General features: G+C 37.7%; 46 protein-coding genes, 1 other RNA gene and 8 pseudogenes. 4 read left to right on the top strand and 51 right to left on the bottom strand.

The features are described from left to right. Nucleotides 1-284 precede the first annotated feature (284 nt). From HT669_RS03180 to HT669_RS03030, 34 genes are all read right to left on the bottom strand, one after another. On the bottom strand, nt 285-776 hold the full coding sequence (locus tag HT669_RS03180) for a hypothetical protein (RefSeq protein ID WP_000671988.1): 492 nt from the start codon (nt 774-776) through the stop codon (nt 285-287). Continuing rightward, entirely contained in the window at nt 757-1,353 is a 597-nt protein-coding gene (locus HT669_RS03175) for an ATP-binding cassette domain-containing protein (protein WP_000687786.1), read from the bottom strand. Before HT669_RS03175 ends, HT669_RS03180 begins: the two co-directional genes overlap by 20 nt. Continuing rightward, nucleotides 1,350-1,832, bottom strand: a complete 483-nt coding sequence (locus HT669_RS03170) for a stage II sporulation protein M (RefSeq protein WP_001232096.1) — start codon at nt 1,830-1,832, stop codon at nt 1,350-1,352. The genes HT669_RS03175 and HT669_RS03170 overlap by 4 nt, the downstream gene beginning before the upstream one ends. Continuing rightward, nucleotides 1,829-2,965 (bottom strand): hypothetical protein, encoded by a 1,137-nt coding sequence (locus HT669_RS03165; protein WP_000698831.1) that lies wholly within the window; start codon nt 2,963-2,965, stop codon nt 1,829-1,831. Before HT669_RS03165 ends, HT669_RS03170 begins: the two co-directional genes overlap by 4 nt. Before the next feature lie 6 nt (nt 2,966-2,971). Further along, nucleotides 2,972-3,268 (bottom strand): uberolysin/carnocyclin family circular bacteriocin, encoded by a 297-nt coding sequence (locus tag HT669_RS03160; protein ID WP_000837726.1) that lies wholly within the window; start codon nt 3,266-3,268, stop codon nt 2,972-2,974. Between the two features lie 542 nt (nt 3,269-3,810). After that, nucleotides 3,811-4,704 carry an XRE family transcriptional regulator gene (locus HT669_RS03155; protein ID WP_000343887.1) on the bottom strand — a complete coding sequence of 298 codons (894 nt, stop codon included), beginning with the start codon at nt 4,702-4,704 and terminating at the stop codon, nt 3,811-3,813. Between the two features lie 20 nt (nt 4,705-4,724). Next, on the bottom strand, nt 4,725-4,919 hold the full coding sequence (locus tag HT669_RS11010) for a hypothetical protein (protein WP_000757185.1): 195 nt from the start codon (nt 4,917-4,919) through the stop codon (nt 4,725-4,727). A 401-nt stretch (nt 4,920-5,320) separates the two neighbouring features. Further along, a complete protein-coding gene (locus tag HT669_RS03150) occupies nt 5,321-5,527 on the bottom strand; it encodes a hypothetical protein (RefSeq protein WP_023938646.1) in 207 nt (68 codons plus the stop codon). Nucleotides 5,528-5,604: 77 nt separating this feature from the next. Continuing rightward, on the bottom strand, nt 5,605-5,784 hold the full coding sequence (locus tag HT669_RS03145) for a hypothetical protein (protein ID WP_000846995.1): 180 nt from the start codon (nt 5,782-5,784) through the stop codon (nt 5,605-5,607). Between the two features lie 80 nt (nt 5,785-5,864). After that, nucleotides 5,865-6,080: a bacteriocin immunity protein gene (locus HT669_RS11005; protein ID WP_078149558.1), complete on the bottom strand. Its 216-nt coding sequence runs from the start codon at nt 6,078-6,080 to the stop codon at nt 5,865-5,867. 3 nt (nt 6,081-6,083) lie between these two features. After that, entirely contained in the window at nt 6,084-6,251 is a 168-nt protein-coding gene (locus tag HT669_RS03140) for a class IIb bacteriocin, lactobin A/cerein 7B family (RefSeq protein ID WP_001047583.1), read from the bottom strand. 8 nt (nt 6,252-6,259) lie between these two features. Then, the gene (locus tag HT669_RS03135) at nt 6,260-6,460 is read right to left on the bottom strand and encodes a hypothetical protein (protein ID WP_000478865.1); all 201 of its coding nucleotides are present in this window, start codon (nt 6,458-6,460) and stop codon (nt 6,260-6,262) included. Between the two features lie 27 nt (nt 6,461-6,487). Continuing rightward, nucleotides 6,488-6,682, bottom strand: coding sequence for a class IIb bacteriocin, lactobin A/cerein 7B family (locus HT669_RS03130; RefSeq protein ID WP_000180814.1), 195 nt, complete (start codon nt 6,680-6,682; stop codon nt 6,488-6,490). Nucleotides 6,683-6,716: 34 nt separating this feature from the next. Next, nucleotides 6,717-6,872, bottom strand: a complete 156-nt coding sequence (locus tag HT669_RS03125; protein WP_001004586.1) for a hypothetical protein — start codon at nt 6,870-6,872, stop codon at nt 6,717-6,719. Between the two features lie 11 nt (nt 6,873-6,883). Continuing rightward, complete coding sequence (locus HT669_RS03120; RefSeq protein ID WP_000658224.1) at nt 6,884-7,012, bottom strand: smi_0059.1 family bacteriocin-like peptide; 129 nt, start codon at nt 7,010-7,012, stop codon at nt 6,884-6,886. 241 nt (nt 7,013-7,253) lie between these two features. Beyond that, nucleotides 7,254-8,300, bottom strand: coding sequence for a DUF6287 domain-containing protein (locus tag HT669_RS03115; RefSeq protein WP_172922012.1), 1,047 nt, complete (start codon nt 8,298-8,300; stop codon nt 7,254-7,256). A 29-nt stretch (nt 8,301-8,329) separates the two neighbouring features. Continuing rightward, the gene (locus HT669_RS03110) at nt 8,330-9,727 is read right to left on the bottom strand and encodes an N-acetylmuramoyl-L-alanine amidase family protein (protein WP_000725077.1); all 1,398 of its coding nucleotides are present in this window, start codon (nt 9,725-9,727) and stop codon (nt 8,330-8,332) included. A gap of 46 nt (nt 9,728-9,773) precedes the next feature. Then, on the bottom strand, nt 9,774-11,009 hold the full coding sequence (locus HT669_RS11355; protein ID WP_023935473.1) for a CAP domain-containing protein: 1,236 nt from the start codon (nt 11,007-11,009) through the stop codon (nt 9,774-9,776). A gap of 198 nt (nt 11,010-11,207) precedes the next feature. After that, nucleotides 11,208-11,795 (bottom strand): recombinase family protein, encoded by a 588-nt coding sequence (locus tag HT669_RS03100; protein ID WP_023932901.1) that lies wholly within the window; start codon nt 11,793-11,795, stop codon nt 11,208-11,210. A gap of 606 nt (nt 11,796-12,401) precedes the next feature. Beyond that, nucleotides 12,402-12,527 carry a PncF family bacteriocin immunity protein gene (locus HT669_RS11480; RefSeq protein ID WP_007284823.1) on the bottom strand — a complete coding sequence of 42 codons (126 nt, stop codon included), beginning with the start codon at nt 12,525-12,527 and terminating at the stop codon, nt 12,402-12,404. A 2-nt stretch (nt 12,528-12,529) separates the two neighbouring features. After that, nucleotides 12,530-12,760 carry a bacteriocin-like peptide BlpU gene (blpU, locus tag HT669_RS03095; protein ID WP_001093485.1) on the bottom strand — a complete coding sequence of 77 codons (231 nt, stop codon included), beginning with the start codon at nt 12,758-12,760 and terminating at the stop codon, nt 12,530-12,532. 192 nt (nt 12,761-12,952) lie between these two features. Further along, a complete protein-coding gene (locus HT669_RS03090; RefSeq protein ID WP_001055966.1) occupies nt 12,953-13,153 on the bottom strand; it encodes an SPPN_00645 family bacteriocin-like peptide in 201 nt (66 codons plus the stop codon). 240 nt (nt 13,154-13,393) lie between these two features. Further along, the gene (locus tag HT669_RS03085) at nt 13,394-13,576 is read right to left on the bottom strand and encodes a class IIb bacteriocin, lactobin A/cerein 7B family (RefSeq protein ID WP_000435077.1); all 183 of its coding nucleotides are present in this window, start codon (nt 13,574-13,576) and stop codon (nt 13,394-13,396) included. 110 nt (nt 13,577-13,686) lie between these two features. After that, a complete protein-coding gene (locus HT669_RS03080; protein WP_001004581.1) occupies nt 13,687-13,827 on the bottom strand; it encodes a hypothetical protein in 141 nt (46 codons plus the stop codon). A gap of 11 nt (nt 13,828-13,838) precedes the next feature. Beyond that, complete coding sequence (locus tag HT669_RS03075) at nt 13,839-13,967, bottom strand: smi_0059.1 family bacteriocin-like peptide (protein ID WP_000658221.1); 129 nt, start codon at nt 13,965-13,967, stop codon at nt 13,839-13,841. Nucleotides 13,968-14,462: 495 nt separating this feature from the next. Next, nucleotides 14,463-15,194: a response regulator transcription factor gene (locus HT669_RS03070; RefSeq protein ID WP_001221866.1), complete on the bottom strand. Its 732-nt coding sequence runs from the start codon at nt 15,192-15,194 to the stop codon at nt 14,463-14,465. After that, complete coding sequence (locus HT669_RS10990; protein ID WP_007285090.1) at nt 15,191-16,006, bottom strand: GHKL domain-containing protein; 816 nt, start codon at nt 16,004-16,006, stop codon at nt 15,191-15,193. The genes HT669_RS03070 and HT669_RS10990 overlap by 4 nt, the downstream gene beginning before the upstream one ends. Before the next feature lie 564 nt (nt 16,007-16,570). Beyond that, a complete protein-coding gene (locus tag HT669_RS03060; RefSeq protein WP_000425303.1) occupies nt 16,571-16,717 on the bottom strand; it encodes a smi_0057.1 family bacteriocin-like peptide in 147 nt (48 codons plus the stop codon). A 152-nt stretch (nt 16,718-16,869) separates the two neighbouring features. Continuing rightward, nucleotides 16,870-18,099 (bottom strand): N-acetylmuramoyl-L-alanine amidase family protein, encoded by a 1,230-nt coding sequence (locus tag HT669_RS03055; protein WP_031243362.1) that lies wholly within the window; start codon nt 18,097-18,099, stop codon nt 16,870-16,872. A gap of 112 nt (nt 18,100-18,211) precedes the next feature. Continuing rightward, the gene (locus HT669_RS03050; RefSeq protein WP_023935480.1) at nt 18,212-19,066 is read right to left on the bottom strand and encodes a C40 family peptidase; all 855 of its coding nucleotides are present in this window, start codon (nt 19,064-19,066) and stop codon (nt 18,212-18,214) included. Nucleotides 19,067-19,303: 237 nt separating this feature from the next. Beyond that, nucleotides 19,304-19,537 (bottom strand): acyl carrier protein, encoded by a 234-nt coding sequence (locus HT669_RS03045; protein WP_000136445.1) that lies wholly within the window; start codon nt 19,535-19,537, stop codon nt 19,304-19,306. A 5-nt stretch (nt 19,538-19,542) separates the two neighbouring features. After that, nucleotides 19,543-20,535 carry a phosphate acyltransferase PlsX gene (gene plsX, locus HT669_RS03040; RefSeq protein ID WP_023932889.1) on the bottom strand — a complete coding sequence of 331 codons (993 nt, stop codon included), beginning with the start codon at nt 20,533-20,535 and terminating at the stop codon, nt 19,543-19,545. Next, a complete protein-coding gene (gene recO, locus HT669_RS03035) occupies nt 20,532-21,302 on the bottom strand; it encodes a DNA repair protein RecO (protein ID WP_023932887.1) in 771 nt (256 codons plus the stop codon). The genes plsX and recO overlap by 4 nt, the downstream gene beginning before the upstream one ends. Beyond that, nucleotides 21,299-22,468, bottom strand: coding sequence for a pyridoxal phosphate-dependent aminotransferase (locus HT669_RS03030; RefSeq protein WP_000366350.1), 1,170 nt, complete (start codon nt 22,466-22,468; stop codon nt 21,299-21,301). The genes recO and HT669_RS03030 overlap by 4 nt, the downstream gene beginning before the upstream one ends. 148 nt (nt 22,469-22,616) lie before the next feature. Between HT669_RS03030 and HT669_RS03025 the strand changes: the two genes are divergently transcribed. Then, a complete protein-coding gene (locus tag HT669_RS03025; RefSeq protein WP_054392675.1) occupies nt 22,617-23,627 on the top strand; it encodes a YeiH family protein in 1,011 nt (336 codons plus the stop codon). Nucleotides 23,628-23,785: 158 nt separating this feature from the next. Here HT669_RS03025 and HT669_RS03020 read toward each other — a convergent pair whose 3' ends face one another. Together HT669_RS03020 and polA are read right to left on the bottom strand one after the other, a co-directional pair. Then, on the bottom strand, nt 23,786-24,223 hold the full coding sequence (locus HT669_RS03020) for a CoA-binding protein (RefSeq protein ID WP_050971606.1): 438 nt from the start codon (nt 24,221-24,223) through the stop codon (nt 23,786-23,788). An 83-nt stretch (nt 24,224-24,306) separates the two neighbouring features. Further along, nucleotides 24,307-26,940: a DNA polymerase I gene (polA, locus tag HT669_RS03015; protein ID WP_101498059.1), complete on the bottom strand. Its 2,634-nt coding sequence runs from the start codon at nt 26,938-26,940 to the stop codon at nt 24,307-24,309. Nucleotides 26,941-27,384: 444 nt separating this feature from the next. Here polA and HT669_RS10985 point away from each other — a divergent pair. After that, nucleotides 27,385-27,877: pseudogene (locus HT669_RS10985) on the top strand (IS66 family transposase); the annotation flags it as partial. A 222-nt stretch (nt 27,878-28,099) separates the two neighbouring features. Here the strand turns inward: HT669_RS10985 and HT669_RS10980 are convergent. The 5 pseudogenes from HT669_RS10980 to HT669_RS10975 all read right to left on the bottom strand — a co-directional run. Further along, nucleotides 28,100-28,432, bottom strand: a pseudogene (locus HT669_RS10980) (N-acetylmuramoyl-L-alanine amidase family protein); the annotation flags it as partial. Between the two features lie 622 nt (nt 28,433-29,054). Further along, nucleotides 29,055-29,480: pseudogene (locus tag HT669_RS10855) on the bottom strand (IS30 family transposase); the annotation flags it as partial. Next, a pseudogene (locus HT669_RS02990) lies at nt 29,481-30,282 on the bottom strand (IS630 family transposase); the annotation flags it as partial. Nucleotides 30,283-30,321: 39 nt separating this feature from the next. Continuing rightward, nucleotides 30,322-30,720, bottom strand: a pseudogene (locus HT669_RS02985) (helix-turn-helix domain-containing protein); the annotation flags it as partial. 295 nt (nt 30,721-31,015) lie between these two features. Then, a pseudogene (locus HT669_RS10975) lies at nt 31,016-31,986 on the bottom strand (PD-(D/E)XK nuclease family transposase). Between the two features lie 112 nt (nt 31,987-32,098). Here HT669_RS10975 and HT669_RS02970 point away from each other — a divergent pair. Then, a pseudogene (locus tag HT669_RS02970) lies at nt 32,099-32,945 on the top strand (IS630 family transposase). Between the two features lie 56 nt (nt 32,946-33,001). Here HT669_RS02970 and HT669_RS02965 read toward each other — a convergent pair. The 10 genes from HT669_RS02965 to comW all read right to left on the bottom strand — a co-directional run bounded on the left by HT669_RS02965 (nt 33,002) and on the right by comW (nt 40,468). After that, nucleotides 33,002-33,970, bottom strand: coding sequence for a ribose-phosphate diphosphokinase (locus HT669_RS02965; protein WP_000010164.1), 969 nt, complete (start codon nt 33,968-33,970; stop codon nt 33,002-33,004). 144 nt (nt 33,971-34,114) lie between these two features. Continuing rightward, nucleotides 34,115-34,930 (bottom strand): PrsW family intramembrane metalloprotease, encoded by an 816-nt coding sequence (locus tag HT669_RS02960; protein WP_000749767.1) that lies wholly within the window; start codon nt 34,928-34,930, stop codon nt 34,115-34,117. A 24-nt stretch (nt 34,931-34,954) separates the two neighbouring features. Further along, nucleotides 34,955-35,452, bottom strand: a complete 498-nt coding sequence (locus HT669_RS02955; RefSeq protein WP_007285146.1) for a carbonic anhydrase — start codon at nt 35,450-35,452, stop codon at nt 34,955-34,957. 72 nt (nt 35,453-35,524) lie between these two features. Then, on the bottom strand, nt 35,525-36,889 hold the full coding sequence (gene radA, locus HT669_RS02950; protein WP_172922021.1) for a DNA repair protein RadA: 1,365 nt from the start codon (nt 36,887-36,889) through the stop codon (nt 35,525-35,527). A 10-nt stretch (nt 36,890-36,899) separates the two neighbouring features. Next, a complete protein-coding gene (locus HT669_RS02945; protein WP_023937502.1) occupies nt 36,900-37,457 on the bottom strand; it encodes a histidine phosphatase family protein in 558 nt (185 codons plus the stop codon). Next, on the bottom strand, nt 37,417-37,860 hold the full coding sequence (locus HT669_RS02940) for a dUTP diphosphatase (protein WP_000702002.1): 444 nt from the start codon (nt 37,858-37,860) through the stop codon (nt 37,417-37,419). Before HT669_RS02940 ends, HT669_RS02945 begins: the two co-directional genes overlap by 41 nt. A gap of 56 nt (nt 37,861-37,916) precedes the next feature. Beyond that, an RNA gene (ffs, locus tag HT669_RS02935) (signal recognition particle sRNA small type) lies at nt 37,917-38,014 on the bottom strand. Nucleotides 38,015-38,046: 32 nt separating this feature from the next. After that, nucleotides 38,047-38,514 (bottom strand): tRNA adenosine(34) deaminase TadA, encoded by a 468-nt coding sequence (tadA, locus tag HT669_RS02930; protein WP_016397786.1) that lies wholly within the window; start codon nt 38,512-38,514, stop codon nt 38,047-38,049. Between the two features lie 200 nt (nt 38,515-38,714). Then, the gene (locus HT669_RS02925) at nt 38,715-40,001 is read right to left on the bottom strand and encodes an adenylosuccinate synthase (RefSeq protein ID WP_016397785.1); all 1,287 of its coding nucleotides are present in this window, start codon (nt 39,999-40,001) and stop codon (nt 38,715-38,717) included. A 230-nt stretch (nt 40,002-40,231) separates the two neighbouring features. Continuing rightward, nucleotides 40,232-40,468: a sigma(X)-activator ComW gene (comW, locus tag HT669_RS02920; RefSeq protein WP_023937504.1), complete on the bottom strand. Its 237-nt coding sequence runs from the start codon at nt 40,466-40,468 to the stop codon at nt 40,232-40,234. Between the two features lie 272 nt (nt 40,469-40,740). Here comW and HT669_RS02915 point away from each other — a divergent pair. Beyond that, nucleotides 40,741-40,973, top strand: a pseudogene (locus HT669_RS02915) (IS630 family transposase); the annotation flags it as partial.

The following is a 40,973-nucleotide window of genomic DNA, read 5'->3' as shown; positions in this document are numbered from 1 at the left end:
GACTGACGAAGTCAGTCACATATATACGGCAAGGCGACGTTGACGTGGTTTGAATTTGATTTTCGAAGAGTATAAACTCATCTGATAACAACTATCTTACCCCAATCCTCAAACAAAAACTGGACTTCCTCCCCAAATGCGCCTATCTCCCTCCCAACTGCACTTTTTGGATAAAGAAAATAGGCAGAACAAACGTTCTACCTAGAAAATATAAGAATTCCAAGTTAATAAAACCGAAATGATTTCGTGTCATTATTAAGTAAAGAAAAGAAATTTTAGTATTTCTAAAAACTATTTATAATAGACACTATAGCATTAAATAAAAATGGTACAGAAAATACTACTGTCAATCTTAAATTTTTAAATCTCGCATAATTTGTTATCCCAATTAGTAATACTGTCAATATGCTGAAATAAGCAAACTTTATATCCGATGGATTAAATAAGTAACAAAGTAAAATGCTAAAACTTAAGGTTATATTTTTAGATAAAAGAATATCTCCAAAGTTCCTCTTATCCTTATCAAAAAATAATGTAATCAGAAAGAGAGAAAATCCATATTCAATAAGAGTTGCTATAAATGTGAAAACAACAGAAATCACTGTCAATATTGTTTCTATTTTAATTGTAAAAAGATTAGATAGTTCAGATAATTTATCAATTTGTTCATCTAAAATTCCCGACTTCATCAGTAAATCAATAAACAAATATAAAAGAAAAAGATAAATAATCAGATTCATTAATTTGTATAAACTATTATTTGTTTGAAATTTCATAAACCCGTCCTTCCTCTATTAAAATCCTTTGAGATTTGCTAATCAATTCTTGATTCAATAAATTATGAGATACATATATAATAGTAGAGCTTTCTTTCATGGAAATTAAACGTTTAGCAATCATATCAATACTTCTTGCATCCACTGTTGATAAGGTCTCATCAATAAAAATATAATCCCAATTTTTAGCAAAAATTAAGGATAAGCCTAATTTGAATTTTGTTCCAGTAGATGCTGTCATATAGTTATCTCCGATTTTATTATCAAAAAAAGTATTAATTTGTTCTTTATCCTCAAATGATAGATGGATTTGAAAAGAATCACACAACAACTGCAAATTTTCTTCTATAGTAAATGGAATAACCCCAAGCTGATTGGTATCAAGGTATAGTACATCTTTGGAGACACAATTCTTTAAACCACTATCAAAAGTCTCTAGCCCAGCTAAAAGTTGTAGAAGGGTGCTCTTTCCTGAACCATTCTCTCCTTCAACTCTGTAAATTCCCTTATCAATCTCTAGTGATATATTTTTCAGTATACATTTATCATAACTTTTAGATTCATTTTCAATTTTCATAATTTAATTCCCTCTATCAACGCTGCTAAAATTAATAAAATATAAGAAATGATATACCATTTTAAATTACTTTTTATATAAATAAGTATATTTTCAATTCCCCTATCCTTCAATAATCGGTATAAAAGATACTGACTCATACCTTGATACCAAATAAAATTCGGTATTTCAATAAGACCATGAGGTAATATTCCTTTTATTGTAGCTACTATTCCAATCATCTGACCAGATATACCCAATTGTATTCCTAAAGATAGCAAATCAAAAAGTTGCAATAAGGGCGAAATCGGAAAACAGAATAGATATAGCAAAAAATTTGTAGAATTTGCCTGTAAAACTGTCAATGTAAATTGTAATTCCAGTTTCGGAGGTATAGTAGCAAAAGTCTCACTTTTTAATATAAAGCTTAAAAGTAAACCTAGTGAAAAACAGACCGTACAAAATAACACATAGTAAATCAGAAAACCACTTTTTCTCATCTAATGCCCCCTACTAAAGTTACAAATAATATCAGAAAACAATATAAAACCAGAAAACTCCATCTCAATAAACTAACTGTACCTTTAATTAAAAATAGAGCTTTCTTATAATAGACATAGGCTATAAAATAATTGAATGGAATCAATAACAAATTCAACAAAATACTTTTTATATCATTACTATAACTTGTCACCGGAATCAAACATAACAACAATGAAAATTGTAAGAAAGAGATTAAATGCGTCAACATCATTAGTTGTGCATTCTTAAAAAAGAAATTCATTTTAGAATGATTAAGAGCAGATAATTGAAGTAAAGCTAGATCTACCCCAATTGAGGATTTATGATTCCCTATTATTGCCTCCATTAATGTGATATATATTGAGGTATAAAGAAACAATATTGGTATTTTTGTACCATCAATTGATAACATCGTCATCATATACCAAAATAGATAGGAAAGAAGAATACTAATCAAAATAAAAGAAAAAGTTAACCCTTTATTTAACCAACAAAAACGAAGCAATATAAATAGACTGCTACGAAATCTTTTTTGGCTCATTCGACTGCTTTTAAAATAGAAATTACTCGCGTGATTATCTAATATCCCCATAACTAAAATAAAATAATTGAGTAGTATGACATAAATTACAACTTGTCCTTGTTCTATAGACAATAGTCCTATAGATAAAAATAAGAACAATTTACTTATAATTGAAAACAAACTAGGTAGAATTAAAGAAATAATTTGAATAACTATCAAACAAAGAGTAATGTATAAATAAAAATATCCAATAATATCTAGAAAATACAAAATAAATAAATAAATGAATGATTGTAAAATTTGGAAAGAATAATATTTCTTGACAATGGCAAGAAGATAGAGAAAAATATAGTTTTTCCTTATATAGAAAGTATTTATTTTTTTACTTTGGATAGGCAGTTTCATATTATAACGATTCAAAGTAGCGTAATCTACTACCAAAAAAAGTAAAAATAATTTCCCTTGAAAAGGAAGATAGCTTTTAAAATAGATTGACAAACTTATGATAACAAAAAACAAAAGGGTTATCCCAATAAAATTAAGATAACCTAAAATACTTTCACATTCTTTTTTAGAAAGTATTTTCATCTAGTTCTACCATAGAGCTGCTTTAGCAGCACCCTTCTTTTTCAATATATAAAGAACTGTTGCTGCAATACCCGAACCAATAGAACCTACTCCTGTGATTGCACCTACAATTGAAATTACTGCTGTAACTGTACTATAAGCACTAATCAAATTGACTACAGTAGCAGCAGCTTTTGTCGAAATTCCTAATGTCCCAGCCAACATAGGAAAAGAAACAACACCTAAGCTTAACCAACTAATGACTGCTAACATTGCTGAAACAATGAGAAATTTATTATGAAATTCCATTCTTTTAGATTTCATTTTAGTGTACTCCTTTTGTATATTATGTATGTTTTATTGAGAGTTAATTCGCACATGTTGTATTCCTAACTCTCTTCAAATGTTCGTCTATATTTTATACTACTTTTATTAACATATCTATAATAAATAAATTACTACTACATTTTCCTAGATTATCAAATTACTTTTATATCACTAAGACTCAATAAAAGATAATGTCTATTTAACTTTTATACGATTACTACCTCCTTTTTAGTTTACACTTCCTACATCATAAATAAACATACTCAACCCTCACAATCTCCAAATCACTCTTTTATATCATTGAAAATTGAGTTTCATCCTCTATACTAATGTAGGAAACCTATTAAAACATTCCTTTAATCCAATATAAAAATACTTTATTCCATTAATCTCTACCTGATATTATAGATAGAACCAAACTCTTATACTTAAAGGGACAAATAACGTTCCAACCATAATAAACCTCCTTTCTTTTTGAGAGCGTTTTCTTTATAGGTTTAATATAACAAAAACATGAAAAAAACAACATGACTTAGAAGTCAGGTTGTTGGGAAATCTATTTGTTTTTCTTCTAAGATTCTCTGAACTAATATCTGATCATCTAGCAATTCTGCTAGAGAAATTGCCTTTTCATAGAAACTTTCTGCCTCTAAAATATTCTTGTCTACAAATAAAGCATATTTTGCCTTTAGCAAAAATAGATGAGGTCGGTAAAAAACATGTCTTGTTTTAGCAATAATTTTCTCAAATGTTTGAATATATATCAGACTATCTTCTGTCTGAATTTGGATAAATAGGCTCAGAAGAACTTTTTCCATCTGAGCTAGGCTAGCCTTATCTTCATATTCTGAACATAGCAATACTTTTTGAGCTAACTCCTCAAAATGTTCTTTATCTTCTAATCCCATAGCACAACAAAAGAAATACAATTCAATAATCAACAAATCATTTACAGAAAAATATTTCTTTTTTAATAACTGCTGGAAATATTCTTCCACTAACCCTAAACCGTAGGTCACATCTGAACTACCATAAATATCAAAACGAGCTTGTGTCACATCCACAATTAACTGCTCTTCCTCAGGCAAATTCTCATAATAGTTTTCATATATTTCCTCAAGTATAGCTTCTTTTCGTTCGATTCTTCCCTTATCAGCGTAGGTTTGAGAATGAATCAGCTCATCTTTGAGTTTTAGGAATCCTTTTGGAATCTCTATAACCTTAACATCCACAATATTCTGTAATGATACTCCAAGTTTATCCGCAATCAATAATAATTTAGGAAGTGTTGCTAAAGCTTGCCCATTTTCAATACGTGCTAGCTGACGAATCGTCAACTCTGATTCATCACCACAAATATCTATCTGAGTTTTTCCACAAGATCGCCTAATAGTTTTGATTTTATAACCAATTTCACGTTTCAACTCATCCATAGTAATACTCCTTAAGTTGATTACAAAGATTTCTTTTTCTTCCTAATTCTTTTGTCAATCATGTACAAAACGATAATCGAAAACAGCGGTGGTACAATATAACTCTTTTCACTCATTGTCAGCTGAAATCCCAGAGTTGCTAGTATCTTAAAGATGAAAATATTCATCAAAAATAGAAAAACAAATACTAAAAAATATCTTAAAACCTTCTTCATTTCTTTTCTTCAACTCTCCTAATTTCTATACCTATTTTATCAAATTTTATCAAAAAATACATGTAAAACTCCAAATAAACAGCTCAAATACACTTTTTTGGCAAAAAATAGGCAGAACAAACGTCCTACCTACTAAAAATATGCTATTGAAAGGAAAATGATTTTTTTCTGACACCCTAGGCAAGCTTGGGACAAATAAATCATTGATAGTAACCTTTACGACATCCTATTTAAAGTTACTTCAATTTTTAATGTCCCTGCTATTTCTAAGCCACCTCTGGTATAATCTATTCCTAGTCAGAATAGATAACACCGTTCTAAATTACGATTCATAGTTACTCCTTTTTTTGATTCGTTACTATAAGACACCTATTCCCTATAGAGCGTCTACTACCTCAAATTTATCCATTCTTTTTTTCTTTACTTCTGTATAAAAGAATGAAGACCATCATAAATAATGCAATCGTTGGTATATTGAAACTATCAAACCAAGTAAGTAAAGATACTTTATTCATGTCAGCTACTAATCTGATGATGATATAAGACATTGAACTAAGTAATACCATAATTTCAGGCCAAACTTTCAGTATTGATTTAATAAATTTCATATTAAACTCCAATGTGATGCATTCCTAGATTCTAGCCTAGCCATTTTAGCGCAGACTAACAAGTCATTCTTAACTGTTTACTCTACTCGCTTTTTATTGACCTTATATCCTAGATAAAAGAGCCCAAATAAAACAGGGTAAATTTCTGGATAAAATAGGGTATTGATTGGATTTCTCAAAATCAAATACGTTGCGATGTAGATTATGAGCGATACGGTAAAATAACCCTCAGTAAAGCCTAATAAAAATGTTTTCATAGAAAGCTCCTATTTACCTGACAAGAATGGCGGAAAAACGCTACCATTCATATACACAAAATCCTTTTGATTCATGTTCTTCATTTATAGTTTGGATTATTTTTTGACAAATCTTTGCGAAAAATACCAAAATATGCTGAGAAAAGCAAACCAACCAAAGTCCATTGCCAATTAAAGTATACTAACGAACCTGTACGAATCACATGAAGCGCGACATTAAGAATTATTCCCAACAAAGGAAATATAGTGGCTAGTTTAGGTAACAATGTATTGAGATTAAGGTTGCGATTATTCATTATCTAACGCCCACGACGAGCCAAATCTGAACCAAATTTGTAACCAGCATTAAAAATTTGTACAGCAGCATTCAGTACTCCTGCAATCCCAACTGCTTCCGCAAGACCAAAACCACCTTTTGTTCCCACTAATTCATCGTCAGATAATTGATAAAATTGTTCTAAGTTCATATTCGTCATTACTCCTTTGTATTATATTTTATTGCTATGTAAATGATTAAAATGAGTATTGGATAAGTAAATACTTCTGAAATATCCATAAAATTTATACTATACTGTCCAGATAATATTTTATAATCAATTAAAATTTGAACGATAGTAAAAATAATACGTAGCGATAACAATACCCCTAATAATATCACTTCTTTTTTTAAAAACATAGAAATGCCTCTCTGACTACAATCAGATTATGGTCTATTCGCATAATACCCCAAAGCTGCTCCTCCAGCAAAAAGCGCTGCTGCTCCACCTGCTACTGCTGCACCTATCTTCCAGATAGACACTCCGGCGATTACAAGAGGCAATGCTCCCCCATCCACAGCCATCAACTCTTCTTCTGTAAGAGCTACAAAGTTCTGTTCCATTTTGTCAAAATTTGTCATCTTTTTTCTCCTCTTGTTCTATTTTTTCTAAATCTTATCTTCTAAAAAATGGGGTTCCAATAAATATACCGCGTAACAATAGACCTGTAATTAGACCCCGTTGATAACTTTCCTTGCTACCACCCACCAGCAAGGCTAAGTCGCTTTCCTTTAATACCTCAACAGTATACTTATCATTCATTTCATTCATCGCTTATCCTCCTAAAAACCAAAACCTCTACGAAATCCAATGTACCAATCTGCAAGGGTCTTCACCCAACTTTCTCCACCTTGAATATCGGTCAATTCTTCCGAAGTTAGCTCAACAAATCCGTAATAATGTTCTTTCATTATTTTATTCCTTTCTTTTTCTTCTCACTTATCTATTCGAAAAAAATTTCAAAAATGTACAACTAAATTAAATTTTATTTAAAAAATAATTTAATGAACCATGAATAGAAAATTGGTAGATACATAAAGCAAACTCCTTTCTTTTTCCTCTTACTTATCTATTCGAAAAGGAAGTCAAAAAAATAAGAATATCAGAAAATTTTCCGACATTCTTATTGATAAATTTGTAAGTCTATTAAAACTATTCTACCTTGTAAAAAAATCCCTCGGTACTACCATTGATAAGTTGGTGTCCAAACCATAAGCGGTCTTGTGTAATATCAGACGAGTCAGTATAGCCATTATCTGAAGAAGAGGTGACAGACATGGTTATAGGGATTCCTGCTGGTAAAAAGGCAATAGCTGCACCAGCACCTCCATCTTTAGAAACAGAACTTGCCTTGAGATAGTGGTCAATTTCCTTAGCATGTTCAATTGAAATCTTGGAATGATCACTTACTAAACCATTTTTGTCAAAGGTGAATTCAATACCTGTACGATTCCTCCAAGTGCCTGCGACACTAGAAAAATCTCCATTTTGAATTGCAGTAATATCCATCCCTTTACTTTCTGACGGAAGGCTTGTTTCTCCATTTATGAGACTTGTGACAGATTTCCAAAAGAAAGATCTTATGTCAAGGGAAGGTGGTTTTGTCCCCAGTCCCTCTTCTGTATCTGATTCAATGACTAGTTCTAACAGTGTTCCATCCTGATTCAACTTGTATAGTTTAAGTTGGATTTGATTAGTAGATACTCGGGTAGATAATTGAAAATAACCATTTTCTAAAGGATTAAAATGTACTCGCTCTCCAATAAAGTCCAAATTGTTTTCTGCATTGGTCAGTCGAATAACTTCACCATTTTTAAGAGTTCGAATATCTAATAAATCGTAATAGTTAGAATCCATTTTTAGGGTAATCAAAAGTTCGTCCGTACCGTCTTGGTCTAAATCATACAAGCTATACTGTAATCCAGAATATTCTTTAGGATAAGTGTTTTTTAAGTTTGCTTTTGAATTGATCTCTGTATGTGAAGTTGACGAACCATCTAATACTTTGGCATATTCTTTAAGAACAGGATTATATAGGGTGTAATCAGGTTTCTTCTCTTCCGATGTAGAAGAAGTTGAACTAGTACTTGAAGCAATTGCTTCAGAACTTATTGCAGAAGTGTTTTCACTCTGATGTTGACAAGCTGTTAAAATAGAGATAGCTAATATACTAATACTGAATGGAAATAATTTTTTCATATGTTTAATCTTACAATTTGAAATTGTTTTTATACCCACTCACCGTTGTAACTGACACGATAACCGTCAGGTGTAGTTGTATTGATTGCGAGTGCACCAGAGCTATAGGCATAGTACCATTTGCCAGATACTTTCATCCAGCCTGTTTTCATAGCTCCTGAATCTTGAAGGTAGTACCAGCTACCGTTATCTTTGACCCAACCTGTCTTCATCGCACCTGAGCCGTCGAGATAGTACCACGTGCCGTTGTCTTTTACCCAGCCAGTTTGCATCCAACCAGAGTTATCAAAACGATACCAAACACCATTGATTTTTTCCCAGTCATTAGTTGTATAAGTGCCATCTTCGTGTTTATACCACCAGCGACCATTCGAATACATCCAAGTAGATTTAGACTGATGGGTCGTCATGGTTGTATCCGTGTTAGAATAGTTTCCAGATGACGAACTTGTAGAAGTTGACGAGCTAGATGAATTCGAACCTGATTGAGTTGTGGTGTTAGTATTTGAATTTGTTGAAGGATTTCCGATAGTCACCTCTTTTCTAACTTTAAAGACACGTTTTCTATTATCAACTGAGTGATCGTGCGGAGAGCCAGCTTCTCCAGACATCTCCAAGATGTATGTTCCGGCAGGAAACTGTCTGATATCGAAAACATCCCCTTTAAATTTATTACTATAAATTAAAGGCAAAAGAAATTGGTCGTTGACGTCATTAGTTAGACCACTAAAGATGACATCATTATTATGTTGGTACACAATCTTTCCGGTAGCCTTATCAATTAGAGTAACATTTCCTCTAGCTGCATTATCTCCTCCGTGTTGTAGTGGCTCTGAGAGTACACCTTCAAAATTAAATCCAAAATGATGAATTTCAACCTTTGTAATTGTTGCTTCTATTTGTTTTTCAGTACTCGTATTCGAGATAGTATTTGCTTGATTATTTGATAAGACTTCTAGTTTGGTTACATAAGTGTAAAAAGGACCTCCTTTTCCTAGATTTTCTCTGACATCAGCAGTTAACTTATAGAGAGTACCATTTAATTCAAACTTCATGGTATAGATACCATAGTCTGTTGCTTTAAAGACAATTGTTTTACCGTTGAATGTAGCAATGCCGTTGGATTCAAAACTTGCAAATTGCTTAGAGAATTCTTGTCTATAAGCATTATCTACCCAATCAACCGTTGTAAATTCACCATCAGAAAATGCTCCAAGTTGTGCTTTTCTTTTTTCTACAAGCGTCACATCTGTTGCGACTAAATCTGTATCACGATACCCAGGAGCAGGTTCTTCAACATAAGCATTAGCTGCAGGAGACCAGAACTTGACCATCGGGACGCCACTTGCTGCATTGACACTTGAAATTGTAGCTCCTGTTGCTAGGAGTGATAAAACTGCTGTAGTCGTTAAAACGATTTTTTTCATAATTTTTGTATTCCTTTTCTTTTTATCTATTTTTTATAATCTTATCCTATACCCATTCTCCATTGTAATTGACGCGATAGCCGTCTGGTGTAGTCGTATTGATTGCTAGGGCACCAGAGCTATAGGCATAGTACCATTTCCCAGATACCTTCATCCAGCCTGTTTTCATAGCACCTGAGCTATCAAGATAATACCAACTACCGTTATCCTTGAACCAACCAGTCTTCATAGCACCTGAACCGTCGAGATAGTACCACGTGCCGTTGTCTTTTATCCAGCCAGTTTGCATCCAACCTGAACTATCGAAGTGATACCAGATATTATCTAATTTTGCCCACTGATTGTAAGGGTAAGACCCATCAAGTTGCATAAACCACCAACGAGAACCAGATTGTCGCCAAAAACCCATACCCCTACCAATATCTTGCATTTGAAAAAAGAAACCTGGTTTATTAGTCCCGTTAGACTTACCTTGTTTTGTTTTCTTACTGGTATGAGTTCCGATTGCCTTCAAGTCTTTGTCAAAAAGATTCGCCTTAGTCGCAAATGTTTGAATCTGAGAAGAATTTGCTTCTGTATATTGAATGGCCTTTCCATAACCACCAGCTAATTCTTCAGAGCCACCAGATGATGTTCCGAAACTTTGTGCAACGGTAATCCATCCATTTTGAGTGACAGGGTTTTCAAAGGCTGCCAAACCCATATAGGTCAATTCTGAATTGATTAAGGATTCGTAGTGTCCAGTTTGACCAGATACACTTGCCCCACTACGAGATTTGACGTAATCTGCTTTTTCGTCATACCATTGATTAATAGCTGTCATAAATCCATCATAGTTCCAAGCTAAGTTTTCGGCTAGTGAAAAATTCCCTGAAGGCCAGGCACTCCAAATATCTTTATTAGATAAACGTTTATGATGCCTAGTTACAGAAGCTTCTGCTGCCCGAACGAAGGCTGTTTTTTCTAGTTCAGTTGACCATTTGATCGGAACATAGCTAGTAACTAGACCTTCATCTGCTGCCTCTTTTCGAATAGCATTGATACGATCTAAGATAGCCTGTTTATCTGGCGTTAAGAAAGTCCCTTCAATCCCAACTAGAGTAGTACCAGAAGAAGTACTAGTGACCTCAGAGTTTAAGATATTGTAGGATTGACCTTTGATTGCTTGAGTGGAAACCAGCCTATCATTAGCAACTACTGATTGTGATGTAACAATTCCTACCCCAAGAAGTGATAGAGCTGAAATCGTTGCAAGTGTGAACTTTTTAGCTTTGGTGTCCATTTCGTGTCCCCCTATTTTTATTTATTGTAAAATAATCAGTTTGTCCTAAAATCTAGACTTTTTTGGACAAACTTGATAAAATGGAAGTGTAATAATAATTGGTCAAAATGCTGGATTTTAGAACCTTTTTTCTAACGAAAACGCTTCTAAAATAGACTGTATTTTCTGTCCAAAAAATCCTAGGTTTTTTGACAAGAACTATGAATTTTTTATCCAATTGTGAAAGGTGCTTTTTGATACTCCTAAGATGTCTGCACCTTCTCGTAAGATTATTTCTTTTTTCTTATATTGAGCTATCACATCAGGGAGATTATTCGGAACAACCAATTTTGGTCTGCCGAATTTCTTCCCTTTTTTCTGTGCTTCCCGTATTCCTTCCATTTGTCTTTGTTTGATTTGTTCTCTTTCAAACTGTGCCACATAAGATAGGACTTGTAAAACGATATCGGAGATTAGTTTTCCTGTGATATTATCATTGCTATTCTTTGTATTTAATAAGGGGAAATCTAAAACAGTTATATTTACTTTCTTTTTCTTAGTAATTGCTTGCCATTGTTCTAAAATTTCATCATAGTTTCTTCCCAACCTATCAATTGATTTAATAACCAATTCATCATTTTCTTTCAAGGTAGTTAATAATTTTTGATATTCCATTCTGTCAAAATCTTTTCCTGAAACGTAATCAATAAAAATATTCTCTTTTGATAATTTGTTTTCTACCAATGCTGAAAATTGCCTATCAATATTTTGTTCTCTTGTAGATACTCGAACATAACCGTAACGCATAAAAACTCTCCTTTTACACTTATTGTAAAATATAAAAAAGGGCAAAATGCCCTCAAGGAGTAGTGTATTCAATTTCTAGCAATTATATATTAGTTCAAACTGGTTCATCAAGCCTTAAAAGTATGTAAAAAATCACAAACTAAGACCTCCTTCATTCCTTTTCTTCAACTTTCCTAATTTCTATACCTATTTTTTATCAAAAATACATGTAAAACTCCAAATGATGCAAATAGACACTTCAACTGCACTTTTTAGCAAAAAATAGGCAGAACAAACGTCCTACCTACTAAAAATATGCTATTTTGAAAGGAAATTGATTTTTTACTGACACCCTAGGCAAGCTTGGGACAAATAAATCATTGATAGCAACATTTACGACATCCTATTTAAAGTTACTTCAATTTCTAATGTCCCCGCTATTTATAAGCCACCTCTGGTATGATCTATTCATAGTCAGAATAGATAACACCGTTCTAAATTACGATTCATAGTTACTCCTTTTTTGATTCGCTACTGCAAGATTCCTATTTACCTGATAAGAGGAGAGATGGTCCTCTTTACATGTGCAAGATAATTTTGAATCAGATTCATCATTTATCGTTTTGATTATTTTTTGACAAATTTTTCTGTTTTCTTCTCCGAAGACTTTAAAAATTTTTTTCTAATTAGATCATCCATATAGGGACCAAATATACCAACTACTAAACCAATAATAAAACTTTTAAAATCCATAATTACCACCAACATGTCGCTGCATAGGCCACACCTCCAAATATAGCTCCTCCCGCAGCACCAGTTGCTGCACCTTGCCATGTTCCTGTTTTAATTCCTAGCTGAAGACCTCGTGCTGCTCCTCCTCCAACACCTGCTTTGGCAAAATCTCCCCAATTGCATCCGCCACCTTCAAGGCAAGCAAGTATCTCAGTATCCATAATTTCAAATTGTGACATCGTTTTTGTATTCATAACGAATGCCTCCTTTTTTATTTTAATGCTTGTCTTGTTGCAAACTTGACAAGTTTGGTATAGCAGTGTTTATTAAATTGTTTCATCCAAATCTTGAATTACTGAAATAATCATTCCCTGTATTCCTCTTATTTATCTATTCGAAAACGAATTCAAAAATATAATATATGATATTCATTTTAATAAACTATATTAATAAAATGCATTGTAAACATTTCGCCCAAATGATCTACCAGCATTATAGATACCACCGAAAAATCTTCCCGTACTATCAATCACTTTGTGGACATCGATGTTAATATTACCTCTCCATGACACTCGACCACCCTCTACTGTTGCCAAATCTTTTTCTGTAAGACTTGTAAATTTTTCTTCAATTTTTATCATATTCATTATGTCTGTTCCTCTTTATCTATAATTTTTTATTGAAACAAATAATTGTAAATTGTTTCGCCAAACTTCTGCCCCGCCCAATAAACCGATCCTAAAAGTAATGTCCCTAAAGCATAAATCCCAACTACTCCAACTATGAAAATGAATACTTTCACAGGAATTGACTGCAAACTGTAAAAATTCTCTACCCTAGTAATCCAACTTTCTATTATGCGTTCCATCAGCGCTCTTCCTTCCCTGTTAACGTCCACGACGCTTAGCATGTGCTCCTGAAGCACCATCTACCGCACCCAATAAAAATGTTCCTGCAATTGCGACTCCTCCAACTACTACCAGACCAAATAGCAAGCCTCCTTCTACATCGGCCAATTCCTCATGACTCATTACATGAAAATTATTTTCCATATTTTTAATTTGTTCCATCTTATTCTCCTTTTTTGATTCTTAACAATTGAAAAAGGTAGTTATTTGTATTTCCTTTTTCATATATTCTGTTCATTGTTGTAGGTAAGCTTCACTCTCTAAATATTATCTTAGAATCCAAATAACGCACGACGTAAAATGAACCCCACCATTAAACCATGTTGGTAACTTGCCTCACTACCACCCACCAGCAAGGCTAAGTCGCTTTCCTTTAATACTTCAATAGTATACTTATCATTCATTTCATTCATCTCTTATCCTCCTAAAAACCAAAACCTCTACGAAATCCAATGTACCAATCTACAAGGGTCTTCGTCCAATTTTCTCCACCTTGAATATCGGTCAATTCTTCCGAAGTTAGCTCAACAAATCCGTAATAATGTTCTTTCATTATTTTATTCCTTTCGTTTTCCTCTTACTTATTTATTCGAAAAATAATTCGAAAATGTACAACTAAATTAAATTTTATTTAAAAAATAATTTAATGTACCATGAATAGAAAATCGGTAGATACATAAACCAGGCTCCTTTCTTTTTCCTCTTATTTATCTATTCGAAAAAGAAGTCGAAAGTGTACAACTAAATTAAATTTTATTTAAAAAATAATTTAATGTACCATGAATAGAAAATCGGTAGATACATGAACTAGGCTCCTCTCCTTTTCCTCTTACTTATCTATTCGAAAAACAATTCAAAAATAAACAACTAAATTAAATTTTATTTGAAAAATAATTTAATATACCATGAATAGAAAATCGGTAGATACATGAAGCAAACTCCTTTTCTTTTCCTCTTACTTATCTATTCGAAAAAGAAGTCAAAAAATAAGAATATCAGAAAATTTTCCGATATTCTTATTGATAAACTCATTCAAATCTAACAGATATTAGACATTAAGATATTTTTTAAGGGTTCTTCTGGCTGTTCGTGATACGGGGAAATGCAAGCCTTCTAACAAGGTCACTTCTGTGGCAGTCATCTCTTCAATAGCCTGTAAACTGACTAACGTATTGCGATTGGCATAGACAAAGTAATCTTTTTCAGCCTTGGCAGCGATATCCTTGAGACTGCCATAAATGGTCTTGATAGAATGATTGGCATAATAGACCTTGATACGATGGGATTCCACTGAAGTTTCAAAGGCTAAAATTTCATGGTAGGGCAGAGTGAAGCCCCGTCTTCCCTCAAAACTATAGGTAAAGAGACGCATATTTTCCCTCTTATCTACTGCCAGTACATAGTCCAGACAGCGCTCCAGCTGATGACAGTAGTCCGCCTCTGGCTGATCCTTGGAAATAAAATCCAAGGCAGACAAGTGGTAGCGAAAAGCTAGAGGTAAGGCCTCCGAGTGCGTGGACACAAAGACAATGCTTGTAAAAGGATCCCGCTCCCGAACCTGTTGAGCAACCTGAAAGCCCCGTTCACGCTCTCCATCAATCTCTAAATCTAATAAATAGAGCTGGTAATGGTCAAAATACTGAGAATACTTTTCAACATCCCCATAGTTTTTGGCAATATCAATTTCCAATCTTAAATTGCGAGAGCGACCGATATCTAGTAAAGTCTGCTCTATCCGTCCTTGCTGGACTCTATCGTCTTCCAAAACTAAAATTCTCATTCCTCTCCCCCTCGTTTCTCATCCTTAAATGGCAATTCTAAATCTTGTCTAAAAGTCGTCTCTCCTAGCTGGGTATCTAAGTTTAAATCATAATGAAAAACCATGTCCTCCAAGGTTGCCAAGCCCAGTCCACTGTGGTTATCCTTGGTAGAGTAACCCTTTTGACTGAGAATACTGGGATTCAGTTCTTCTTTCTTACGAGTGTTTTCAATGATAAAACGGACACTCCTATCACCTGCCAATAAAGCAACCCGAATCTGCGGATTTTCAGCCTCACTGGCTGCTTCTAAAGCATTTGTCGTGAGGATAGAGAGGATACGGATAGCCTCCAACATAGGCAATGCCAGCTCTTCGACAACCCCCACCGTCTCCAAACTAAAATGAATTCCCTGCTTATCTGCCACAATCATGGCTTTTGCCAAGGTATTGCGAATAGCTATATCATGGATATTGTGAAGATTAAAGGCCGTGTAATCCGCCTTCCTCAGCTTTTCATTAGTCTTTAGAAAGACATCTTGATAAATGGTAGATACCTCAGCCATGTCTTGATTTGCTATGGCAGGCTCCATGCTGGCGACAATTCCCGCAAAATCATGACGGAAACCTCGAACCTCATCATAGAGATGTCCCAACTTATCCACCATTCCTTGCAAGGAACGATTTTCATCTTCCTGTCTCTGAATGGTCTGCTCATCACGATAAACCTGCTCCAAATGCTTGATGTAAAAGAGCCAAGAGAAAAAGAGAATGAAAATCAGGAGAGAAATGGTCGTATCAAAACGAACGTAGAACGAACTATTTCTATTGGTCATAAACGAAGAGAATATCCTAAATCCAGTCAGAGGTAGGATAATGAAAAAACTCTTATAATAGTGGGTTTTGAAAGCATCTGAAAAGAATAAATCCAAATCCAAAGAACAACGTTTCATAATTGTAGAACATAGAAATATTGATAATAAATCAAATACAGATCTATATAAAGTGGAAAACGAATCTACAAAACAACAAGGCTCACCAGATAATACACGAATCCAAATTGTCAAAAATAAATAACGAATACTTTGAAAGAAGAGAAAAAGATACAGAGAAAGAAAAAAAGCTTCCCCTTTTCCCTTGTGCAATACTAGTAAAAAAATACAGTAAAAGAAGAGAATGATTCCTATATGAAATAATTCTCCAAATGTTTGGCGAGCAGATAAACTAATTAAAAATACAAGGACCCAATAACGTTTTTTATAAAATTCTGGGGAAATTTGAGCACCCAAATAAATAGTAGGAACCATGGTTGAAACGACTACCAACAGTATATATAGCACAGAAACTAAGAATTCTAAAATAATCATAAATAAATCTAATCTCTAACGAATACTGTGAATTTAAGCAAAGTGTCTACCCGTACTAAATAATTTATCGCACCATTTTACGGTATCTTCAAAAATCCCTCCACCATTCACTTCTTCCAAAACCTCTGGAGTTAACTCTTCAAATTGTTCCAATTCTACAAATGTATTTTTCATTTCCATGACAGACTCCTTTTCATTATTTTATAGATAACTCTATCCCCTGCTCCATCTACAAAAGGCTTTAGTTTCCTTTTAAAATACAAGAAATCTAAAGCCTCCTGAAAATGGTATATTGGTTAGAGCGTTAACGATTAGTTGTGAAGATGTTATTTTTATTTAACCACAACCACTTTATAATATTCGTTTGAGTGTGGAGATTCAATTTTAATTTTTTCACCATATAAACCATCGATTTCTTTATCCAGATAATCTGAAACTCCTGATGGCAAGCGTTTCATCTTAAGAATTTCACCAGATTGATCCGCATAGGCTAGGATGTGATAGTGGGTTGTAGCCATACCATCATCAATCAATACAAAGTAACCTGTTTTGAGCTTACCTTGCTCATTTTCTAAATAGTATAGTTTATTGTTATTGATTGTAAAGTGGGTAGCTCCAAGACGAAGTCGTGCACCTGGATTTTCTAAATAGACATCATTGCCAACTTTTTTAATCTCTGAATAGGTTGTCATTGCTGGGATATTAATCACACGATGTCCATTTTCATCAAAGTAGTAGCGATTTGGTAAGTTTTGGAAGTTCTGTAAAACTGCCTTAGGATCAATTTCTTGTCCTTCTTCTTTATTATCCACTAAAGCTAAGGTAGTATTTGCAACCTCATCTCCATATTTATTAGAAAACTTCTTGAACTCTGGTCTGATATACCAAGCATTTTTTTCAATAATAACATCGTCACCTTTAGCATTTAGCAAATATTCTTGCCCATCTCCAAGTTTGACAATATCATGAATACTGTATCCAGCATCTTTTCTATTTGCTAGATAGCCATCCTTACCAATGACATAACTTTCCCCATCACTGGCTAGAACAGCTCTATCTGCAACCATAGCACCTGATTTTTCAAAGTAAGACCATTTACCATCTATGAACTCCCAACCTGTCATCATAGAACCACTAAAATGAAGATAGTACCATGTAGACCCTTCTTTGTACCAACCTGTACGCATGGCGCCACTATCTGCTAGTGAGTACCATGTGCTACCTTCCTTGTACCAGCCAGTACGCATGGCGCCACTATCTGCTAGTGAGTACCATGTGCTACCTTCCTTGTACCAGCCAGTACGCATAGCGCCACTATCTGCGAGCGAATACCAAGTGTTACCGTCTTTGAGCCAACCTGTCTGCATTTTACCAGTGATGTCGAAGTGATACCATGACCCAGCATTTTGTACCCATTTATCCTTAGCTAGACTGCCATCTTGTGAAAGATTCCAGTCAGCACCATTTTTAACCCAAGTATCTGCAGCCTGTGCTTGGTTGATAGACAAAAGTAGACCAGCACCTGCAAGCAAACCAAGTGTAAGTAGTTTAGATTTTTTCATAGCCATTTCCTCCTTTATTGAATAGCTATAAGAGGGCTTCCCCTCTTTATTTAGCTATATTCTAATACTTTTCATTGTCAAAGTCAATAATATTGTGAAAAATTAGACAATATTACCAATATCTACGAATTGTATTTTGAGTAATACCGTATTGATTCATATAAGAAACATATTGACCTGGATATGGAGCATGAACTACCTTTCCACCACCAACATAAATACCTACATGGTCATTTGTCTCTTCACTATTATACAAAATCAAATCTCCAGCTTGTTGAGAACCATTACTTATATAGCTTCCTCCTGTTGCTTGACCATAGGTTACTCTAGGAATACTAATATCAAACTTAGCATGAATAGCCATCGTAAATCCTGAGCAATCTACGCCACTATTCAAATCTGCCCCACCCCAAACATATGGGATTTTTCCTACAAATGTCTCTGCGTATTCACCAAGTGCCTGTCCACGATTTTCTACCCATACACCACTGGCTCTAAAGAAGTATGGTGTACCATTCACACGTTGATAACCAGTGACCATAGCACCACTAGCAGATAAGTAGTAATAATTACCATCAGGTTGAATCCAAGTATTTTCTTTCATCCATCCTTGGTCATCAAAATAGTACCACTTGCCATCTAATTGTTCCCAATTTTTAGCATACCCACCTGAACCGTATTTAAACCACCATTTACCATTGGTTTGCATCCATGTTCCTTTCGGATCACGATATTGATTGAAAGCTTTCTTCTCTTGATTTCCCTCTGCTTGGGTTTCTTTATCTTCAAAACCAATCAATTTTACTTGATCAGCTTCTTCAGCTTTTATCTTGCCTTGATTAACTAATTGAGCAATCGCTTCTTTCTCACTTGCTGATGGGGAATCAGCATAGGCTACCGTAGTATTTGCTAGGAGAACGCCTCCTGCAAGAACTAACAAACTAGAATAAAGATATTTTTTCATCATAAAAATCCTTTCTTTTCTCCTTTTTGGAGATTGATTTTTTCTGACTCCATTATATCCCTTATTTGTCCTCAGATTTCTACTGTCCCTAGAAAGACTAAATCTGTTCCTAAACGGTCACTTATACTCAATGAAAANNGTTTTGAGGTGGCAGATAGAGCTGACATGGTTTGAAGAGATTTTCGAAGAGTATTAAGCCAAATAAAAAATTCCAAAGCAAATGCCTTGGAACTCCGATTTCTATTTTGCTTGAATGATTTTAACAACATCTCCTACACTTTGGAGTTGGTCAATTTCTTCGTCGCTGATTTCGATATTAAATTCATCTTCCAGTGTCAAGATAAACTCCATCAAGTCAACTGAGTCAGCATCCAAATCGTCTTTCAGACTCAAGGATTCTGTCACGACAAAGTCCTCTCCCTGTCGCTCTTGGATAATGGTTACAATACGGTCAAAAATTTCTTTTTCTGTCATCTCTTTTATTCTCCTGAAAATTCACGCGCAGTCTGGGCAACTACGTCTGTTTCTAGCATGGTACGAATCTGGCGAATCGTACTATAAACAGCCTTGGCATCGCTTGAGCCATGAGTCTTGACAACAGGTGCCTTGACACCAAACAAGACCGCTCCACCAACATCTGAGTAGTTGAGCTGTTTTTTCAAACCTCTGAGGCTATCCTTGAGAAGGAGTGCGCCTAGTTTCGCTCGAAGACCACCACCTGTAATAGCTGTCTTGAGCAATCCCATGATTCCCATGGCTGTCCCTTCGATGGATTTGAGCACAGCGTTTCCCGTGAAACCATCTGCCACGACAACATCCGCAACGCCATTCATCAAATCACGTGCTTCCACGTTTCCGATAAAGTTCAAACTTTCATCAGCTGCTAGTAATTCGTAAGTTTCCTTACGAAGCGGGTCACCCTTGCTACTCTCTGTTCCATTGTTAAGTAAGCCAACACGTGGTTGCGCAATGCCACGGACATTTTTAGCATAGAAAGAACCTAGAACCGCATATTGATGGAGGTGCTGGGCTGTATTTTCTGCATTGGCACCGAGGTCCAGCATGTCAAACCCCTTCCCATCTACAGTCGGCAAAGTCGACATAAGTCCAGGACGATCGATGTTCTTGATACGACCCACGATGAAGAATCCTGCCGCCAACAAGGCACCTGTATTCCCAGCCGAGAGAACAGCGTCTGCTTCTCCTTCTTTGACAGCCTTGGCCGCCAATACCATACTGGCATTTTTCTTCTTCCGAATAGCTCTCGTAGGTTCATCGTCTGAATCAATCTTTTCATCCGTATGGATAATGCTGACGCGCTCTGTCGCTGTCAGATATTGCTTGATTTTAGCTTCATCTCCGTAGAGTTGAACCTCAATATCTGAAAAGTCAGCTAGGGCTTGATTGACACCCTCAACGATGGCTTGAGGTGCGTAATCGCCCCCCATGGCATCTACTGCGATTTTTTTCATTTCTTTTCCTCTTTTAGTAATTGTCCCCAGTCTGCTAGGGAATCAATAAATTTCTTTGATTTTAGGTGAATCCCAACGTACTCTTCGTAGAGCTGATCCATAAACTGGCGTAAGTCTTGCTTGATATCGGGCTTGAGCGAAATGGTCTCCAAGGTCTCAAAATCAATGGCTTGAAATTGATTGAGCAGATAAGGGATATTGGGATTGAGATGGCAACGTCTCTCATCCTCATGATAATGCTCTGAACAGAGGCAGGCTCCATATTTGAAAGAAAAGTCAAAAGCCTGACCGACCCGATGGCAAAAGACACACTCATTAAAATTAAGGCTGATCCCAAATCGAGTCAAAATTTGAATTTCAAAAATATTGGTCAAAACCTGATAATCCAAGCCTGCTTCCATCAACTCCAAAGTCTTTTGCAAAAAAGCAAACAAGGGAGCATCCTGCTGATTGTCCTGCAAACTAGCATCTGCAAGAGCTGCCACATAGGTCGCATAGGCCATGACAAAGAGGTCACTATTAATCTTGGGAAAAGTCATGACCTCATGATAGTCTTCGATGTAACTGAGTCCGTCATCATTGATTCGCAAGAGAAATCGTGCCAGCACCAAGGGCTGAATAACAGGCGCCAGCTTAGACTGACCAGCGTGTTTGACAAAAAACATGCGTTTGCCAACCTGCTCTGTAAAAATCTTGACGAGCTTGTCATCCTCACGAAAATTGCGATTATAGAGCACCAAGCCTTGACTCGTGATAGACTGAATCATGCTTCTCTCATATACTCCTCAAGTCGTTTCATGGCTTCTTTGATAGTCTCCATGCTGGCTGCATAAGACAGGCGAACATAACCTTCTCCATAACACCCAAAGGCAGCACCAGGGATAAAGGCAACAGCCTTCTTCTGAGCAAAATCCTTTAGAAAGGCAAAGGAGTCTTGGTTGTAACCAGCTGGAATCTTAGCAAAGATATAGAAGGCACCGTCTGGTTTGATAATCTCAAAACCAAGAGCAGTCATTTTCTCGATAATATAATCACGACGCTGGATATATTCCTTCTTCATAGGCTCCGCATCGTTTTTACCAGCCGTCAAGGCCTCCACCGCAGCGTGTTGCGCCATGGTATTTGCGGCAGTCACCAAGTACTGGTGACTCTTGATTAACTGAGCTGTGAAGGCCGCAGGAGCGAAAATTAGTCCCAAACGCCAACCGGTCATAGCATGCGATTTAGATAGACCATTGATAATGATAGCCTGGTCTCTCAACATCGTTCCTAGAGATACATGGGCTTCGCCTGTATAGGTCAATTCTGAGTAAACCTCATCACAGACAACGAAAATTTCGTACTTGCGTAAAACGTCTGCCAAGGCCTCCAACTGCTCCCGACTATAGGTAATTCCTGTCGGATTAGCTGGATAGTTGAGAATAACCGCCTTGAGCTTGTCTCCCTGCTCCAAAATGGCCTTTTCCAACATCTCAGGAGTCAAGACAAAACCATTTTCAGTTGTGTCAATCTCGACAATCTCTGCCCCAACTAGATTGACAATCGGTTCATAACCTGGATAGGCAGGAGCTGGCAAGAGCACCTTGTCTCCCTCTTCCAAAATAGCTGTCAAAGTCGCAGATAAAGCCTCTGTCGCCCCAATTGTAACCAGGATTTCATTTTCAGGAGCATAGTCCAGTTGGTACTTTTCCTTAACAAAGTCACTGGCTGCCTGACGTAGAGTCAGCAGACCACTCATCCCTGTATAGTAGGATTGGTTCTGATCAATCGCTCGCTTGGCCGCCTCCTTGACATGATCTGGCGTTGTAAAATCAGGTTCCCCCAAGGTCAAACGCAAGACCCCAGGAATCTCCGAAATAGCCTGGTCAAACTGACGAATCAACGAAACTTGAATCTTATCTAACTGTTTATTAAAGCGCTTAGTTAAGTCCATAGATACCTCCTACTGTAAAAACGTATCTCTATTATACTACAAAAGCCCCCCGACCGCAAAAATACATAATAGAATAACTTTCCACTTTCTACTTTACTTTTCCTGTTTTTATGTCTATAATGGTAAAAGATTTTATTTGGAGGTTTTTATGTCATTTCTATCAAAAAATGGAGCAGGTATCTTGGCCTGCCTTCTCATTTCTATCGTATCTTGGTACTTAGGAGGATTCTTCCCTGTCATTGGCGCGCCCGTTTTTGCCATTTTCATGGGAATGCTCCTACATCCCTTTCTCTCGTCTTATAAACAACTGGATGCGGGATTGACCTTTAGTTCTAAAAAATTGCTCCAGTATGCCGTTGTCTTGCTTGGTTTTGGTCTCAATATCTCGCAAGTCTTCGCAGTTGGGCAATCTTCGCTCCCTGTCATCCTATCCACCATTTCAATAGCTCTGATTATTGCCTACTTCTTCCAGCGCTTCTTTGCCCTGGATACAAAACTGGCTACCTTGGTTGGAGTAGGTTCTTCAATCTGTGGTGGTTCTGCCATTGCTGCGACAGCGCCCGTTATTGATGCTAAGGAAAAGGAAGTAGCCCAATCCATTTCCGTTATCTTTTTCTTCAATGTCTTGGCTGCGCTCATCTTTCCAACCCTCGGCACCTGGCTTCATCTATCCAATGAAGGCTTCGCCCTCTTTGCAGGGACTGCGGTCAACGACACTTCCTCTGTAACGGCTGCCGCCAGCGCTTGGGACAGTCTTTACCAAAGCAATACCCTCGAGTCTGCAACCATTGTTAAACTCACACGTACTTTGGCCATTATCCCTATCACGCTCTTTCTATCCTACTGGCAAAGTCGCCAACAAGAAAACAAGCAAAGCCTACAACTGAAAAAAGTCTTCCCACTTTTTATCCTTTACTTTATCCTTGCCTCTCTCCTCACTACACTACTCACCTCTCTAGGTGTATCCAGTAGTTTCTTTACCCCTCTCAAAGAACTCTCTAAATTCCTTATTGTCATGGCCATGAGTGCTATCGGTCTCAAAACCAATCTGGTCGCTATGGTCAAATCCAGTGGAAAATCCATTGTTCTCGGAGCCATCTGCTGGATTGCCATCATCCTCACCACTCTTGGTATGCAGACCCTTATCGGCATTTTCTAATACTCTTCGAAAATCTCTTCAAACCACGTCAACGTCGCCTTGCTGTATATATGTTACTGACTTNNCGGTGTTTTGAGCAGTCTGCGGCTAGTTTCCTAGTTTCCTCTTTGATTTTCATTGAGTATAACACAAAAGGTAGCCCATCAGCTACCTTTTTCTTATGCTTCCTTAATCAAGCGAGTATGTTCTCTCTTGATGCAGCGATTCATCACGATGTCATCGCATCCACCAGCACGCAAGATCTCTTCCGCTTCTAGATTTTCAAGTCCTAGCTGTGCCCAAAAAATCTTGGCATCAGCTTTGAGAAAATCACGCGCCACATCAGGCAAAAACTCACTGCGACGGTAAACATTGACAATATCTACAGGAAAAGGAATCTCAGCAAGGCTAGCATAAGCCTTTTCACCCAATATTTCGCCACCTGCCGCCTTGGGATTGACTGGGATAATTTTATAACCCCGAGCCTGCATTTCCTTGGTCACTCGATTGCTGGTTGTTTCCTCACGGTCTGACAAACCCACAACAGCAAGGGTTTTACTCGTTGCGAGATACTGACGAATCACGCCATCACTTGGATTGATAAATTCTTGACTCATAAAAATCCTCCTCTTTCATCAGTATAGCACAATTTGAAAAGGCTTGCAGAATTCTACTACAAAAAGGAGGACTAGCCCCCTTTTTATTTAGCCTCGTACCAGGTTGCCCCTTCATTTTCATCTACGATGAGGGGAACACTGAGTTGAATGGCTTCTTCCATGGTTTGTTTGACCAATTTTTTCATCTCTACCAATTCAGATTTAGGAACTTCAAGGACGATTTCATCGTGCACTTGCAGAAGCATCTTAGTCTGATAACCACCCTCAACTAGAGCCTTGTCTAGCTGAATCATGGCAATCTTGAGAATATCTGCTGCTGAACCCTGGATAGGTGAGTTGATAGCTGTCCGCTCCGCAAAACCACGAATGTTGAAGTTACGCGAATTGATATCTGGCAACTCACGACGACGCTTGAAAAGGGTCTCCACATAGCCCTTATCACGCGCCTCACGCACCACTTCATCCATGTAATTTTTAATACCTGGGAAGCGTTCAAAGTAGGTATCAATATAGGCTTTGGCTTCCTTACGGCTAATGCCTAAATTATTAGACAAACCAAAGTCTGAAATACCATAAACCACTCCAAAGTTAACCGCCTTGGCATTGCGACGATCGTTTGCAGTCACATCCTCAGGACGCTCAATGCCAAAGACCCGCATGGCTGTCGAAGTATGGATATCTGCCCCCTCTTGGAAGGCCTTAATCAAGTGCTCATCCTTAGAAATATGCGCCAAAACGCGCAATTCAATTTGTGAATAGTCCGAGCTGAGCAATACACTATCCTCCCACTCTGGCACAAAGGCCTTCCGAATCAAGCGCCCTTGTTCCAAACGCACAGGAATGTTTTGCAGGTTTGGATCTACACTAGACAGACGACCTGTTTGGGTCAAATCCTGCACATAACGAGTATGAATCTTGCTATCATCCAAAATCCAGTCCTGCAAGCCAATTACATAAGTCGATTGAATCTTAGCAATTTGACGGTAGTCTAGGATTTTCTTAACAATCGGAGCAATAGGAGCCAAGCGTTCCAAGACATCCACCGCTGTCGAATAACCTGTCTTGGTTTTTTTAGTGTATTCTAAAGGAAGTCCCAATTTTTCAAAGAGAAGCACGCCCAACTGCTTAGGCGAGTTGATATTAAACTCCTCACCAGCCAACTCGTAAATCTCTTGAGTCAGTTTTTCAATGACAAGCTCATTTTCAGCCTGCATCTCAAGCAAGGTCTCTTTCTTGACCGTAATCCCAGCAATTTCCATCTTGGCAAGGACAAAAGCCAGAGGTTGCTCCATATCATAAAGAAGCTCTAATTGCCCATTTTCGCTGAGTTTTTCAAGTAAAATAGGCTCTGTTTCTACCAAAACAGCAAGTTTACAAGCTAAGTGTTCCAAGAATTTCTCACGTTCAGGAATGGCCTTTTTAACACCCTTACCGTAGAAAGTTTCATCATCAACCAAGTAAGTCTGACCATAAAGACTAGCGATGGTCGCAATTTCATTGTCCTCCACAGTCGAAAGGAGGTATTTAGCCAAACGGATGTCAAAAGCAGGCGCCTGCAAATCCACACCAAAACGTTGCAAAAGAACTTTAACCTTCTTAAAGTCATAAACTCTCAGAGATGTTTTTTCTAAGAAATCCTTGAAAATCGGGTCTTGCAACAGCTCAAGCTTGTCTGTGGCATAGAGCTTATCCCCACAAGACCAGGCAAATCCAACCAAATTATCCGTATGGTAATTCTCACCAAAAAGCTCAAAGTGGAAGATAGACTCTTCACTCAGCATATCTTGACTGATTTGGTCAACAATAGTAAAATCCAAACTCTCAGACACATCAGCTGACGACACATTTAAAGCCTGCTTTAGCTGTTTGAAGCCCATCTCATCGTAGAATTTCCCAAGATTTTCAACATCTGGACCACTATAGACCAAGTCCTCTAAACCAATCGCAATCGGTGCCTTGGTATCAATGGTCGCTAGTGTTTTAGACAAAAAGGCCTGTTCCTTGTCATTGATGAGATTTTCCTTCATCTTAGAAGTCTTCATTCCATCAATATTTTCATAAATCCCCTCAAGCGAACCATGCTCCAGCAAGAGCTTAATACCCGTCTTTTCACCGACTTTGGTCACCCCAGGGATATTATCCGACTTATCACCCATGAGCGCCTTGAGATCGATAAACTGAGCTGGTGTGAGGCCCATTTCTTCCATGAGGTAATCTGGCGTAAAGGCCTCAAACTCAGCCACACCTTTCTTGGAAATCTCAACCACCGTATGCTCATCCGTCAGCTGAATCAAGTCCTTGTCCCCACTGACAATGGTAATATCAAAACCATCCTGCTCAGCTAGCTTATCCAGCGTCCCAATGATGTCATCCGCCTCATACTGAGCCAGCTCATAGTGACGAATCCCCATATGATCCAGCAACTCACGAATGAAAGGAAATTGCTCACGAAACTCATCAGGAGTCTTAGCCCGACCACCCTTATAGTCCGCATACATCTCTGTCCGGAAGGTCGTCTTTCCCGCATCAAAAGCCACCAAAATATGACTAGGCTCCACCCGCTCCAACAAATGGCTCAACATCAACTGGAAACCATAAATGGCATTGGTATGCAAACCAGCCGCATTCTTAAAACGGTCCAACTGCTGATAGAGTGCAAAAAACGCCCGAAAAGCAACAGAAGACCCATCAATCAATAATAATTTTTTCTTATCCATACACCCATTATAAAGGAAAGAATCAAAAAATACCATTGGGAAGAGCTAGAGCAAGTATTTTTCAAACTTTTTCCCGAATAAATAGATAGAAGCATTGAAACTAGTAAACTTAGATTTAAAAATGTGCTATAATGAAAGACAAACTATAAAAAAAGTCAATAGTTTATCTAAAATATTTCTTATTTCAATTTGATGATTTAGCGATGATTTTAGAGCACGGCAAAAATCCCTTGAAAAAGTCCATTTTTTTCAAAGGTAATCTTGTGTTAATTTCAGAAATTACATCACTTTTTGTTCGTCAAATGGTAGCTCTTTTTTAGGAGATAAAACATGGTTCGGATAAGTTTTTTTGCAAGGTGGATGATGGCTACATTGTAATGTTTTCCTTGTTCTAACTTAGTCTTAAACTAGGCCTTAAAAGCAGGTGAAAAGCGATTGCATGCTTTGCCAGCTGATGAACGACTACAGAAACGTCAAGAAGAGCTCCACCCCCTAATGGAAGATTTCTTTGCTTGGTGTCGATGTCAGTCAGTTTTAGCAGGTTCAAAACTAGGAAGGGCTATTGAATACAGCCTCAAGTATGAAGAAACCTTTAAGACCATTTTAAAAGACGGACATCTGGTCCTTTCCAATAATCTAGCTGAACGCGCCATTAAATCATTGGTTATGGGACGGAGTAAAAGAGTCCAGTGGACTCTTTTAGCCTAAGCTAAATTTTAAAAAGCGAGGGTGGTTGTTTTCTCAAAGTTTTGAAGGAGCTAAAGCAACAGCTATTATTATGAGTTTGTTGGAAACAGCTAAACGTCATCAACTAAATAGTGAAAAATATCTATCCTATCTTCTAGAATGTCTTCCAAACGAGGAAACTCTCGTAAACAAAGAGGTTTTAGAGGCTTATTTACCATGGACTAAAGTTGTACAAGAAAAGTGCAAATAAGAAATCTCCAGATTAGGAACTATCCGTGAGTTCTCTAGTCTGGAGATTTTTCAATATACTTCGTTATTAGGCGGTTACGACTGAAATATCGTCTTGTTCACTTTTTATTTTCTTCTAACCAATAGACGGAGTTGCAAGGAAAATGCCAAAAACTCTACCCCTATAGCTAACAAAGAGCAAAAAAACTAGGAGAGAACTCTCCTAGTTTTAAATTATCTTGGATTATTTAACCCACTCACCGTTGTGGTTTACTTTATAACCATCTACAGTTGTATTAACTGCAAGAGCTCCTGACGCGTATGAGTAGTACCATTTACCACCAACTTGATACCAACCAGTTGCCATTGCACCTGATGATTTCAAGTAGTACCAAGTACCGTTATCTTTAACCCAACCAGTTGCCATTGAACCGTTGTCGTTTAGGTAGTACCAAGTACCATTGTCTTTAACCCAACCAGTTGTCATCCAACCAGCTTGGTCGAAATAGTACCAAGTGCCATTGATTTTTTCCCAACCATTAGTTGTGTAAGAACCATCAGCGTGTTTGTACCACCAGCGAGAACCTGATTTAATCCATTCAGCTTTTTGAGCAGGTGTTTCAGCAGAAGCTACTAATTGAGGAGTTTTCAAAAGGGTTGCTTTACCATTTTGTACTCGAACTGTTAATTTATATGTTCCACGTTTAGTTTTAACTTCAACAGTACTATTAGCTGATTTTTCATACTTAATCTCAACTGCTTTACCATCAAGTTTCAGTTCATTACCTTCTTTATCATAAACCTTAACATATCTATCGGTAACAACTCTTTGTTTATTAGATTGTTGAGATTGTTGAGATGCAAGGTGAGACTTAATATCATCAATAGTCAAATCACCATTTTCAGTAGTATTAACTTTACCACTTGCTTCTTCTCCACGTTTAGCTGCTGCTTCTGCTGCTTCTGCTGCTTCTTTAAAGAGTTTAGAAACTTCTGCACTTGGTTCTGTTCTCTCATCAGCTGCAGGTTTAGCATTTGGCAATGTTTGAACATTAGCCTCACTAAAAGTTGCTGTATCAGCTGAAACAGCTTGTACAGCACCAAATGCTGCAAGAGCGACTGCGCTTGTCAATAAAACTTTTTTCATCGTTTTATCTCCTTTGTTTTTCTTTAAAATATTTTTTCGTAAGACTACCTTACTACCATAGATTATATAAATATTTGCAGGATTTGTCAAGAGTTTTCTTCGAGTTTTTAAACTTTTTACCTATTTTTTCAAAAAAGCCAAATTTCAAGTTCAAGTTAGCCATCAAGAAGTCTTCTCTGGGTGATTTGTAGTTCAAGCATTTTTAGGATAGTTATTAATCCAATTTTAGATGAATGCGACTTCTTTGGGAGTCGTTTTCTTAGTTCCCTTAGGTAACCATCTCCGAATGAGCCTGTTGTGATTCTCATCAGTTCCCCTTTTCCCAAGAGGCATAGGGGTGCGCATAATAGATATGTTCCTCAGAAAATACATCAGACAAGCGGTTAAATTCTGTACCATTATCTGCCGTGATGGACAGAATCTTGTCTTGTTTTAAGATGAGTTTTAGAGCCTGATTGACCGATTCAGCGCTTTTATTATGCCATATGGCATTGTCCATAACGAGTAAAAGATAATCATCTGAATAAGCTTGTGAAAGCTCTTCTAAAAAGGCGTTCATCCACTCAGTATGACATCCACCAGCGATTAAGAAAAATGATTCGCCTGTATGGGCATCAACAGCTCCATAACAATAGCAAAATTCTCGTATATAGTGACTATGGACATGTGGACCTACTCCTATTGGAGCCCAACAAGATCCTAGTTTACTGATTCTACCGAAACCAGCCTCATCTTGGTACATCAAGCAAACCTTACGAAAAGGTCTACTGGTTTTAAAGCGCTTTCTTGTCTTCTTGAATTGAGATTTTATTTTTAGACGCGACAATGGTTTGAACGTCTGCTTTCTTGGGATGTTCTGGACGTGGCCTAATATTTCGCCAACCATGGCGCTTCAAGAGTTGATAAAAGGCATCACGTGTGTAGGAAGGACCTAACTCCTTTGTATAAGCCTGAAATAAGGCATCAATTGTAACAAATTCTCCTGCCTCTGCAGCCTTCAAATGACGGGCAAGAAAGGCTTTCTCTTCCTCAATTGTCATATGTGCATGGTTACGACAACCACGTGTTTCTTGAAGGAGAGAGTCGAGTCCGAACTCCTCATATTTTTTTACAGTTGGCCAAATCGTTGTTTGATTACAGTCTAAAAGCTCTATAATCTCTTTATAAGATTTACCCATCAGACGAAATAGAACGATTTGAAGGCGTTTATGATATTTAGCTGTACGAGAGTCTTTTAAAAGTGTTTTGATTGTTTGGATTTCTTCTTTAGTTGATTTCATATTACTATTATATAATGCTTTTTGATTTTAGTCTAGTATTAATCCCAATTTTCCATGATGAATCCAATAGTAAATGGTTGAAATTCCCACGTTAACCCCTTTAGCCATAACCATCATTTCAGGAGAAAACTTTTGATTATGATAATGGAGAATCTTTTCCTTTAGTTCTTTGGTTAAGCTTGATTTCTTGACCGAGCGCCTGCGATTGTTTTCATAAGACTGTTGAGCATAGTCGGTAGAATAAACCTCTTTGAAGCGCCCTTTTCCAAGACATTGTCAGACTGTCCCACGCTTGATTTCAGTGTGGATAGTTTGAGGAGCTTTTCCAAGCAAAGAGGCAATTTCTCTATTTGATTTTCCTTCTTTTGTTTGGCTTTTGTAGTATAATTGTCTTGCATCTCTGTGCCTTTCTTGTGTTTGTGGTTGAACAACAAGTATAACACAGAGGTGTTTTCTTATGCCTAGAAGAGCTTTCATTTTTTTCAAAAAAGGTTGAAAAAACACCTTTGTGAGATGAAATACCCTTCAAATACCGTATCTCCCAAGTGAAAATCTCACAAATTTCTTAAACTTTGAGTCAAACTTCACATATCTAATCCATATCGATAGTTGGACAGAACTCACTTCTATGGTATTATCCTATCCCCCTTCCAAATGTCAAGCAAAAATGACAAGTATTTTAGAAATAACTCGCCATTTCATTAACTTTCTACTATATTAAAAAAATGTGACCTCATAGCAAGGACTCAAACTCAGCGACGCTCATACCCAGCTGATGGCTGGCAACCTCGGAAGTCAGAAGTCCTTGGCGAACCATATCCAGAAAGGCAAAAAGTTTCCCACGTTCCAAGCCTTCTTCTCGCCCTTGTTCAATCCCTTCAGCTCGTCCACGTTCAAGACCACGCTCCAGTCCCTGTTCAAGCCCCTCTGCACGACCACGCTCTAAGTCTTTTTCCTCCGCTTGTTCCAATGCATAGTCATGAGCGAGTAAGGCTTGTTCTTCACGCATACGTAGTTGACTAAACATTTTCCTGTCCTCCTCGGACCAGCTCTTGTAATCTAGCAGTTGGTCTGCTTGGCTGATGGCTCGCTCGGGGCGCTGGGTAAAGGGTTTATTCCCGAAAAACTCCAACCATGGCTTGCGAACGCTATCCTTGCTGGTTTCTCTGTATTTTTTAATTCCAAGAATACCATCTTGACTAGATGGTTTTCCTGTCCATTGTTTGTGATGGTTAAGACTTCACCTGTCGTTCCCTCTCGCATACTAAAGCTATGAAAAGCTTAATCATCCTGAAAGTAATTACTATCCACAATAGCTATTGCGTATACTGATGCGATGTGTTTATAACTTTGGTGAGCGTTTCCTTCTTATTGGCGAATTTTTTCTAGATTTTGATTGACCTGACTGCACAAGTAAGCCCACAGGAGATTGATGAAAAAATTCTGATGATGAACTTGAATTTCAATGATTACTTGGGTTCCATTATCCAACTCCACCAAGACATCAATACTGGTATAGAAATCTTGTGCTTAATAGGGCAGAGAAGGCAAGACGTGAATGTTACTTCCTTCCAAAATGGTCACATTTTTTGCTGGTAAATCCAGCATATCGCGAATAAATTGACAAGTGATTTCTGGATTGCTGAAAATTTTCTTAGCGTCCAAATCATTGGTTGAGCTAATGCCCGGATGTCTTAGAATCATTCTTTCTCTCCTTTCATTATAGCACATTTTTAAATCTAGGTTTGCTAGATTCACTGCTTCTATCTATAGTAAAATGAACTAAAAACAATACACAATGTTGTATAATCTTCTTATGGCATATTCAATAGATTTTCGTAAAAAAGTTCTCGGCTATTGTGAGCGAACAGGTAGTATAACAAAAGCATCACAGGTTTTCCAAATCTCACGTAATACCATTTATGGCTGGTTAAGGCTAAAAGAGGGAACAGAAGAGCTAAACCATCAAGTAAAAGGAACAAAACCAAGAAAAGTTGATAGAGATAGACTTAAAAACTATCTTACTGACAATCCAGACGCTTATTTGACTGAAATAGCTTCTGAATTTGGCTGTCATCCAACTACTATCCACTATGCGCTCAAATTTATGGGGTACACTCGAAAAAAAGAACCACACCTACTATGAACAAGACCCAGAAAAGTATCCTTATTTCTTAAGAATTTTAATAGTTTAAAGCACTTAGCACCTGTTTATATTGATGAAACAGGATTCGATACTTACTTTTATCGAGAATATGGTTGCTCATCAAAAGGTCAGTTAATAGGAGGTAAAGTCTCTGGAAGAAGATATCAGGGGATTTCTTTGGTTGCAGGGCTAACAAATGGTGAGTTAATCGCTCCAATAACTTACCAAGAAACAATGACGAGCGACTTTTTTGAAGCTTGGTTTCAGAAATTTCTCTTACCGACATTAAATACACCCTCAGTTATTATTATGGATAATGCAAGATTCCAATAGAATAGCTAGAATAGAATTCTTGTGTGAAGAGTTTGGGCATAAACTTTTACCCCTTCCTCCCTACTCACCTGAGTACAATCCTATTGAGAAGACATGGGCTCATCTCAAAAAGCATCTCAAAAAGGTATTACCAAGTTGCAATACCTTTTACGAGGCTCTTTTGTCTTGTTCTTGTTTCAATTGACTATATTTATTCGGAAAAAAGACGAAAAAACCTGAGAACCATCTCAGGCTTGGTCATTAAATTTTTTTCTCAATACCGAAAAGTGGAGAAAGTGGTCGTTTTTCATGAATACGTACGATAGCATCCCCTAGGAGATGAGCGATTGAAATCTGCTCAATCTTATCAATCAAACGCTCTTCTGGAAGATAGATGGTATCCAAAACAACCAATTTCTTAATAGCTGATTTTTGGATATTGTCCGTAGCAGGACCAGAAAGAACTGGGTGCGTACAGCTTGCATAGACTTCAACAGCACCAGCTTCCGCAAGAGCATCTGCCGCATGACAAATCGTTCCAGCGGTATCAATCATATCATCAATCAAGATACAAGTCTTGCCTTCAACCTTACCGATGATGTTCATAACTTCACTAGTATTCATCTTATCAACGCTACGACGTTTATCAATAATAGCGATAGATGTTTTCAAAAATTCTGCCAACTTACGAGCACGAGTCACCCCTCCATGGTCCGGGCTGACAACCACATAGTCAGAACCAACCATACCACGACGCTCAAAATAATCTGCAATCAGAGGAGCACCCATCAAATGATCCACAGGAATATCAAAGAATCCTTGAATTTGCGCAGCATGCAAGTCGATGGTCAATAAACGATCCACTCCAGCTACTTCAAGCATATTTGCGACAAGTTTTGAAGTGATTGGCTCACGCGCTCTCGCCTTTCTATCCTGACGTGCATACCCATAGTAAGGCATGACAACATTGACAGATTCTGCACTCGCACGCTTCAAAGCATCTACCATAATCAAAATTTCAAGCAGATTGTCATTTACAGGCGAACTAGTTGATTGTAGGATAAAGACGTGTTTCCCACGGATTGATTCTTCAATGTTGACCTGAATCTCTCCATCTGAAAATTGGCGAACACTTGATTTCCCCAACTCTATCCCAATCTCCTGCGCCACACGTTCTGCCAATTCTTTATTAGAAGAAAGGGCAAACAGCTTTAAATCAGAAAAAGACATGATTTCCTCCGGTATATATGTATCGCTTGTGCTTTTCACAAGATTTTCCATCTACCATTGTAGCGCTTTTTGCACTATTTTTCAATCAAAAATAAAAGAAGGGCACCATATTTGTACCCTTGCATCATTCTTTTGAAAAATATTCTAGGTCATCAACTCATTGTGTTTCTCAACAAAGCAATAAGCATGATAAAAACCATAGAGAGCAATAGCCGTAACCACTGGAATCGCTAAAGGCAACTCTGTTTCCAACTCCACAAAAGGAGAGTTAAACAAGAAGTGAGTTCCCAAGGCTAAACCTAGAAAAATAAGGCCCTGTTTCTTGCCAACCTTCTGTCCTTTATAGGCTCTGTAAAGCAAGTAAACACCTACTACAGCTAGACCTGAAAAAGTCCAGTGAGAGGCAATTCCTGAGATGATACGCTCTAAAATTCGCGAAATAGTAAAGTCAAAGCCCTCTGGCAAATCCGTACGAATATAACCAATATCCTCAATCATTTGGAATCCCAAACCGGAAGCAATTCCAAGTAAAAACAAAGATTTTAATTTTCGCACAGGAATCAAAGCCAAAACAAAAACAAGTGGCAATAATTTCAAGGGTTCTTCTACCAAAGGAGCCACAATAGCACTTTCAAAGGCATTTAAAAATGTACTATCTGGAAAAAGCATACCCAGCAAATCATGGATATAGGTATTCGCAAAGCTAGACAACCAGCCTGAAAGGAACATCCCTCCCAATAAAGACAGAATCAAAACCTTCTTTGGCAATTCCCATTTTTTCCCAATACGGAAGAGAAAATAAAGAGCCGGAATCATGTAAAAGAGAGCTAGAAAGATAGAAACTCCCATTAGTCCATATTCCGCACCTGACCTCGAACCGTCCGTATAGTAGATGGTTTCATACTGTAAACCAATACATAGCAATAAAATAAAAATAAATAAAATACTGCTTTTCTTCATACACTTTCTTTCTAAATGAAGTATTTATAATTCTACGACTGTCATACTTCCTGTATCAACATTGTAAATGGCACCAAAGATAGTGACATCGTCTGGTATTAGGGGAGACTCGATAAGCAGTTGCATATCCTCGCGTACACTCTCTTCTATATCTTGGAAGGGCAAGAAGTCCTGGTCTGACACATCTACACCTAATTCCTCTTTTAAATACTCCTGAAAAGGTTCATTTTCAAAGGTCTGAGCACCACAGTCTGTATGGTGCAATACCACAATCTCTCTTGTCCCCATTTGTTGCTGGGAAATAACTAGCGAACGAATCATGTCTTCAGTCACTCGACCACCTGCATTCCGCAAGATATGAGCATCCCCAAGTGCCAAGCCCAGAGCTTGCGCAACGTGCAGACGAGAGTCCATACAGGTCACAATAGCTACTCTTGTTTTGGGTTTAAGTGGCAGATTTAACTGCCCATGTAAGGCAACATAAGCCTGATTAGCTTGCATAAACTGTTCAAAATACGACACGATTCCCTCCTTGAAAATTTGATAGTCAAATATTTCTCCTATCTTATCATTTTTAAGAGAATTTGTCACGGATTATGCAAAGACCTTTTTCAAAACTTCCTGAATCGTTGTCACGCCAATGACCTGAATTTCCTTGGGCGGAGTGATTCCTGGCAAGGAATTCTTAGGTACATAAATCTTAGTAAAGCCTAACTTAGCAGCTTCGTTGATACGTTGTTCGATACGATTCACGCGCCGAATTTCTCCTGTCAAGCCCAGTTCTCCCACAAAACATTCCTGAGGATTAGTTGGCTTGTCCTTATAGCTCGAAGCAATAGCAACAGCAACGGCCAAGTCAATGGCAGGTTCATCCAATTTGACACCGCCAGCAGATTTAAGATAGGCGTCCTGATTTTGCAAGAGAAGACCTGCCCGCTTTTCCAAAACAGCCATAATCAAGCTAGCACGGTTAAAATCAAGTCCTGTCGTCGTACGCTTGGCATTTCCAAACATGGTCGGTGTCACCAAGGCCTGCACTTCTGCAAGAATAGGACGCGTCCCTTCCATGGTCACAACGATTGATGAGCCAGTCGCTCCATCCAAACGCTCTTCTAGGAAAACTTGACTCGGATTAAGAACCTCAACCAAGCCACCTGACTGCATCTCAAAAATCCCAATCTCATTAGTGGAGCCAAAACGGTTTTTGACCGCTCTCAAAATACGAAAGGTATGGTGACGCTCCCCTTCAAAGTAAAGTACCGTATCCACCATATGCTCCAACATACGAGGCCCAGCTAATGTTCCTTCCTTGGTCACATGACCTACGATAAAGATGGCAATGTTATTGGTTTTAGCCAGCTGCATAAGTTCAGCCGTCACCTCACGCACCTGAGAAACAGAGCCCTGCACCCCTGAAATCTCAGGAGACATAATAGTCTGGATGGAGTCAATAATGAGAAAGTCTGGTTGGATACGCTCCACCTCAGCACGAACACTCTGCATATTGGTCTCTGCATAAAGATAAAACTCACTATCAATATCACCCAAGCGCTCTGCTCGTAGCTTGATTTGCTGAGCAGACTCCTCCCCACTGACGTAGAGAACAGTCCCCACTTGGGACAACTGGGTTGAGACTTGTAGGAGAAGGGTTGATTTCCCAATTCCAGGATCCCCACCTATGAGGACGAGACTTCCTGGTACCACTCCGCCTCCAAGTACACGGTTGAATTCCTCCATCTCTGTCTTGGTTCGATTGACATTGATGGAGGTCACTTCAGCCAGTTTCATGGGCTTGGTTTTCTCACCTGTTAAAGACACACGCGCATTTTTGACCTCGACAACCTCAACCTCTTCTACAAAAGAAGACCAAGACCCACAGTTGGGGCAACGCCCCAGATATTTAGGTGAATTATACCCACAATTTTGACATACAAATGTCGCTTTTTTCTTTGCGATGATAAACCTCTTTCTATATCTCTAATTCACACTCAACCACTTGGCAAAAATCAATCTTCTCATTTGGCACAAACTGACGCATGAGCATGTTGTGAGTTACCACTATCACGGTCTGGTAATCTCGATACTTAGCCATGCATTCTAGAAAACGAGACTTCATCTCCGTAGCTGTCTCATATTGAATAGGACTATTAGGAAGTAACTCCCCCTTATTTTCTAGAAACATAGTACGAGCTTTTTCAAAATTATCTGTGCCACTTTCATAGACCTGCCATTCATGTAATAAAGGCTCTACTCTTAAAGGAAGACCCGTAGCATAAACCACATAAGAAGCCGTTTCTAAAGCTCTTGTGACTGCAGAAGATACGATTATTTCAGCTGAAGGGAGTAAAGGATTGGTGCTCAATTTATGGGCCTGCTGCCGTCCCTTCTCAGACAAGGGCGCCAAATCTATCCCAAATCCCGTATAAGAACGCTCCTCTAACTCACGGTAATCTGGCTCCCCGTGACGTATAAAGATAATCTTCATCTTAGTGTCCAGTTGATCCAAAACCACCAGTTCGCACACCATCAGCTGCATCTCCATCTGCAATTAAGAAAGGAGCAAAGACAGCCTGGACAACACGTTCTCCAACTTCAAGAACAACCTCTTGGTCTGTGATATTCTTCATCTGTGCAAAAATATGCCCTTCATTCCCAGGATTTCCATAATAGTCCCCATCAATGACCCCAACTGAGTTAATCAAGACCAAGCCCTTCTTACGAGGATTTGAAGAGCGATCATAAAGGTAAAGAACCTCAGTCGGCTGCATATAAGCCTTAACCCCTGTCGGAACCAAGACAATCTCTCCTGGAGCTATAACTGTACGCACAGCAACCTTTAAGTCATAACCAGCCGCATGCGCTGTCTCACGCTTGGGCAATAAATTTTCATCTGTAAAAGTAGAAACCAATTCAAAACCACGAATTTTCATCATCTTCTCTTTTCTATTATCATTTATTCTAGATTATTCTATCTTATTTATTCGGAAAAAGCACGAAAAAAAGAGCACACAATTCAAATCGCTTAGGGCTGCTGGATTCCTCCCCTGACCCGCTTCACGCAGAACTGTTGCTCCACTATTTATTATATCACATTCCTATTCATTTTAAAAGCAAAATTATTTTTTCCGTCTATTTCTAAAAAAGTCCTGCATAATAGCTGCGCATTCATCTTCCAAAATTCCCGTTTCAACCTCTACACGATGGTTAAGACGCTCATCTGTCAAGATATCGTACAAACTTCCAGCAGCGCCAAATTTCTGGTTTTTAGCCCCATAGACCACATTTGGAATACGGGCAAGCCCAATCGCCCCACTACACATGACACAAGGTTCAATGGTCACAAAAAGTATGCAATCCAGCAAGCGCCAGCTCTCCTCACTCAAGTTCGCATCCTCTATAGCCATAATTTCCGCATGCATAACCGCTCGCTGTAATTCCTCACGCGCATTATGCCCACGACCAATGATTTCCCCATCTTTGACAATCACACAACCAATTGGAATTTCATCGTGTTCAAGAGCAATCTCAGCCTCTCTCAAAGCCTCCCTCATAAAGACTTCTTTTTCTTCAAGCGTATAATACATCTCTTTTCTCTTTTCCTACTTATCGATTTTATTATTATATCATGAATCCCAACACAAAAAAAGCCACCGAATGCGGTGACTCTATAGGGAGATTATTATGAAAAAGAAAAGTTTAGGATATTTGTTACAACAAGTTAGGAGGTCTTCTTGTAACTGTCTATAGTATACCCGACCTATCTTAAACAAATCTTAAAAATCTCTTAGGACCAAACACTTTCTAAAATATTTGTTTGTTCACGACCAGGACCTACTGAGAAAGTAGAAATACGAACGCCAACCAATTCACTCACACGACGAACATAGTTACGCGCATTCTCAGGAAGATCCTCCAAATTACGAACTCCAGTAATATCTTCTGACCAACCTGGCAACTCTTCATAGATAGGTTTGCAACGCTTCAATTGCTCAAGACTAGCTGGATAGTAGTCAATACGTTGACCATCAAGATCATAGGCCACACAGATTTTCACAGTATCTAAACCACTCAAAACATCGATAGAGTTCAATGAAAGATTAGTAATACCAGAAACACGACGGCTATGACGCATCACAACTGAGTCAAACCAACCTACACGACGTGGACGACCAGTTGTTGTACCATACTCATGACCCACTTCACGGATACGTTCTCCCACTTCATCAAACAACTCAGTTGGGAAAGGACCATCTCCTACACGACTCGTATAAGCTTTACATACACCTACAACCTTGTCAATCTTGCTTGGACCGACACCAGAACCAATTGTCACACCACCAGCTACAGGGTTTGATGACGTAACAAATGGATAAGTACCTTGGTCGATATCTAGCATAACACCTTGTGCACCTTCAAAAAGCACACGTTTGCCATTATCAAGCGCATCATTCAAGATAACAGATGTATCTATCACGTATTTCTTGATTTGTTGACCATATTCGTAATATTCTTCAAAAATATCATCGAAAACAATCTCTTTACTGTCATACAATTTTTCAAAAAGACGATTCTTTTCAGCAAGGTTACGTTCTAAACGCTCACGGAAAATATCTTTATCTAAAAGATCTGCAATACGAATTCCAACACGAGCAGCCTTGTCCATATAAGCTGGACCAATTCCCTTAATTGTCGTACCAATCTTATTGTCGCCCTTAGCTTCTTCTTGCAAGCGATCCAACTCGATATGATAAGGCAAAATAACATGCGCACGATCAGAAATACGCAAGTTATCAGTTGTTACACCTTCCTCATGAAGATAGCTCAACTCTTTTACAAGAGATTTAGGATTTACAACCATACCATTCCCAATGACAGATATTTTTTCAGGGAAGAAAATCCCAGATGGAATCAAGTGCAACTTAAATTTCTTACCGTCAATCACAATCGTGTGACCAGCATTATCACCACCTTGGTAACGTGCAATCACTTCTGCATTCGCTGAAAGGAAGTCTGTAATCTTCCCTTTACCTTCATCACCCCATTGGGTACCTACAACAACAACTGAAGTCATAATCTTGTCTGAGCCCTCAGGCTCTTCCTTTCTCACATACATGGCAGGACTCTCACCTGCAATTATATCTTACAATTTATTATAATAAAAAATCGCCTTTTTATCAAGAAGAAACAATAGAAAGATTTGCTATTTCCAACTATTAAAAAATGATTTAGAAAAATAAGCAGCTATTTATTATTATCTTTCCATAAAAAAGTAAATTTGTTCGGAAATTAACTCAGACTATCTCAACAAGAAATAAAACCTTGTTTCATTATCATCTTTTCAAGATACAAACGATAAGCAACACGATAATGGTAAACGATAAAATCCCTACGACACCCAATACCATATCTCACTAAATAATAAATTAAAAATTTAAAATGAAAATGTTCCCAGTCAAAATGATCACCAAATACAGTACCATACTCTTCTTCAATATTTCTATAAAAATCCGCCATCTGCTCATAAATTTTTTGTAACATAATCAAATACTCCTTTTCTTTTTTATGAACTTATTCTAACAAAAAATTTTAATTAATCATTAATAATTCCTGAATTGTACAAATACCAACCTCAATAAGATAAAAAATAGGAAAAGTTGACAGAATAGGAACAAATTTACTACCTAAATTAGACTATTATAGACCTTATTAACTGCGTTAAATACTAAAAGAGAGTTGAGGTAAAAATCTTAAAATAAGAAAAACGCATAGTATAGTTGCTTAGTTTCAAACAAGCATGCTATAATAAAGCTATGGCATATAGTACAGATTTTAAACAGCGAGCATTAGATTACATCAAAGAGGGGCACAGCCATGTCGAGGCAGCCAAGGTTTTTGATGTCGGCGTCAGAACTCTCTTCACATGGAAAAAGAACTTACGTGAACAAGGACACTTAGAGAGGAAAAAGCGAGTCGTCAAAAACCGAAAGATTCCTTTAGAGGAATTGAAATCCTTTGTAGAGGCTCATCCAGATGCTTTTTTACG

Origin of the sequence: Streptococcus sp. 2100, from assembly GCF_013276335.1 — a bacterium.
Taxonomy (GTDB): domain Bacteria; phylum Bacillota; class Bacilli; order Lactobacillales; family Streptococcaceae; genus Streptococcus; species Streptococcus pseudopneumoniae.
Note: the sequence above shows the minus strand (reverse complement) of the source record. Positions and strands in the feature narration are given on the sequence as shown.

Coding starts and splice junctions, on each gene's coding strand:
- HT669_RS03180 (WP_000671988.1), bottom strand. CDS start 776: ATGAAATTTCAAACAAATAATAGTTTATACAAATTAATGAATCTGATT.
- HT669_RS03175 (WP_000687786.1), bottom strand. CDS start 1,353: ATGAAAATTGAAAATGAATCTAAAAGTTATGATAAATGTATACTGAAA.
- HT669_RS03170 (WP_001232096.1), bottom strand. CDS start 1,832: ATGAGAAAAAGTGGTTTTCTGATTTACTATGTGTTATTTTGTACGGTC.
- HT669_RS03165 (WP_000698831.1), bottom strand. CDS start 2,965: ATGAAAATACTTTCTAAAAAAGAATGTGAAAGTATTTTAGGTTATCTT.
- HT669_RS03160 (WP_000837726.1), bottom strand. CDS start 3,268: ATGAAATCTAAAAGAATGGAATTTCATAATAAATTTCTCATTGTTTCA.
- HT669_RS03155 (WP_000343887.1), bottom strand. CDS start 4,704: ATGGATGAGTTGAAACGTGAAATTGGTTATAAAATCAAAACTATTAGG.
- HT669_RS11010 (WP_000757185.1), bottom strand. CDS start 4,919: ATGAAGAAGGTTTTAAGATATTTTTTAGTATTTGTTTTTCTATTTTTG.
- HT669_RS03150 (WP_023938646.1), bottom strand. CDS start 5,527: ATGAAATTTATTAAATCAATACTGAAAGTTTGGCCTGAAATTATGGTA.
- HT669_RS03145 (WP_000846995.1), bottom strand. CDS start 5,784: ATGAAAACATTTTTATTAGGCTTTACTGAGGGTTATTTTACCGTATCG.
- HT669_RS11005 (WP_078149558.1), bottom strand. CDS start 6,080: ATGAATAATCGCAACCTTAATCTCAATACATTGTTACCTAAACTAGCC.
- HT669_RS03140 (WP_001047583.1), bottom strand. CDS start 6,251: ATGAACTTAGAACAATTTTATCAATTATCTGACGATGAATTAGTGGGA.
- HT669_RS03135 (WP_000478865.1), bottom strand. CDS start 6,460: ATGTTTTTAAAAAAAGAAGTGATATTATTAGGGGTATTGTTATCGCTA.
- HT669_RS03130 (WP_000180814.1), bottom strand. CDS start 6,682: ATGACAAATTTTGACAAAATGGAACAGAACTTTGTAGCTCTTACAGAA.
- HT669_RS03125 (WP_001004586.1), bottom strand. CDS start 6,872: ATGAATGAAATGAATGATAAGTATACTGTTGAGGTATTAAAGGAAAGC.
- HT669_RS03120 (WP_000658224.1), bottom strand. CDS start 7,012: ATGAAAGAACATTATTACGGATTTGTTGAGCTAACTTCGGAAGAATTG.
- HT669_RS03115 (WP_172922012.1), bottom strand. CDS start 8,300: ATGAAAAAATTATTTCCATTCAGTATTAGTATATTAGCTATCTCTATT.
- HT669_RS03110 (WP_000725077.1), bottom strand. CDS start 9,727: ATGAAAAAAATCGTTTTAACGACTACAGCAGTTTTATCACTCCTAGCA.
- HT669_RS11355 (WP_023935473.1), bottom strand. CDS start 11,009: ATGGACACCAAAGCTAAAAAGTTCACACTTGCAACGATTTCAGCTCTA.
- HT669_RS03100 (WP_023932901.1), bottom strand. CDS start 11,795: ATGCGTTACGGTTATGTTCGAGTATCTACAAGAGAACAAAATATTGAT.
- HT669_RS11480 (WP_007284823.1), bottom strand. CDS start 12,527: ATGGATTTTAAAAGTTTTATTATTGGTTTAGTAGTTGGTATATTTGGT.
- blpU (WP_001093485.1), bottom strand. CDS start 12,760: ATGAATACAAAAACGATGTCACAATTTGAAATTATGGATACTGAGATA.
- HT669_RS03090 (WP_001055966.1), bottom strand. CDS start 13,153: ATGAATATGATAAAAATTGAAGAAAAATTTACAAGTCTTACAGAAAAA.
- HT669_RS03085 (WP_000435077.1), bottom strand. CDS start 13,576: ATGGAACAAATTAAAAATATGGAAAATAATTTTCATGTAATGAGTCAT.
- HT669_RS03080 (WP_001004581.1), bottom strand. CDS start 13,827: ATGAATGAAATGAATGATAAGTATACTATTGAAGTATTAAAGGAAAGC.
- HT669_RS03075 (WP_000658221.1), bottom strand. CDS start 13,967: ATGAAAGAACATTATTACGGATTTGTTGAGCTAACTTCGGAAGAATTG.
- HT669_RS03070 (WP_001221866.1), bottom strand. CDS start 15,194: ATGAGAATTTTAGTTTTGGAAGACGATAGAGTCCAGCAAGGACGGATA.
- HT669_RS10990 (WP_007285090.1), bottom strand. CDS start 16,006: ATGACCAATAGAAATAGTTCGTTCTACGTTCGTTTTGATACGACCATT.
- HT669_RS03060 (WP_000425303.1), bottom strand. CDS start 16,717: ATGGAAATGAAAAATACATTTGTAGAATTGGAACAATTTGAAGAGTTA.
- HT669_RS03055 (WP_031243362.1), bottom strand. CDS start 18,099: ATGAAAAAATCTAAACTACTTACACTTGGTTTGCTTGCAGGTGCTGGT.
- HT669_RS03050 (WP_023935480.1), bottom strand. CDS start 19,066: ATGATGAAAAAATATCTTTATTCTAGTTTGTTAGTTCTTGCAGGAGGC.
- HT669_RS03045 (WP_000136445.1), bottom strand. CDS start 19,537: ATGACAGAAAAAGAAATTTTTGACCGTATTGTAACCATTATCCAAGAG.
- plsX (WP_023932889.1), bottom strand. CDS start 20,535: ATGAAAAAAATCGCAGTAGATGCCATGGGGGGCGATTACGCACCTCAA.
- recO (WP_023932887.1), bottom strand. CDS start 21,302: ATGATTCAGTCTATCACGAGTCAAGGCTTGGTGCTCTATAATCGCAAT.
- HT669_RS03030 (WP_000366350.1), bottom strand. CDS start 22,468: ATGGACTTAACTAAGCGCTTTAATAAACAGTTAGATAAGATTCAAGTT.
- HT669_RS03025 (WP_054392675.1), top strand. CDS start 22,617: ATGTCATTTCTATCAAAAAATGGAGCAGGTATCTTGGCCTGCCTTCTC.
- HT669_RS03020 (WP_050971606.1), bottom strand. CDS start 24,223: ATGAGTCAAGAATTTATCAATCCAAGTGATGGCGTGATTCGTCAGTAT.
- polA (WP_101498059.1), bottom strand. CDS start 26,940: ATGGATAAGAAAAAATTATTATTGATTGATGGGTCTTCTGTTGCTTTT.
- HT669_RS02965 (WP_000010164.1), bottom strand. CDS start 33,970: ATGTCTTTTTCTGATTTAAAGCTGTTTGCCCTTTCTTCTAATAAAGAA.
- HT669_RS02960 (WP_000749767.1), bottom strand. CDS start 34,930: ATGAAGAAAAGCAGTATTTTATTTATTTTTATTTTATTGCTATGTATT.
- HT669_RS02945 (WP_023937502.1), bottom strand. CDS start 37,457: ATGGTGTGCGAACTGGTGGTTTTGGATCAACTGGACACTAAGATGAAG.
- HT669_RS02940 (WP_000702002.1), bottom strand. CDS start 37,860: ATGAAAATTCGTGGTTTTGAATTGGTTTCTACTTTTACAGATGAAAAT.
- tadA (WP_016397786.1), bottom strand. CDS start 38,514: ATGTATTATACGCTTGAAGAAAAAGAAGTCTTTATGAGGGAGGCTTTG.
- HT669_RS02925 (WP_016397785.1), bottom strand. CDS start 40,001: ATGACTTCAGTTGTTGTTGTAGGTACCCAATGGGGTGATGAAGGTAAA.
- comW (WP_023937504.1), bottom strand. CDS start 40,468: ATGTTACAAAAAATTTATGAGCAGATGGCGGATTTTTATAGAAATATT.